This window comes from Bradyrhizobium ferriligni (genome assembly GCF_056837965.1).
The window spans coordinates 1-57,317 of the sequence record NZ_JBXEJO010000031.1; the positions used below are offsets into that span (position 1 = coordinate 1).

Consider the following 57,317-nt stretch of genomic DNA (forward strand, 5'->3'; position numbering starts at 1 on the left):
AGATGTGTATGAGAGACAGCACCCTGCCCTCCCCCTTTCAGGGGGAGGGAAAACAACTCGACGTGTGTCTGCGCGCGCGCCAACATCAATACGACTTCGGAAGGCCGAGCACCTTCTCGCCGATGAAGCTGAGGATCAGCTGCGGGCTGATCGGCGCTATGCGCGGGATCAACGATTCCCGCAAATAGCGCTCGACGTGATACTCCTTGGCGTAGCCGAAGCCGCCATGGGTCATCACCGCCTGCTCGCAGGCATGGAAGCCGGCTTCCGCCGCGAGATATTTTGCGGAATTCGCCGCGGGACCGCAGGGCAGGTTCTGGTCATACTGCCAGCCGGCGCGCAGCACCATCAGCCAGGCAGCCTCGAGCTCCATCCAGCACTTCGCCAGCGGATGCTGGATCGCCTGGTTCATGCCGATCGGCCGGTTGAACACGATGCGGCCCTTGGCATATTCCGACGCCCGCTTCAGCGCGATCTGGCCGAGGCCGACCGCTTCGGCCGCGATCAGGATGCGTTCGGGATTCATGCCGTGCAGAATGTATTCGAAGCCGCGGCCCTCTTCGCCGATGCGGTCTTCGACCGGGATCTCGAAATTCTCGAAGAACAGCTCGTTGGAATCGACCGGCTTGCGGCCCATCTTTTCGATCTCGTGCACGGTGACGCGCTTGCGGTCGAAATCGGTGTAGAACAGGCTGAGGCCATGGGTCGGGCTGCGCACCTCCTCCAGCGGCGTGGTGCGCGCAAGCAGCAGGATCTTGTTGGCGACCTGCGCGGTCGAGATCCACACCTTCTGGCCGTTGACGATGTATTTGTCGCCCTGGCGCACCGCGCGGGTCTTGAGCTGCGTGGTGTTGAGGCCGGTATTGGGCTCGGTCACCGCGAAGCAGGACTTGTCGCGGCCGTCGATGATCGGCGGCAGCATGCGCTGGCACTGTTCCCTGGTGCCGAACACCACCACCGGATTGAGCCCGAACACGTTCATATGCACCGCGGACGCGCCGGACATGCCGGCGCCGGATTCGGAGATCGTGCGCATCATGATCGCGGCATCGGTGATGCCGAGCCCGGAGCCGCCATACTCCTCGGGAATGCAGATGCCGAGCCAGCCGGCATCGGCCAGCGCGCGGTGGAAGTCGGCCGGATAGCCGCCCTCCTTGTCCTTCTTCAGCCAGTAGGCCTCGTCAAAGCGCGAGCAGATCTTGGCGACGGCATCGCGGATCGATTCCTGGTTGGCGGAGAGTGCGAAATCCATCTGTCGTGCTCCTATGCCTGCACCGCTTTGGCCGCGCCGTCGCGCACCATCGCAGCGATCTCCTCGGTGGAGAAACCTGCCTCCTGCAAAATCTCCGCACTGTGCTCGCCGAGCCGCGGCGCCAGCCGGCTCGGCTCAACCCTGGTCTCCGACCAGCGCGCCGACGGCGTCATGCTGCGGATCCGGCCCTCGGTCGGGTGATCGACCACGGGGAAGACGCCGGTCGCAACCATATGCGGGTCCTCGAGCAGGCTCTCGAGATCGTGCATCGGCATCACGGGCACGTCGGCCTTTTCGAGGATTTCGTTCCACTCGGCCGTCGTCTTGGTCTGGAGAATACGCGCGAGCTCGGCGTAGACGACATCGATATTGTTGGCGCGGCCGGCGAAGGTCGCGAATTTCGGATCGCTGCGCAGATCGTCGCGGCCGGTCGCCTTGAAGAAATTCTCCCACTGCTTGTCGTTGTAGACGATCACGCAGATATAGCCGTCGAGCGTCTTGTACGGTCGCCGGTCCGGCGACAGATGCCGCGCATAGCCGCCCTTGTCGAGCGGCGGATCGTAGGTCAGGCCGCCCATGTGATCGCCCATGACGAAGCCGGCCATGGTCTCGAACATCGGAATGTCGACGCGCTGGCCCTGCCCGGTGCGGTCGCGATGCACGAGGCTCGCGCAGATCGCGCCGACCGCGGTGAGGCCGACGATGCGGTCGACCAGCGCGTTCGGTACATAGCGCGGCACGCCGTCCGAGGTTTGCGCCATCAGCGCCGGCAGCGCGGTCGCGCCCTGGATCAGGTCGTCATAGGCGGGCTTGGCGGCATAAGGTCCCTCCTGGCCGAAGCCGAACACGCCGGCATAGATCAGCCGCGGGTTGACCCTGGAAACGACGTCATAGCCGAGTTGCAGCCGCGCCATCGCCTGCGGGCGCACATTGTAGACCAGCACGTCGGCCTTCGCGATCAGCCGCAGCACCGCCTCGCGCCCCGCCGGCTTCTTCAGGTCGAGGCAAACCGAGCGCTTGCTGCGGTTGGTGTTGAGGAACACCGGTCCCATGCCGGGATGCCGCGTCGGACCAATCTGACGCGTCACGTCGCCATCGGGCGATTCCACCTTGATGACGTCGGCGCCGTAATCGCCAAGCATCTGCGTGGCGTAGGGTCCCATCAGCACGGTCGTCATGTCGACGACCTTGATACCCTGCAGTGGTCCCATCGTCCTGTTCGCTCCCGGATGTCGTGGTTATGGAGCTAGTAACGGGAGCTTTTCAAAGAGATCAAGCTGCGCCGGGCGTATGGGCGTATGCATGGCGGCGGCCGGAACGCTTCCGTACGGCGGAACGCGGATGGGCAAAACGAAGCGTATTCACCGCCGCCCTTATGCCGGCGACTGCCCCGTCATCACCTCGCGCGCCTTCAGGAGCCTTTCCAGTTCCGCATTCTGTTGCTCGAGCCGCTCGGCGATGCGCTCCTCGACTTCGGCGCCGGCTGCGCCCGCGGCCTGCTCGATCAGCTGCCTGATATTGTCCCGGAGGATCGCGATGCGATCGTTCACTTCCGACAGCGACAGAGACGTCTCGATTCCCATGGTCCGTTCTCCCGGTGACAAGCACAGGCAGCTTAGCGCGGCGGGAGGTCCCGGCCTATCCCTTAACCGCTCTAGTGACCCCAATCCCTACTGTGTATGGGGTTGTTTTCGATGTTTTCGATTCAACCCAGCCTCGCCGCGCTTTAGCCCATGCCTTTGGCCAGCATCTCCCGCAGCGCGGTCTTCAGCACCTTGCCATAATTGTTCTTCGGCAGTGCATCGAGATAGACATAGCGCTTCGGCCGCTTGAAGCGGGCGATCGAGGCGAGGCAATGCGCATCGAGCTTGCCGTCGTCGGCGGCGGCACCGTCCGCCAGCACGACGCAGGCGACGACGATCTCGCCCCATTCCGGATCCGGCACGCCGATGGCCGAGACCTCGCGGACATCTGGATGGGTCAGCAGGGCTTCCTCGACCTCGCGCGGATAGATGTTGGTGCCGCCGGAGATGATCACGTCCTTGGAGCGGTCCGACAGCGTGAGGAAGCCGTCGGCATCGAGCCGGCCGACATCGCCGGTGCGCAGCCAGCCGTCCTTCAGCGTCTCGGCATTGGCCTTCGGATTGTTCCAGTAGCCGAGCATCACGGTCGCGCCCTTGACCTCGATCTCGCCGGTCTCGCCCGCGGGCAGCGGCTTGCCGTCCTTGTCGGTGATCCGCACGGTGACGACGCTCTGCGCCAGCCCGACCGAAGCCAGCCGTTCGAGATAGCGCGGATGATCGCTGCGGGCGTGCCAGCCGCGCGACAGCGCCGTGATGGTCATCGGCGACTCGCCCTGGCCGTAGATCTGCACGAAGCGCTGGCCCATCGTCGCCATCGCATCGATGATGTCGGCCGTGTACATCGGACCGCCGCCATAGATGATGGTGCGCAGCCCCTCGCCGTTCTCGCCGCGCTTCTTCGCGGCATCGACCAGGCGGCGCACCATGGTGGGGGCCGCGAACATCACGACATTGTCGAGCTGGCGGCCGAGGTTGAGCACCTCGTCCGGATCGAAGCCGCCGGACTCCGGCACGACATGGCGGCCGCCCATCCGGACGTGCGGGAAATTGTAAAGGCCGGCGCCATGCGAGATCGGCGCGGCATAGAGCGAGGCATCGTGCGGCGTCGCCGGATCGACGTCGGCGAGATAGCACAGCGACATCGCGACCAGATTGCCGTGGCTGAGCATCACGCCCTTCGGGCGACCGGTGGTGCCCGATGTGTAGAACAGCCAGGCGAGATCGTTGTTTTCGCGCGGCAGCGGTGCGGGTGGCCCCTCGCCGCCTCGCATCGTCTTGTAAGCGTCGCTGTCGACCGACAGCGTGGTCATGCCGGCGGGGCAGTCGTCTTTCGCCTCGTTCAACGCGCCGATCGTGTCGTCGGAGACGAAGGCGAGTTTGGCACCGCCATTGCCGCAGATCCACGCCGCCTCGCGGCCGTGCAGCTTGGCGTTGATCGGGATCGCGGCGGCGCCGATCCACCAGATGCCGTAGAGGCATTCGAGATATTGCGTGCAGTTCGACGCAAACAGCGCGATGCGGTCGCCGGCGGCAATGCCGTGATCGCGCGCCAGCGCCGCCCCGATGGAGGCGGCGCGGCGGGCAAAGGTGGCGTAGTCGGCGTCGAGATCGAAGCCGGTCAGCAGCGCCGGCGCGTCGGGACGCGCCCGTGCCGTCGCCCCCAGCCATTCGGCAATGTTCAAGCTACTTCGCCGGCTCGAGGATCGAGACGTAGTTGGCGACCGCGGCGCCGCCCATGTTGAAGATGCCGCCGATCTGCGGGTTCTTGAGCTGCATGCCCTCGGGCGCTTGCCCCGTGAGCTGCATCGCGCTCATCACATGCATGGAGACGCCGGTCGCGCCGATCGGGTGGCCCTTGGCCTTGAGGCCGCCGGACGGATTGACCGGCAGCTTGCCGTCCTTCTGGGTCCAGCCTTCCATGATCGCGCGCGCGCCCTGTCCCTTCGGCGTCAGGCCCATCGCTTCATATTCGATCAGCTCGGCGACGGTGAAGCAGTCATGGGTCTCGACGAAGGACAGGTCGGAGAGCTGCAGGCCGGCCTTCTGCAGCGCGCGCTGCCAGGCGGTGGTGCAGCCTTCGAACTGCAGGATGTCGCGCTTGGACATCGGCAGGAAGTCCTGCGCATGCGCGGTGGCGCGGATGTTCACCGCCTTGCCCATGGTCCTGGCGGTCTCGGCATCGGTCAGCACCAGCGCGGCGGCGCCGTCCGAGACCAGCGAGCAGTCGGTACGCTTCAAAGGACCGGCGACGAACGGGTTCTTGTCGCTCTCGGCGCGGCAGAACTCGAAGCCGAAATCCTTGCGCATCTGCGCATAGGGATTGGCGACGCCGTTCTTGTGGTTCTTGGCCGCGATCATCGCCAGCGCATCGGACTGATCGCCGTATTTCTGGAAATAGGCCTGCGCGATCTTGCCGAACACGCCGGCAAAGCCGCCGACCGTGTCGCCATCCTCGGGCAGATACGACGCCTTGAGCAGGTTCTTGCCGATCTCCGGGCCCGGCGTCTTCGTCATCTGCTCGACGCCGACCACCAGCACGATCTTCGCGGCGCCGGCTTCGATGGCGCGGATGCCCTGATGCACGGCGGCAGAGCCCGTGGCGCAGGCATTCTCGACGCGGGTGGTCGGCTTGAAGCGCAGCGCCGGATTGGCCTGCAGCACCAGCGAGGCCGTAAAATCCTGCGGCGAGAAGCCGGCGTTGAAATGGCCGAGCATGATCTCGTCGACATCGGACGCGGCGATGCCGGCGTCAGCCAGCGCCTCGTTGGCGACCTTGACCACGAGACCCTCGACGGTCTCCGCGTCGAACTTTCCAAATGGCGTGTGCGCCCAACCCACGATGCTGGCGGTCATGGCTGTATCTCCCTGTTCCTGTTCGGAGAGTTATGTAGCGTATCTCGAGAGCGTTTTCGAGCGAAGTGGACACCGGTTCGCGTGAAGAAAACGCGTCAAAACCAGAATCTAGAACCCCGTTTTTATCGGAACGGAGTTCTAGCCGGCTTTCAGCGTTTTCATCGCCGTCGCGCACATGGCGGTTATGCCCGCCCAATTTCCGGCGCGGATATCGGCCGCCGGGCACAGCCAGGAACCGCCGACCGCCAGCACATTGGGCTCGGCCAGCCAGGTCGGCGCATTGGCCTCGCTGACCCCGCCGGTCGGGCACACCCTGACCTGCGGAAATGGCCCGGCCAGAGCCCGCAGTGCCTTGATACCGCCCGCCTGCTCGGCCGGGAAGAATTTGACGACGTCGAAGCCGTGGGCCAGCGCCTGCATCAGCTCGGAGGCGGTCGCGATCCCCGGCGCGAAGGGCAGCCGGCTGGCGGCTGCCGCCGTCAACAGCTCGGGTGTCGCACCCGGACTGATGCCGAATTTGGCGCCCAGCGCCTCGGCGCGCGCCAGGTCGTCACCACTGAGGATCGTGCCGATCCCGACGATCGCCTCCGGCACACCGGCGATGATGGCCCTGGCCGCGTCGACCGCGACCGCCGTCCGCAACGTCACCTCGAGCGTCCGCACGCCGCCGGCGACCAGCGCCTTCGCCAGCGGCACCGCGTCCTCGAGCCGCTCGATGGTCAGCACCGGGATCACGGTGGCCTGACGGATCAGCGCGGCGATCTGGTCCTGCTTCGATGTCGTTGTCATTGCGAGGCCTTGCGGGATGATGGGAGACGAAGCGCCTTCTTCGGCGGCATGGCGTAGCGCGGAATGATCGCGCCGGGATAGCACACCACGACACCGGCCAGCCGATGGCCGGCGCGCGCGGCCTCCTCCGGCTCGGCGCCGCCGAGCCGCGCGGCGAGATAGGCCGCGGCAAAGCTGTCGCCGGCCGCGGTGGTATCGACCACCGGCTTGGTGAGTTGCTCCGCCTTCACCTCGCGCGTTCCGCCGGCCGAGCGCACGATGCAGGCCGGCTCGGCGAGCTTCAGCACCACCTCGGGGCTCGATATGCCCGCCAGCAGCGCTGTGTTGCTCTCGCCGGGATAAAGCGGCGCCAGATCCTCGGTCGAGGCAAGCACGATATCGGCCGTCTCAAACGCGCTGCTGAAGACCTTCCGTGCGACGTTCAGGTCCGGCCAGCCGCGGGCGCGGAAATTGGTGTCGAACGCGAACCGCGTCCCCAGCAGCCGCGCACGCTTCAGCGCCGCCAGCAATCGCTCCCGCCCATCCTCGCGCAGGATCGAGAGCGTGATCGCGGAGAGATAGACGACGTCATAGGTCGCGAGCGAGTTCAGGATGTCTTCCGTTTCGGGCAGATCCATCAGGTCGCGCGCCGCGGCGCTGTCACGCCAGTGGAAGAAGCGCCGCTCTCCCTTGTCGTCGGTCTGGATCAGATAGAGGCCGGGCAGCTTGCCCGCCGATCGCGCGACATGCTTGGTGCCGATGCCTTCGCTCGCCCAGCCCGCGATCATCTCATCGCTCAGCGCATCATCGCCGAGCGCGGTGAAGTAATCGACGTGGACGCCGAGCCGGGACAGATAGACCGCGGTGTTGAGCGTGTCGCCGCCAAAGGAGCGCGAATACAGCCCGCCGAGCTGGCCGCCAGGGGCCTGGCGCAGCTCGATCATGCATTCGCCGATGCTGGCAACTCTGGTCATCTCACGAGCCGCGCTAAAGCGCGATGATGCCTGGTTGAATCATCATCGCGCCTTAGCCCCTTGTCTGAGCATGATCTTCTCGGAAAACCGCTTCGCACTTCTCCGGATCATGCTTTAGCCAGGACGCCGCTCAGGCGGCGAACTTGCCGCCGAGTTCGTCCTCGATATGGATCCGGATGATGTCGTCGAACGTCTTCTCGGCCGTGGTGAAGCCGAGCTTCAGCGCGCGGTCGGTGGCGAAATCGCGCGGCCAGCCCGAGACGATGCTGATGATGGTCGGATCGGGCACCCGCTTGATCCGCGCGGTGACGTTCTTGCCGGCGACGCGCTCCAGCGACGCGATCTGCTCGCCGACGGTGACGGACATCCCGGGCATGCTGAGATTGCGCCGCGGCCCCATCGCATTGAGATCCATCGTGCCGGCGTGAACCAGAAAGCCGACCGCCGATTTCGGCGAGGCGTGCCAGTGCCGGACGTCCTCGGAGACCGGCAGCACCGCCTCCTCGCCCGCCAGCGGCTCGCGGATGATATTCGAGAAGAAGCCGGACGCCGCCTTGTTCGGCTTGCCCGGACGCACGCAGATTGTCGGCAGGCGGATCGAGATCCCGTCGAGCAGACCCTTGCGGGTGTAATCGTTGATCAGGAGCTCGCAGATCGACTTCTGGGTACCGTAGCTCGTCAGCGGCGTATGGAAGAATTCGTCGCCGATCTTCTCGGGGAACGGCGCTCCGAACACCGCGATCGAGGACGTGAACACCAGCCGCGGCTTGTAGCCGCCGCCGACGACACGGATCGCGTCGATCAAATAGCGGGTGCCGTCGAGGTTGATCCGGTAGCCCTTGTCGAACTCGGCCTCGGCCTCGCCCGAGACGATCGCGGCGAGATGGAAGATCACCTCGGGACGCTCGGCGATCAAGGGCGCCGCGGCGCCGGCATCGGCGAAATCGGATGCGACCACATTGACCGGGATCGAGGCATTCGCGGGCTTGGCCGGAGCGACCACGTCCTGCAGCGTCATCCGGGTGATCTCCTGCTTGCCGAGGCGGCCCTCGCGCAAGAGACGCTCGGTCAGCTTGCGGCCGACCATGCCGGCGGCGCCCAGAATCAGAATGTGCACGACCCTGCTCCTTTTCTTGTCTTGTTGTTCGAATTCAGCTGCGGGCCTTGCGCGCTCATTCCTTCACGGCACCCGTCATCGCCGAGACATAATGCTCTACGAAGAACGCGTAAAGAATAACCAGCGGCAGCGAGCCGCATAGCGCCCCTGCCATCAGGGACCCCCAGCGATAGATGTCACCGTCAACGAATTCGTTGACGATGGCGACCGGCACGGTCTTGTTGGGGGTCGATTGCAGGAACGTCAGCGCATAGATGAACTCGTTCCAGCACAGCGTGAAGCAGAAGATGAAGGCCGAGATCAGGCCAGGGACGGCGAGCGGCAGCACGATCTTGATCAGGATCTGCCAGCGGCTGGCGCCGTCGATCAGCGCGCATTCCTCGAGCTCGAACGGAATGGTCTTGAAATATCCCATCAACAGCCAGGTCGAGAACGGGATCAGGATCGTCGGATAGGTCAGGATCAGCGCCAGGGGCGAGTCGAACAGGCCGTACTGAAACACGACCGTCGCGAGCGGGATGAACAGGATCGACGGCGGCACCAGATAGGCCAGGAAGATCAGGCCGCCGACGACGTTGGCGCCCTTGTAGCGCAGCCGCACGATCGCATAGGCCGCGAGCACGCTCGCGATGATCGACAGCACGGTGGCGCCCACCGCCACATACATCGTGTTCCAGAGCCAGTGCGGATAGTAGCTCTCGAACAGCAGCTTGTGGATGTGCTTGAAGGTCGGATTCGAGGTCCAGAACGGATTGTACTTGTCGAGGTCGAGCAGCTGCTCATCCGGCTTGATCGCCGTCAGCCCCATCCAATAGAACGGGAACAGCAGGATGATCACGATGATCGACAGCGGGATGTAGAGCGTCACGATCCGCCGCGGCACCGACTGCAGGTAGCTCATGCCCTCGCTGTTGTCGACGCGCGACGGCGTCGACAGGATGCTCTTGAGGTCGACCTTGGAGGCGGGAAGATCAGTCATTGCTCTCTCCCAGCGCGCGCGGGGCTTGCCTCGTTCGCGCAAAGAAACCAGTGAAGCGGCAGAGATCAGTCATTGCTCTCTCCCTGCTGCCACTTCCTGCGTTGCAGGCCGAACCATGACACCATGATCGCGGCGAGCAGGAACGGGATCATCGCGCTCGAGATCGCGGCGCCCTCGCCCAGCTGCCCCGCGATGATCGCGCGCTGATACGACAGCGTCGCCATCAAATGAGTGGCGTTGACCGGGCCGCCGCGGGTCATCGCCCAGATCAGCTGGAAGTCGGTGAAGGTGAACAGCACCGAGAACGTCATCACGACGGCGATGATCGGCGTCAGCAAGGGATAGGTGATGTAGCGGAACATCTGCCAACGCGAGGCGCCATCCAGGGTCGCCGCTTCATACAGCGACGGCTGCACGGTCTGCAGGCCCGCCAGCAGCGTGATCGCCACGAACGGCACGCCGCGCCAGATATTGGCGAAGATCACGCAGATCCGGGCCCAGGTGGTATCGCCGAGGAAATTGATGTTCTGGGTGATCAGGCCGAGATGCTTCAGCGACCAGGAGATGATCGAGAACTGGGAATCGAAGATCCACCAGAACGCCAGCGCCGACAGCACGGTCGGCACGATGAAGGGGATCAGCACCGCGGCACGCAACAGCGCCTTGAACGGCATGCGCTCGTTGAGCAGCAGCGCCAGATAAAGCCCGACCGCGAACTTCACGGCGCTCGCGACGAAGGTGTAGAGCAGCGTATTGAACACCGACAGCCAGAAGATGGCATCGTCCCACAGCCACTCATAGTTCTCGGTGCCGATGAAATGACCGACGCGGCCGATGCGGGTGTCGGTGAAGGACAGCCAGATGCCGAGCCCCAGCGGATAGGCCAGGAAGAAGATCAGGAACGCCATCGCCGGCAACATGAACCAGAAGCCGAGCCAGTTCTTGTTGTGGCGGAGCTGATCCCACGCGGTCGCTTCGCGGATTTCGGTCTTCGCACGTCGCGGCGCAAGGGCGATGTCAGCCATAGGCGATGTCCCGATTGCTCAACGGATTGAGCATGACTACGCAATATTCCAATGATGGCATTCCAATGATGCCGCGGGCGGCGGCGCTCCGCCGCCCGCGGCCATCACATCAGCGATAGATGCGCTTCAGCTGCCGTTCGGCTTCCGCCATCGCGGCCTTGCCGTCCTTGGCACCGGTGCAGTAGTTCGCGAACATGTCGACCACGATGAAGTCGGCGATCGCGGTCGCGGCCTTCTCGCCGGGCGTGCCGATGCCGGAGGCCGGCAGTGCTCGCTTCGAGGCCTGGCCGAACACCGCATTCTTCGGGTCGGCCGTCCACACCGGAGCCGAGTCGTAGGCATTGAGCGTGTGGGTGAGATAACCCCGCGCGCCCGACAGCCACTTCTCGAAATTCTCCTTCTCCAGCATGAAGGCGATGAAAGCCTTCGCCGCGTTCGGATATTTGCAGAAGTTGAAGGCGAGGATCGGAACCGCGAGCTGCAATTCGGTCGGCTTGCCGATCGAGCCGACCGGCCACAATGCGTGGTCGATGTCCTCGGCGAGCTCCTTCTTGCTCGGATCGTCCTTGGCCGCGACGTAGATCGAGATGCCGTTCGAGGTCAGGAACAGCTCGCCGGACAGGAAGGCCTTGTTGTTGGAGGAGTCGTTCCAGGACGCGACACCCGGAATGAAGGTCTCCGACAACGCCTTGGCATACTCCAGCGCCTTCATCGTCTCCGGCGAGTTGATGATGACCTTGTCGTCCTTGTCGACGGTCCAGGCGTTGTGGCCCCAGAGGATGTTGTGCACCCAGGCATTGGCGTCGCCGGTGGCGTGGCCGAGTGCGAAGCCGGCCGGCGTGTTGTTCTTCTTCAGCGCCTTGCACAGTTCGAGATAGGCAGGGAAATCGGACGGCACCTGCTTGAAGCCGGCCTTCTCGACCGCCGACTTGCGATAGGTCAAATAGCCGCCGATGGTCGCGACGGGAATGCCGAGCCAGTCATTGCCCTGCTTGCAGGTCTTGGCCGCGGCTTCGGTCCAGCCGCCATACTTGTTGCCGAGATAGTCGGCAACGTCGTTCATCTTGAGAACCTTGGTCGGGAACAGCTGCGGCAGCGTGTGCAGGCCCCAGGCGAGGTCGAGACCCGAGCCGGTGTTGGCGGCGACCGAGGCCTTCGGCTGCACGTCCTCGAAGGACTCGCTGAATACGTTCATCTCAGTGCCGGTTGCCGACTTGAAGGCCGCGACCATGGCGTTGAATGCATCGTCTTCCGCGGGCACGAAGCGCTTCCAGCGCATCACGGTGAGCTTGGCGCCGGGCTCCGCCTTCCAGGGCGCGCTCTGCGCCCAGGCCTTGGCGAAGTCGAACAGCGCCGGCCCGGTGAGCATGCCGGTTGCAGCCAGCGCCGTGCCGCCCTGAAGTAGCGAGCGGCGAGTAAAATCGTGCATCGTCCTTCTCCCTATGATTGTGTTTTTGTTGTTTTTGATCTGGCCTGTTGGTCGGCCATTGAGATCGGTCGGTCCGTCAGCTGTTCAGTCGTTTCCCCGTCGAATCGTCGAACAGATGGACCAGCGACGGATCCGGCTTGAGCCGAACCTTGTCGCCCGGGTTGAACAGATGGCGCTCGCGGAACACGGCGACGACCTGCTCGCCGCCGAGCTTGGCGAACACCTGGGTCTCCGAGCCGGTCGGCTCGACCACCACGATCTCAGCCTCGGCGCCGTCATCGGCGATGGTGAAATGCTCGGGCCGCACGCCGTAGACCGCGGGTTGGCCGTCGGAATTGGCCGGCGCCGATTTCAGCGGCAGCTTGACGCCGTTCGGTCCCTCGAAATAGGCGGCGCCGTTCACCTTCACATTGCCCTTGAGGAAATTCATCGCCGGCGAGCCGATGAAACCGGCCACGAACTGGTTCGCCGGCGTGTCGTAGAGCTCCAGCGGCGAGCCCATCTGCTCGACGATGCCGTCATGCATCACGACGATCTTGTCCGCCATGGTCATGGCCTCGATCTGGTCGTGGGTGACGTAGACGGTCGTGGTCTTCAGCCGCTGGTGCAGCTCCTTGATCTCGGTGCGCATCGCAACACGCAGCTTGGCGTCGAGGTTCGACAGCGGCTCGTCGAACAGGAACACTTGGGGATCGCGCACGATGGCGCGGCCCATCGCGACGCGCTGGCGCTGGCCGCCGGAGAGCTGGCGAGGATAGCGCTCGAGCAGCGGCGTCAGCGCGAGGATTTCCGCAGCGCGCTTGACGCCGGTCGAGATCTCCTCGGGCTTGGCGCCGCGCAGCTTGAGCGAGAAGCCCATGTTGTCGGCGACCGTCATATGCGGGTAGAGCGCGTAGTTCTGGAACACCATCGCAATGTCGCGCTCTTTGGGCTGGACATTGTTGACGACGCGGTCGCCGATCGAGATCGTTCCCGAGGTGATGTTCTCGAGCCCCGCCAGCATACGCAGCAGGGTCGACTTGCCGCAGCCGGAAGGGCCGACCAGAACGACGAACTCGCCGTCCTCGATCGGGATCGACACGCCGTGCAGGACCTCGAAATTGCCGAACGATTTCCGCACGTCGCGAATCTGGACCGACGACATCCACTTCCCTCCCTCAAGTTCCCGACGACGTACGACGAGTGCCGCCACCGCTCTGTTTCGTTCCGGCCGCACTGGGTGCGCGGCGCTGTTGGACTGGCGTTATTGTCCGCAGTTTATCCGGTTTTGGCAATCGTTCGATTAGCAATCGCTTGGTAGCGCTGTCAATATCAGTTTGTCTGCGACGAACGTCGTGATATGAGCGGCAAATGGCCCGAAAGCGCATCACGCCAGGCAAGATCCGGCTCGCCGAAGTCGCGAAGCTCGCCGGTGTCAGTCCGATTACGGCCTCACGGTTCTTCAGGAATCCGGAAGCACTTTCGGCCGGCAAGCGAGCACGGGTCGAAAGTGCGGCAAAAGAACTCGGTTACGTGCCCAATCTCGCGGCACGCGCGCTTGCGTCGCAGCGCACCGAGGTGATCGGTGTCCTGATCCCGTCGCTGACCAACAACGTGTTCTCCGACGTGCTGCGCGGCATCTATGACGCGCTCGACGGCAGTCGCTACAGCATTCAGCTCGCCAACACCCGCTACAGCATCCTGCAGGAAGAGCGCCTGCTGCGTCTGTTTCTGGCACAGAAGCCCGCCGGGCTGATCATTACCGGCATCAACCAGACCGCCGATTCCCGCGGCATCATGGAGACGGTCGATTGTCCGATCGTCCAGATCATGGAGGTCGGTCCCTCCCCGATCGACATGATGATCGGATTCTCGCATTTTGACGCCGCAAAAGCGGCGATCGCCCACCTGCTCGCGCAGGGCTACCGGCGGATCGGCTTCCTCGGCGCGCGGATGGACCCGCGGGTGCAGCGCCGGCTCGACGGCTATCGCTTCGCGATGACGGAAGCCGCGCTGTTCGATCCACAGCTGATTGTGACAACGGCGATCCCGACCTCGGTCACGCTCGGCGGGACGCTGTTTGCCGACCTGCTCGCCAAGGCGCCCGACATCGACGCCGTGTTCTGCGTCAATGACGACCTCGCGCTCGGCGCGCTGTTCGAATGCAAGCGCCGGCACATGGCGGTGCCGGAGCAGATGGCGATCGTCGGCTTCAACGACCTCGAATTCATGGCGTCGAGCGAGCCGACCTTGAGCAGCGTGCGCACCAATCGCTACGAAATGGGCAGAAACGCTGCCGTGATGGTGATCGAAACGCTGGAAGGGCGCCGGCCCACTGATCCCGTCGTCGATCTCGGCTTCAGTGTCATGGAACGGCAAAGCTCGGCGCGACGCAATTGACGTCGCCCGGCACCTGGCCGTCACAAGGGACGCGAAAAATGATAAAATGATAGCGCAACCAAGACCCTTCAACTAAGGTCCAATCCATCACACGAAACACCTGTGCGTGATCGGTCGGGTTTGTAATGCACGACGATTTGCGCAAGGTAGCAACGACGTTGAACCAGAGCCCTTGAATGGGCCCACCAGAGTTTGCATTGCGGGAGAAACCAATGACAAAACCCCCCACCAACGGGCACGACGCCGCACGCGCGACCAGCAAGGGCAAGGGCCGCAGGCTCCGCTCCCAGGAATGGTTCGACAACCCGCACAATCCGGGCATGACCGCGCTCTATCTCGAGCGCTATCTCAACTACGGCCTGACGCGAGAGGAATTGCAGTCGGGCAAGCCGATCATCGGCATCGCGCAGACCGGCAACGACCTGTCGCCCTGCAATCGGCATCACCTCGAGCTCGCACACCGCGTCCGCGAGGGCATCCGCGCCGCCGGCGGCATCGCCATGGAGTTTCCCACCCATCCGATCCAGGAGACCGGTAAGCGCCCGACCGCGGCGCTCGACCGCAACCTCGCCTATCTCGGCCTGGTCGAGGTGCTGTTCGGCTATCCGCTCGACGGCGTGGTGCTGACCACCGGTTGCGACAAGACCACGCCGGCCTGCATGATGGCGGCGGCGACCGTCAACCTGCCGGCGATCGTGCTGTCGGGCGGCCCGATGCTGAATGGCTGGCACGAGGGCCAGCGCACCGGCTCCGGCACCGTGGTGTGGAAGGCGCGCGAGCGGCTCGCCGCCGGCGAGATCGACTATGAGCAATTCATCGAGATCGTGGCCTCCTCGGCGCCCTCGGTCGGCCATTGCAACACCATGGGCACCGCCTCCACCATGAACTCGCTGGCGGAAGCGCTCGGCTTCTCGCTGCCGGGCTGCGCGGCGATCCCGGCGCCGTATCGCGAGCGCGGCCAGATCGCCTACGAGACGGGCAAACGCATCGTCGACATGGTCTGGGAGGATTTGAAGCCGTCGGACTTCCTGACGCGCGAGGCGTTCGAGAACTGCATCGTGGTCAACTCCGCGATCGGCGGCTCGACCAATGCACCGATCCATATCAATGCGCTGGCGCGCCATGTCGGCGTCGAGCTGTCGATCGACGACTGGCAGAAATACGGCCATGACGTCCCGCTGCTGGTGAACATGCAGCCGGCCGGCTTCTATCTCGGCGAGGAATATCACCGCGCCGGCGGCGTGCCCTCGGTGGTGCGCGAGCTGATCAAGTACAAGCGCATCCACGAAGGCGCCCTCACCGTCAACGGCCGCACCATGGGCGAAAATTGCAAGGAAGCACCTGCGCCCGACGGCGACGTGATCTGGGGCTACGACAAGCCGCTGGTGAAGGACGCCGGCTTCATTGTGCTGCGCGGCAATCTCTTTGATTCCGCGATCATGAAGACCAGCGTGATCTCGAAGGAATTCCGCGACCGCTATCTGTCCAACCCGAAGGACCTCAACGCCTTCGAGGGCCGCGCCATCGTGTTCGAGGGTCCGGAGGACTATCACGCGCGGATCGAGGATCCCGCGCTCGACATCGACGAGCACTGCGTCCTGTTCGTCCGCGGCACCGGCCCGATCGGCTATCCCGGCGGCGCCGAGGTCGTGAACATGCAGCCGCCCGCGGCGCTGATCAAACGCGGCATCCTGTCCCTGCCTTGCATCGGCGACGGAAGGCAGTCCGGCACCTCGGGCTCGCCCTCGATCCTCAACGCTTCGCCCGAGGCCGCCGCCGATGGCGGGCTCGCGATCCTGAGGACCGGCGACAAGGTGCGCATCGATCTCAACAAGGGCAGCGCCAACATCATGATCTCGGAGGATGAGCTGCGCACCCGCCGCGCCGAGCTGAAGGCCAAGGGCGGCTTCCCGCATCCGGCCAACCAGACGCCGTGGCAGGAGCTCTACCGCAAGACCGTCGGCCAGCACGCGACCGGCGCCTGCCTCGAGCTCGCGACGCGCTACCACGACATCGCCGGCAAGGTCGGCGTGGCGCGCGACAATCACTAAGACGCAAACCGTCATTGCCGGGCTCGACCCGGCAATCCATCGTTCTTCGAAAGATGGATGCGCGGGTCAAGCCCGCGCATGACACTGCAAATCGCCAAAGAAGGAAGAAACGCATGTCAGACCGCCTGAAGGGCAAACGCGCATTCGTAACCGCAGCGGCCGTCGGCATCGGCCGCGCCTGCGCGCTGGCCTTTGCCCGCGAGGGCGCGAGCGTGTTCGCGACCGATATCGACGAAGGCAAGCTTGCGCTACTCAAGCAGGAAGGCGTCGCCGAGGTTGCGAAGCTCGACGTGCGCGACACCGCAGCGGTCGAGGCAATTGCAAAACGCGCCGGCAAGACCGACATCCTGCTCAATGCCGCGGGCTTCGTGCATCACGGCACGGCGCTGGAGTGCTCGGACGACGACTGGGACTTCTCCTTCGACCTCAACGTCAAGTCGATGCACCGCACCACGCGCGCTTTCCTGCCGGGCATGCTGGCGCAGGGCGGCGGCACCATCGTCAACATCGCCTCCGCCGCCGGCGCAGTGAAGGCGGCGCCGAACCGCTACGTCTATAGCGCCACCAAGGCCGCGGTCGCGGCACTGACGCGCTCAGTCGCGGCCGACTTCATCACCAAAGGCATCCGCTGCAACTGCATCTGCCCCGGCACCATCGAGACTCCTTCGATGCTTGAGCGTGCGGCGGCTGCCGGCCCGCAGGGACGCGAGACGTTCGTTGCGCGCCAGCCGATGGGCCGGCTCGGCACCGCCGAGGAAATCGCCGCGCTCGCCGTCTATCTTGCCAGCGACGAAAGCTCGTTCACCACAGGCGTCGCGCATGTCATCGACGGCGGCTGGACGCTCTAATCGGGAGGCAACATGAACAAGATCGATCTCAACGGCCGCTGTGCCGTCGTCACCGGCGGCGCGCAGGGATTTGGCCGCGCCATCACCGAGCGCTTTGTCGCGTCGGGCGCCAAGGTCGCGATCTGGGATTTCGACCAGCCGCTGGCCGAGAAGACCGCGCGGGCGATCGGCGAGAACGTGATCGCGATCAGGACCGACGTCACCGATCCCGACGCGGTCGACGCCGCGCGCGATCAAACGCTGCGGGCGTTCGGCAAGATCGACATTCTCGTCAACAACGCCGGCATCACCGGAGCCAACAAGCCGGTATGGGAAACCGATCTCGACGACTGGCGCAAGGTGATGCGCATCAATCTCGAGGGTCCCTTCATCTGCTGCAAGGCGATCGTGCCGACCATGATCGGCCAGAAATACGGCCGCATCGTCAACATCGCCTCGATCGCCGGCAAGGAAGGCAATCCGAACGCCGCGCATTATTCGTCGTCGAAGGCGGGCCTGATCGCGCTCACCAAATCGCTCGGCAAGGAGCTCGCGCAACACGACATCCTGGTCAATGCGGTGACGCCGGCCGCGGCGAAAACCGCGATCTTCGACCAGATGACCCAGCAGCACATCGATTTCATGCTGTCGAAGATCCCGAAAGCCCGCTTCGTGCAGGTCGAGGAGCTCGCCTCGATGGTGGCATGGCTGGCGTCGGAAGACTGCGCCTTCTCCACCGGCGCGGTGTTCGACATCTCCGGCGGACGCGCGACCTATTAAATCGCCGCTCGCCTCGCCGGCTGCCGCAGCGCCGCGACGAGATGATCGGCCAGGAGTGACGCCGCGTGCGACAGGTTTTGCGCGCGATGCAGCCGTATCTCGGCCCGCGGCAGCCGTGGCATGCCGTCGCGCGCGGTCAGCCGACGCAGCGTCGGCGGAAAAGTCCCCGACTTGACCACGGTCACGGCGAGGCCCTGCGCCGCGATCGCCTCGACCGCGGACAGGCTGTGGCTGACAAAGGCGAGCCGCCACGGCCGGTTCGCCTGGTCCAGCGCCTGCATCGCCCAGCTCCGGAACAGGCAGCCCTGCGGATAGAGCGCGACCGGCAGCGGATCGAGCTCCTCGACGCGATGCGCGGCGCTCGCAGCCCACACCGCTTGCTCGGTACGCAGCAACTCGCCCTCGCCGCGTCCCTCGGGGTGCATCGCGATCACGAGGTCATAGGCTTCGCCGAGCCGATCGGTCATTGTCGACGTCAGCCCCGTCTCCATCTCGACATGGATCAGCGGATAGCTGGCGATGAAGTCCTTGAGCAGCGGTGGGACGATCATCGTCCCATAGTCGTCCATCACGCCGAGGCGAACCCGCCCATCCGTGCCGTGCGCGCGCACCCGGCCGACCGCCTCTGCATTGAGGCTCAAAATGCGGCGGGCATAGCCGAGCAACCCCTCGCCTGCCGCACTCAGATCGACGCTTGACGTGCTGCGGTGAAACAGTTCGGCCTGCAGCCGCTCTTCCAGCCGCTTCACCTGCATGCTGACGGCGGATTGGGTCCGGCTCAGCGCCGAGGCCGCGCGGGTGAAGGAGCGATGCTCCGCCACCGCGACAAAGGCCTGCAGAAGATCCGGGTCCAGGATGGGCGCGCTCATAACGATCTGTGATTTAATCGATCAAATCTATTCCATTTCCTGATTATGCCCCGGCCCCTAGATTGCGCAAGCGAAACCAAGGGGCGAACGGAATGGGCGAGATCTGGGGCGTGTTGGCGGCGGTGGCATCGAGCGCGCTGGGCGGCACTTCGATCGGGGCGACGCGGTTTCTGGTCGGCACCATCGATCCGCTGGCGATCGGCGCGTTCCGCTTCGGCATCGGCGTCTTGCTGCTGCTGCCGCTGGCACTGCTGCAACGCCGGAGCTGTCCGCCGTGGCACGACTGGCCCGGCGTTGCCGGCCTCGGCCTGCTGTTCTTTGCGGCGTTTCCGGTCCTGTTCAACGCCTCGCTGATCTTCACCACCGCCGCGCGCGGCGCGCTCGCGCTGTCGACACTGCCGCTGCTGACCATGCTGGTCGGCGCGGCGCTTGGCGCCGAAGCGCTCACCGCGCGCAAAACCGTCGGCGTGCTGATCACCATCCTTGGCGTCTCGATGGCGCTGCTCTCCGGCCTCGCCACGGCGCCACCTGGCGCCTGGCGCGGCGACCTCTTGATGGTCGCGGCCGCGCTGTGCATGGCGCTCTACAGCATCTGGTCAAAACCCTATATCCGCCGCTCCGGCCCGCTCCCCTTCACCACGCTCGCGATGGCGGCCGGGGCTGTTGTGCTCATAACAGCGTCACTGCTGCGCGGCGGCTTTGCGCCGGTTGCCGATTTCGGCGCGCCGCAATGGTTCGGCGCGATCTATCTCGGCGCCTTCGGCGCCGCGCTCACCTTCTATCTCTGGGCCCTCGCGCTGGAGCGGACGACCCCGACCCGGGTCGCGATATCCGTCACCGTCAATCCGATCGCGGCATCGCTGGTCGGCGCAGCGCTGCTCGGCGAGCCGCTGAGCTGGAATCTGGTGGCCGGCATCGTCACCGTTTTCGTTGGCATCTGGATCGCGACCACCCAGCCGCCCCTGGCGCACGCGGTCGCTCCCGACATGCGCTGACTGCGGCAACGCTCGCCAGCAAGGCCTTCAGCGAATCCGTGCTAGCCTGAGGTCCGGTCCCAGCGAACCCGAGGCGGCACGCCATTGAACATTTCCCTCTATGACATCTCCGTCTGGGTATTGCCGGTGGTCATTGCGATCACGTTTCACGAAGCCGCGCACGGCTTCGTCGCGCACCGGCTCGGCGACGACACCGCCTGGCAGCTCGGCCGCGTCAGCTTCAACCCGCTGAAGCATATCGATCCGTTCGGCACGCTGATCCTGCCTGCGGTGCTGCTGTTCGCGCATTCGCCGTTCCTGTTCGGCTATGCCAAGCCGGTGCCGGTGAACTTCCGCAAGCTCAATCATCCCAAGCTCGACATGGTGTGGGTGGCGCTGGCCGGTCCGGCCACCAACATCATCCTGGCGATCGCCGCGGCGCTGGCATTCCACGCGCTGCCATTGGTGCCGGCCGATGCCGCAAAATGGACCGCGGACAACCTGAAAAACGCCTTCCTGATCAACATCGTGCTCGCGATCTTCAACATGATGCCGATCCCGCCGCTGGACGGCGGCCGGGTCGCGGTCGGGCTGCTGCCAAGGCCGCTGGCGATCCCGCTCGCCCGGCTGGAGCCCTACGGCATGCTGATCCTGATCGGGCTGTTGATCCTGCTGCCGGTGATCGGCCAGCAAGTCGGCCTAAATCTTGATGTTATTTCAACGATACTGCGAACTCTGACCGGCTATGTAATCAACGCCCTTCTCCTCATTACCGGAAACACATAGCCTTGATCTGCGTATGATCCGACCGGAAAACCGGTAGCCATTCTTCCGGGTCGTGCGTTGAGGACGGGAACGCTTCGAGGCCATGGTGATCAAAGCTGCCGATATGCTGATTGCACGACGCGCCGACACCCGCGCGCGGGCCGACTTTGCGACCTGGAGGATGATGGCCAAACTGAACGGCGCCTCCGCCTTGCCGCCCGAGGCGCAGAATTTCCTGGCCATTTACAACAAGCTGCTGGGACAGATGAGCGAGGCCGACGCCGGCGAGGCGACTATCCAGCAAATGTATCGCACCTACTATGTCGAGATGGGCGGCGCCGGCAAAGCGCCGGAGGTTCCGGCGCGCGCGCGTGAGCCGGTGGCTGACAGCGGCAATGTCACGGCGTTCCGCCGCCTGCCCGCCAAGAAGGCGAGCGCCTCCGACCCGAACGCCAAGCGTCCAATGCCGGTGGCCCTGATCTTCGCCTGCCTCGTCGTGGTCTACGTCGCGATCCGGTACTACTGGAAATAGCGCCGTCCACGCTTCACCCTATCCGCGTTGGATGATCGACCTCCGCACACCGCGGCATCCCGTCGCGCGTCACCGGCTGCGCAATCGCCGTGGCGTGGAATATCGCGCGCGAGCGATCGCGTCGGCGCTCTAGGCGATGCACCCGATGCCGGGCATAATGCGGAACTCAAAAAAACAAAATCATACTGGAGGGAAGATGAAGCGTTCCATTGCAGCCTCGGTCACGACGGCCTTGGTCATGACCACGAGTCTTGCGTTCTGCGGCGGTGCGTCGGCGCAGACGATGGACAAGGTCGCCAAGGTCGGCGCGCTCGGCGATCAGTCCGGCCTCTATCAGGATATCGGCGGTCCCGGCTCGACGGTGGCGGCGCAGATGGCGATCGAGGATTCCGGGCTGCTGGCGAAGGGCTGGAAGATCGATCTGATCTCGGCGGACCACCAGAACAAGCCCGATGTCGCGGTCAACATCGGCAAGCAGTGGATCGATGTCGAGAAGGTCGACGTGTTCGTCGATCTCGCGGCCTCCAATGTCGGGCTCGCGATCGCCAACCTCTCGAAGGAAAAGAACGTCGTCAACCTGAACTCGGGCTCCGCCTCGTCCGATCTGACGGGCGCGCAGTGCTCGCCGAACACGGTGCACTGGGTCTACGACACCTACATGCTCGCCAACGGCACCGGCAAGGCGCTGGCGAAATCCGGCGGCGACACCTGGTTCTTCCTCACCGCGGACTATGCGTTCGGCCAGGCGCTCGAGCGCGACACCTCGGCGGTGGTCACCGCGAATGGCGGCAAGGTGCTCGGCAGCGTCAAGCATCCGCTCAACAATGCCGACTTCTCGTCGTTCCTGCTGCAGGCGCAGAGCTCGAAGGCCAAGATCGTCGGGCTCGCCAATGCCGGCGGCGACACCACCAACGCGATCAAGCAGGCCGCGGAATTCGGCATCGTCTCGGGCGGCCAGCGGCTTGCCGGCATGCTGCTGTTCATCACCGACATCAACGCGCTCGGCCTCAACGTCGCGCAGGGGCTGAACTTCACCGAGACGTTCTACTGGGACATGAACGACCAGACCCGCGCCTTCTCCAAGCGCTTCATGGAGCGCTTCAAGAAGAACCCGCCGACCATGGTGCAGGCCGGCGTCTATTCGTCGCTGATCCACTATTTCAAGGCGCTGGAAGCGCTCGGCGGCAATCCGCATGACGGTCGCGCCGTGGTCGCCAAGATGAAGGAGCTGCCGACCGACGATCCCCTGTTCGGCAAAGGCTCGATCCGCGTCGACGGCCGCAAGATCCACCCGGCCTATCTGTTCGAGGTGAAGAAGCCGTCGGACTCGAAATATCCGTGGGACTATTACAAGCTGGTCGCCACCATCCCGGCGGACGAAGCCTGGCTGCCGCTCGAGAAGAGCGTTTGCCCGCTGGTGAAGAAGAGCTGAGACAGCGTCATTCCGGGGCTCGCGGCTTCGTCGCGCCCCGGAAGGACAACGGCTACTTCTTCGGCTTGTTGTAGTTGACGTCGAGGCTGAAGGAGAACTGATCGTCGGTCAGGTCGGCCGGCGGCGCCGGGACCGGATCGGACCGGTGGACCATCGAGATCGCCGCGTCGTCAAAGGCGGCATCTCCGGACGATTCCAGCACGGCAACCGACAGCACCTTGCCCAGACGATTCAGCACCAGGGCGACCTTCACCTTGGCCTCCTTGGCCTTACCCTTCTCCGGGAATTTCTTGTGCAGGTCGAGATAAGCGCTGATCTTCTTGCCCCACTTGGCGGTCAGCAGCAGCTTGTCCTTGCCGATGCCTGGGTTGGGTGCCTTGGTGGTTTCCGACTGACGCGCGTCCTCCAGCTTGGTCGGCGCGGCCGCCTCCGAGGCCTGCTGCGCTTCCTGCGCGTTGGTCTCGACCTTGGCGACCTTGGCCTCCTCCTCCTTCTGCTTCTTGGCGGTGTCTTCCGTCACGATGCGATCGGGGTCGTCGGACTCCACCGGCTTTTCCTGAGGCAGGTCGGTGTCCTTCACCTCGGCCTTCTGCTGCGCCATTTCCTGCACAGCCTGCTGCTCGTCAGCCAGCGGTCCGGGCGGTAAGGCCTCTTCGGTCGCATCCGCGGAAGCCAGCTCGACGGCGTACTCCGCGCCGGCAGCGCCGAGCCCCTCGTCGCCATCGTCGCCGCGCAAATTGGTCAGCGCCAGGGCGGCACCGCCCAGATGAAGCCCGACCGCCGTCACGGCAGCGATCACCCAGAGCCGCTTCGAGGTCCGCAGGTCAAGATCGGGGTTGGTGGACATCGCGTTCGCCGTCAGGGTTTGGCCGGATCGGCCTGCGCGGCCGCAGGCGCTCCCGGAACGCCCTCGAGCGTAACCAGCTTCACGTGCGTGTAGCCGCCGGCGCGAAGCAGCTCCATCACGCCCATCAGCTCGCCATAGGGTACCATCCGATCGGCCCGCAGGAACACGTATTTGTCCCGGCTCATGTCGGGTATGGCATCCAGCGAATTGACCAGGTCGACGCGCTTCACCGCGTTCTCCCCGATCGCCAGCGTGAGATCCGGCTTGATGCTGAGATAGGTCGGCTTGTCCGGCTTCTTCTGCGGCGTCGCGCTGGAGGTCGGCAGATCGATCGGAAGATCGACGGTCGAGAGCGGTGCCGCTACCATGAAGATGATCAGCAGCACCAGCATGACGTCGATGAACGGCGTGACGTTGATCTCGTGGGATTCCGCGAAATCGTCGTCGCCATCGTTCTCGGAGATCGAGACCGCCATCGCCTACTCCGCCGCCGCCGCCGCGCGCCCATGCGCGCTGCGCGGAACGTCGCCATGGGTGCGGTCGAGGTCGCGCGACAACAGCCGTCCCGCAGCGCCCGAGGCGCGGTTGACGAGCTCGAGATAGACCTTCGTGACGCGCGAGAAGTGGTTGTAGATGATCACGGCCGGGATCGCCGCGACGAGGCCGATCGCGGTCGCGAGCAGCGCTTCCGCGATGCCCGGCGCCACCACGGCAAGGTTGGTCGTCTGCGACTTCGAAATGCCGATGAAGCTGTTCATGATGCCCCAGACCGTGCCGAACAGACCGACGAAAGGCGACGTCGCGCCGATGGTCGCGAGCAGGCCCATGCCGATGCGGATCTTGCGGGCTTCGGCGCGCACGATCTCGGCGAAGCTCGACGCGGCGCGCTCCTTGATGCCACTGTCGCTCGAGATACCCGCCGACAGACGCCCCTCGCGCATCGCAGCCGCGATGAACGACGAAAGCACGCTGCCCTTGGCGCCGAGCGCGAACTGCGCTTCGGCCAGCGACCGCGATTCAGCGATCTTGGCCAGCGCGCCACGCAGCTTGCGCTGCGCCACGGTCAGCTCGACCATCTTGGCGATGAACACGGTCCAGGTCACGAGCGACGCGAAAGCGAGACCGAGCATCACCGCCTTCACGATGATGTCGGCGTTCAAGAACATATTCCACGGCGACAATTCGTGCAGGCCGGTCGAGGTCGACTTCAGCGACTTGCCGTCGCCGCTCGCGGGCGCGGCCAGGGACGCCTCGTTAGCCGTCGGAGCCGGAGCTGCCGCGGCAGGGGCCGGCGCGGCCTGCGCCTGCGGCGCCGCTTGTGCCGGCTGGGCGGCCACCGGCGCGGCTTGGGCAGCCGCCGCTGGCTGGGCTGCTGCCGCCGGCTGGGCCGCGGGTGCGGGCTGAGGCCGGGTCACGGGCGCGGGCTGCGCTGCAGGCGCCGTTTGCTGCTGCGCCGAAGACGGCGCGGCCAGCATCAGCATCGCCAGCGAGGCGATCATGGCGGATGCAGCGGGGAACTTGAATGTCATCATCAGTTACACTTCAGCCCAGTGACGGATCAGGTTGTGATAAATCCCGGTCAATTTGACCGTTTCGGGGTCATCGCGCCCCAGCCGCTCCACCAGAGCCTGGATCGCTGTATCGAGATCAAAGATCAGGCTGCGCGCGTGTTCATCCCGTACCATGCTCTGCAGCCAGAAAAAAGACGCTACCCGCGTCCCCCGCGTAACCGGCGTGACCAGATGCAAACTGGAAGCAGGATAAACTACGAGATCTCCTGCCGGCAGCTTGATTTCATGGGATCCGTAGAGGTCTTCGATGACGAGCTCGCCGCCGTCGTAGTCCTCCGGCTCCGATAAAAACAGCGTGACCGAGAGGTCGGTGCGGATCCTCATGCCGGTCAGTCTGTCGCCGCGCACCGCATTGTCGACGTGCAGGCCGAAATGGTGCCCGTCGCTGGCGGCATAGCGGTTGAACAAGGGTGGAAAGATTCTAAGGGGGATCGCCGCCGAAATGAAGCGTGGGCTCTCCGACAGCGCCGACAGGATGCGGTTGCCGAGCTGCCGCGCGACCTCGCTGTCGGGCGGCAGCTGCTCGTTGCGCTTGACCATCGCGGACGCGGCGCCGGCGGTCGAGCGGCCGTCCTCCCATTCGGCTTGCGCCATGATGCGGCGGAAGTCCGCCACATCAGCCTTGCTCAATACGTTGGGAACACAGACCAGCATCTGTCGCCGCGAAGCCTCTGTCAGTAACGCGCAGAAACAACCAGATACGCGGCGCGTCCTGGCGCTTCGAGCACGAATGGCGCTGCGCTCTGGTACAGCGCGTCGTAGTAGCGCTTGTCGAAGATGTTGTTGACGAACAGCTTCATCGTCCAGTGCTTGTCGATCTTTGCTTCGGCAAAGGCGTCGAAGCGCCAGTAGCTCGGGATCGAGGTGCCCTGGTTGGCCGCGAGCAGCGTGCCGCCATAGACCTTCGAGCGGTACACCGCCTGCCCGCCAAGCTCCCACATGTCCGTGAGCTGGTACTTGGTCAGCATGCTGAACGACTGGTGCGCGACGTTGGCGAGCGGCAGTCCGACATTGCTGGAATACAGGATGGTGTTGGCCGGCGGCGCGAGCGACCTCGTCACTGCCGACTGCATCAGCACGAGGCCGCCGAACACGCTCCATTTGTCGGTGATCTTGCCGCCGACGCCGAGATCGATGCCGCGGATGCGGTAAGCCGCGCCCGCGGTGATGCAGGAGATGTTGCCGGTCGTCCCGGTCGGATAGGAGCAGCCGAGCGCTGCGGCCGCGGTTGCGTTGTTCACGTTCTGCGATTCGCGCGCATTTTCCTTCTCGGTCTGGAACAGCGCCGCCGTCACCAGCAGATGACGATCGAACAATTCCCACTTGGTGCCGACTTCGATCGCCTTGTTCTTTTCCGGCCCGAAGATCTGGGTATTGCCGCCGTTCAGCACGGGAGACAGGCCGCCATACGCAGTGCTGGTGCCGTCGAATTCGGCGCCGACGGGGTTGGACGAGGTCGCATAGGCCGCATAGACGCTGCCGTTCGGCAACGGCTTCAATGTGACGCCGAGATTGAAGTTCGGCATCCCGAAGTCGGCCGACTGACTGCCGAATGTGGTCCGGTTGCCCGACGTCAGATATCCGGACGTGTTGATCTTGTAGTCGTCATAGCGGATGCCGCCATTGAGGATCACGAAGTCATTATAGTTCGCGGTATCCATGATGTAGCCGCTGGTAGTGTCGATCCCGATCTTGGTCGGCATCCCGGACAGCCCGGACGGAATCGGGAACGGAATGTTGGTGTATTGCGGATTGAACACGCTGACGCCGGAGAGCGATCCGCTGCCCGTGAAAGCCGACGTGCCGGTCGTTATCTCCGAGCTCAGGCCGAGATATCTATCGATCGAGGACCGCTCGTTGTCGTATTCGACGCCGGCCGTCGTCGTGTGCTTGAAGCCGAGGCCGTCGACCGACTTGTAGGTCGCCTCGGTCTGGTTGGCGAACACGTCGGTGACCTGGTAGCGGCTTTGCGGATTGGCGCTCAGCGTATACGCCGTGAACGGAGCGCCGGCGGCCAGCGTCGGGGCTTCCGGCAGCGTGCCGATGTAGTTCTGGGTCGAACGCGATTCCCGGATCTTGTTGCTGACCACGAGGTTCGGCGTGATCTGCACCTCGGCATTGATGGTGCCGATGTCCTGCCCGGTCCTGAAGAAGTCGCGGTTGACGAAGCCGTAGAAGTTGTTGCGGTTGACGCCGAAATCCGGGAACGGACCGCCGGCCGTGCTCGCGGTGCTCGGCCGGTAGTACGGCACGCCGAAATCCGGGATGCCGGTGAGCTCGGTATGGATGTAGTTGCCGGTGATCTTCACCGCGTCGACCGGCTTCCACGTGCCGGCGACGAACGCGCCGTTGCGGTCGTCGGTGACATAGCTGCGGCCGGCGACGCCGGCATCCTGGAACAGGCCGCCGGCGCGGATCGCCAGCGTCGGGCTGATCACCTGGTTGACGTCGAGCGTCACGCGCTTGGTGCGATCGGTGCCGAACGTGGTGTCCATGTTGTAGAAGTTGTTCTGCGTCGTCGCCTGCTTGGTGACGATGTTGATCGCGCCGCCGGTGGTGCCGCGGCCTGCAAAGGACGAGCCCGGGCCGCGCAGGATCTCAACCTGCTCGGTGAAGAAGTTCTCGCGGACGCTGACGCCGGAGTCGCGCACGCCGTCGATGAAGATGTCGTTGCGTGCGTCGAAGCCGCGGATGAAGAAGCGGTCGCCGAAGGCATTGCCGCCCTCGCCCGTGCCGAGCGTGACGCCGGCGGTCGACAGGATCGCCGACTTCAGCGATGTGGCGTTCTTGTCTTCGAGCACGTCCTTGGTCAGCACCGTGACCGATTTCGGCGTGTTCAGGATCGGCTCGGGATATTTCCCGGACGACTGCAGACGGTCACCCTTGTACGGCGCGGCCGGATCCGCATAGGGATCGCGGTCGGCGGGAAGACCGCCGGCGTTGGGAAACGGCACCGGCGCCTGCTGGGCCTGCTGGTTGTTGCGGCGCGCGGCGCGGCGCAGCGCGTTGCGGGCGCGGACCTGGTCCGACGTGGGCTTTGACGTCACGGGCCGCGGGCGAGCGACCGGGGCATCGACATTCACCGGCGGCAGGTTGGATTGCTGCGCTTCGGCTCCCGAAAACGACGCCACCGCGATCAGGCTCGCGACTGCGGAGACCTTCGTGGCGGAATAATTGGTGTCATCAGCCGTACCGATCGCTGCATCAAAGCGCAGCGATCTCGGCGCCTTCATATTGCTCATGTCTTGCTCGCCCCAGAAAAGTCAGCCCGCTCGCGAAATGAAGCTGCGACGAACTGTCTCTTTCGGTTATCGAGCGTGACTTTTTTTATCAATGCGACGAGCGCAACAGTTGGCTTGAATCGCCCCAATTCAAAGCGATTCTAATCTACGGTTTGAAATCGTTCTAAACTGTAGTTTTTAAGCGTTCTAATAATCGTTCTAAATCGGTGCTGCCCGTCATTGGCGGCCGCTTGCGGCGCTGTCCATGCGTCCACCCGCTCACTCGGCGCTTGGTGGCTTCATCAGCGAAAACAGCTCGTCGATCGTCCGCTGCGCGACCTGCCGGACGCGGTCGCTATTTTCGAGGCCGGCGATATTGACGCCGTTGACGACCGCTTTGATCTCGTCGCGGAAGTCGGTGAGAAAACGCAGCGGGTCCCGCTGCTCGTTGGCGACGCGCGCGATCAATCCGGTGACCAGGATCTGGCATGCCATCATGCGCCCGTTCAACTCATCCATCGCGGCCCTCATCCTCTCGCATCGTCGCTGCGCGATATGAACGACATCCCGCCGTGTTTCAACCGGCTCGCGCAAGCTGCAACAGATGAACCGATGGAGAGCAGGATCTGCGCGCGATGAGATGCGCTATTTCGCGGCGATGCGCTCCGCCTCCTCGCCGAGCGCCTTGATGCGATCCTTGACCTCGCGCAGCGTGGCGAGGCCGCTTTCGACATGCTTGTCCGAGACGTCGCGCAACACGTCGCCGGCGATCGCGTCGCGCAAACTGTCGAGATCGTCGACGAGACGGCGCCCGCTCCGGGTCAGGAACAGGCGATTGGCACGGCGATCCCTGGGATCGGGACGCCGTTCGAGCAGGCCATGCTCGACGAGGCGGTCGAGCAGCCGCACCAGCGAGATCGGCTGCAATTCGAGGACGTCGGCGAGATCGACCTGGGACAGCCCCTCCTGCTCGCGCAGGCGGAAGAGCACGATCCATTGGGCGCGCGTGGTGCCTCGCGCCTTGGCGCGATGATCGATATAATTGCGCAGCAGCCGGGAACTCTCGACGAGCTGTGCAATAAACTGGCGTTTGAGATCGAGCGACATAGGGGTCCTCGGTGCGTTTCCCAGACGAAATGTTTCTGCTCGTTTCTGACCTAAACCTTTCCAAATGTTTAGGATTCTCAAGCCTTGGTGTGTTTACACATTAAGTGCACGCATATTATATCCGCAAGCTCTGTGAACCGTTTCGATCACCCTTTATTGTTACGTCGAACCCAAGAGTCCGCATGTCGAAGTCACGCACCATCGGTTGGGTTTTAGTGATCGCTGCGGTCGGCGCCGCCGGTTATTTCGGCTGGCAGAAACACACGAGCAACCAGCAGGCCGCCGAAGCCGCGCAGAAGCGCTCCGCCCAACGCCCGGCCGTTCCGGTCAAGATTTCGCCGGTCGAGAAGGCCGACTTCCCGGTCTATCTCACCGGCCTCGGCACCGTGCAGGCATTCAACACCGTCCAGGTCCGCACCCGGGTCGACGGCCAGATCACCAGGATCGCCTTCAAGGAAGGCCAGTTCGTCAAGGCCGGCGACACGCTGGTCGAGATCGATCCGCGGCCCTATCAGGCGACGCTCGACCAGGCCAAGGCCAAGAAGGCCCAGGACGAAGCCAATCTCGCCAACGCCAATCTCGACCTGCAGCGCTACACCAAGCTCGGCGAGTTCGCGACGCGCCAGCAGCTCGACACCCAGCGCTCCACGGTGGCCCAGCTGACCGCCCAGATCTCCGCTGACGAGGCCGCCATCTTCAACGCCCAGACCCAGGTGGACTACACCACCGTCAAGTCCCCGATCGACGGCATTGTCGGCCTGCGACTGGTCGATATCGGCAACATCGTCAATGCCTCGGCCCAGACCGGCATTGTCACGATCACCCAGATCGAGCCGATCACGGTGATCTTCACCGCTCCGGAAGACCAGCTGCCGGATATCAAGGCGGCGCTGGCCGTGGCGCCGCCCAAGACCATTGCCCTGACCACCGACGGCAAGCGGGTGCTATCCACCGGAACCCTGGCGCTGATCAACAATCAGGTCGACACCACGAGCGGGACTGTCCGGCTGAAGGCGGTGTTTGATAACAAGGACCACGCGCTGTGGCCGGGCCAGTCGGTCTCGACCCGGCTTCTGGTCAGAACCTTGAAGGATGCCACCGTCGTCCCGGATGACGCGGTGCAGCATGGCACCGAAGGCCTCTACGCGTATTCAGTCAATCAGGAGAACAAGGCCGAGCTTCGCAAGATCAAGGTCAGCCAGTCGATCGACGGCAAGTCGGTGATCGACGAGGGCCTGTCGCCCGGACAGCAGGTGATCACCGCGGGCCAGTACAAGGTCTCGCCGGGAACCCTGGTGACAACGGCGGTGGCGAGCTCGGATCCGTCCCAGTCGAAGGTTACGCAGGAATGAGCGCCGGAATTTCCGCACCATTCATTCGCTTCCCCATCGGCACCTCGCTGTTGATGGCGGGCATCCTGTTCGTCGGCCTCGTCGCCTATCCGCTGCTGCCGGTCGCGCCGCTGCCGCAGGTCGACTTCCCCACCATCCAGATCACCGCGACCCTGCCCGGCGCCAGCCCGGAAACGATGGCGACCTCGGTCGCCCAGCCGCTGGAGCGCCAATTCGCGCAGATCCCGGGCATCGCGCAGATGACCTCGACGAGCTATCTCGGCACGGCGGCGGTCACCATTCAGTTCGACCTCAACCGCAGCATCGACGGCGCCGCCAATGACGTGCAGGCCGCCATCAACGCGGCCAGCGGCCAATTGCCGAAAACCCTTCCCTCGCCGCCGACCTATCGCAAGGTCAACCCGGCCGACTCGCCGATCATGCTGCTGTCGGCGACATCGGACACGCTGCCGCTGACGACGGTCAGCGACGCCGTCGACGCCCAGCTGGCGCAGCAGATCAGCCAGATCTCGGGCGTTGCGCAGGTCATCATCGGCGGCCAGCAGAAGCCGTCGGTTCGCGTCCAGATCGACCCTGCCAAGCTTGTCGCCAAGGGCCTGTCGCTGGAGGACGTCCGCGCCGCGATCAACATCGCCACCGTCGACAGTCCGAAGGGCAATATCGACGGCGCCACCCGCGCCTATACCATCTACGCCAACGACCAGTTGCTCACGGCGAGCCCGTGGAACGACGTCATCATCGCCTACCGCAATGGCGGGCCGCTGCGGATCCGTGACATCGGCCAGGCCGTCACCGGGCCCGAGGACGCCAAGCAGGCCGCCTGGGCCAACGGCAAGCGCGGCGTGTTCCTCGTCATCTTCAAGCAGCCCGGCGCCAACGTCATCGACACCGTCGACAAGATCAAGGCGACGCTGCCCCGGCTGGTCGCCGCGATCCCGCCCGCGATCAAGATCGACGTCATCAGCGACCGCACCACCACGATCCGCGCGGCGGTCGAGGACGTCCAGTTCACCCTGCTGTTGACCATCTTCCTGGTCGTGATGGTGATCTTCGTCTTCCTGCGCAGTTTCTGGGCGACCGTGATCCCGACGGTCACGGTGCCATTGGCGCTGCTCGGCGCCTGCGCGCTGATGTGGGTGTTCGGCTACACGCTCGACAATCTGTCGCTGATGGCGCTGACGATCGCGGTCGGCTTCGTGGTCGACGACGCCATCGTGATGCTGGAGAACATCAGCCGCTACATCGAAGAGGGCGAGAAGCCGATGGCTGCCGCCTTCAAGGGCTCGCAGGAAATCGGCTTCACCATCGTTTCGATCAGCATCTCGCTGGTCGCGGTGCTGATCCCGCTGCTCCTGATGGGCGGCATCATCGGCCGCCTGTTCCGCGAATTCGCGGTCGTGCTGGCGATGACCATCTTCGTCTCGATGTTCGTGTCGCTGACGCTGACCCCGATGATGGCCTCGCGCTTCCTGCGCGCCCACAACGACGAGAAGCACGGCCGGTTCTACCAGCTCAGCGAGCGCGGCTTCGACGCCATGCTGCGCGGCTATCAGAGCGTGCTCGACCTCGCCTTGCGCTGGAAGTTCACAACGTTGATGATCTTCTTCGGGACGCTGGCGCTGTCGGTCTACCTGTTCGTCATCATCCCGAAGGGCTTCTTCCCGCAGCAGGATGTCGGCCTGATCACCGCGACCTCGGAGGCCAACCAGGACATCTCCTTCGCCGACATGAAGCGCAAGCAGGAGGAGCTCGGCAAGATCGTCATGCAGGATCCCGCAGTGGCGACGGTGGCGATGGCGATCGGCGGCAGTGGCCGCGCCGGCAATAACGGCGCGATGTACATCACGCTGAAGGCGCTGAAGGATCGCGACGCCAACGCACAGCAGGTCATCGCCCGGCTGCGGCCGAAGCTGGAGAAGGTCGAGGGTGCCCGGCTGTTCATGCAGGCGGCGCAGGACGTCCGCCTCGGCGGCCGCCCGACCCGCACCCAGTTCGAATTCACGCTGCAGGACGCCAACCTCGCCGAATTGAACGAATGGGCGCCGAAGATTCTCGGCAAGATGCAGACGCTGCCGCAGCTGCGCGACGTCGCCACCGACCAGCAGACCAACGGCACCACGCTCGAATTGAAGATCAACCGCGACACCGCCTCGCGCTATGGCATCCAGCCGCAGCTGATCGACGACACGCTCTATGATGCGTTCGGCCAGCGCCAGGTGACGCAGTACTTCACCCAGCTCAACAGCTACCACGTGATCCTCGAGGTGCTGCCGGAGCTGCAGGGCGCGATCGACACGCTGAACAAGATCTACATCAAGTCACCGCTGACCGGCGAACAGGTGCCGATCTCGACATTCGCGACCTGGACCAGCGTGCCGGTCCGGCCGCTCTCGATCAGCCACCAGGGCCAGTTCCCGGCGATCACCATCTCGTTCAACCTGGCGCAGGGTGTTGCGCTCGGCCAGGCGACCGAAGCGGTCCAGAAGGCGATGGTCGACCTCGGCGCGCCGCCGACACTGAGCTCGAGCTTCCAGGGCACGGCGCAGGCGTTCCAGCAATCGCTGTCGACCGTGCCGCTGTTGATCCTCGCGGCGCTCGTGGTCGTCTACCTGATCCTCGGCATTCTCTATGAGAGCTACATCCACCCGATCACGATTCTGTCGACGCTGCCGTCGGCCGGCGTCGGCGCGCTCGCGATCCTGATGGCGGCCGGCTTCGACTTCTCGCTGATCGCGCTGATCGGCATCATCCTGTTGATCGGCATCGTGAAGAAGAACGGCATCATGATGGTCGACTTCGCGATCGCGGCCGAGCGCGACCAGCACATGGAGCCGGTGGCGGCGATCCGCCAGGCCGCCCTGCTCCGCTTCCGCCCGATCATGATGACGACGATGGCCGCGTTGCTCGGCGGCGTGCCGCTGATGCTCGGGACCGGCACCGGCTCGGAAATCCGCCAGCCGCTCGGTTACGCCATGGTCGGCGGCCTGATCGTCAGCCAGGCGCTGACGCTGTTCACGACGCCGGTCGTCTATCTCTATCTCGACAAGCTCTCCAACGCGTTTGCCAACTGGGGCCGCTCGCCGCCCGCCGACCACGACGCTGACGACGGCGAGCATGGATCGGTCAAGGAGGCCGCCGAGTGACTTGACTTTGCCGGCATCCCGGCACATCCGAAAGATGTCTATTTCGGAGCCGGTATCGTGAAGATTGTCGCAAAGTCGCTCTTCGTCCTGTTGACCTTGTTCGGCATGGCCCACGCTGGCCACGCCCAGACGGCCAAGAGCAAGAACGCGCCCGCTCCGGCAGCTGCTCCCGCCGCGCCTCAGGGTGACGCAGCAGCGCCCAACAATTCCGGCTGGGTCGCGCGCTGTACCAGCGCGAGCCGCGACGCCCCGCTCGAATGCGCGATGGAACAGACCGCGGTGCTCACCAAGACCGGGCAGCTCATCGTGCTGGTCAACATCCGCGTTCCCGGCGACACCCGCACGCCGGTTGCGCTGATCCAGCTTCCGCTCGGACTGAACCTGCCTGTCGGCGCCAAGCTGCAGGTCGACGACGGCAAGGCCTTCGACGTGCCGATCCAGACCTGCGAGGCACGCGGCTGCTATATCAACACGCCGATCGCCGCCGATGTTCTGACCCAGCTGAAATCGGGCAAGCAGCTCAAGGTGTCGTTCCAGAATCTCGGCAAGGAAACCATCTCTATCCCGATGCCGCTCGCCGACTTCGCGACGGTCTACGACAAGATCAAGTAGCTCCGCGCAGTTATCGCTCCCGCTTGTAGAGGAACGCGTTGTCCGGCTGCGGCATGCCGATGGTCTTGTAGAACCCGATCGAGTCAGGCGCCGACAACAGCAGGCACATCGATTCAGGTCCGGCGAAGCGCCGCGTTTCCGCGATCAGGCGCTTGCCGATGCCATGTCCCTGGTACCCGCGATCGACTGCAAGGTCCGACAAATAGCAGCAATAGGCGAAATCGGTCAGCGCACGCGACACGCCGACCAACTTGCCCGCCTTCCGCGCCGTCACGATCAGATTCGCATTGGCGATCATGCGCTCCATCCGGTCGGTATCCGCCAGCGGTCGCCGCTCGCCGAGGCCCGACTGCCGCAGCACCTCGATGAACTCGTCGACGCCGATCGACGCTTCCCGGGCATAAAGAATTTCGTCCATCACCTTAAACCTCTGTCGCAACGGGCCGGACCACACGTGCGAAACCATGGTGGATTACGCGCGACTGATCCACCCTCATGCCATGATGGCACACACCGCGTCCTGCATCAGACGCAGGCCGCGCCCGGCAATCTCGTCGACATTTCAGAGGATGACCGCGCCACCGAGGCAGATTGGCTGGGGAACCTGGATTCGAACCAAGACAAACAGAGTCAGAGTCTGTTGTGCTACCGTTACACCATTCCCCAAGAATAGTCCGTGGTATCAACAGCTTAGCTGGATGACTGGACATCTCGGTGCAGCGGGTTCGCCTGCCAAATCAGCGCCCGCGCGAGTGCGACCTTCTACCCGCTTGGTTGTGGGCTTGGCAAGCATTGTTGGCGGGGAATGGGCGTGAAAATCGCGGCCAGAAGGTCTTGCCCACCAAGCCTCAGTACAGCCCGCCCGTCCCTGACCGCATCACGGCCCGATCGGCGTCCGGCGAAATGCCCTGCTGGGTGCCGTCGATCACATCGGTGCCGGCGACCATCCCGGGATCATTGAACGGCGGCGCCTGGCCCGGCTTGAAGGCTTCGAGCACCACGCCCCTGTTCTGTCCAGGCGCGGCGCGCTGGCCGGTCTTGGCATCGACCAGGACCAGCCGGATGCCGACCGGCTGCTTGAACGGGGTGGCGGGCTTGTCGGCCAGCGCGAGCTTCAGGAAGTCGCGCGCGATCGGCGCTGCGGTGTGGCCGGCCTGCGCGTTGCGGCCGAGCGAACGCGGCTTGTCGTAGCCGACATAGAGACCGACCACGAGGTCCGGCGAGAAGCCGACGAACCAGAGATCCTTGGCCTCGTTCGAGGTGCCGGTCTTGCCGGCGAGCGGCTTGCCGACGTCTTTCAGCGCGGTGCCGGTACCGGCCTGAATCACGCCCTCCATCAGCGAGGTGATCTGGTAGGCGGACATCGCGTCGAGCACCCGTTCGCGGCGGTCGACGAGCTGCGGCTCCGGCTGGCTCTTCCAGCCCTCCGGCGCGTCGCAGCCGCGGCATTCGCGCTGATCGTGCTTGAAGATGGTGTGGCCGTAGCGGTCCTGGATCCGGTCGATCAAGGTCGGCTTCACGCGGACGCCGCCATTGGCGATCATCGAATAGGCCGTGGCCATCCGCATCACCGTGGTCTCGCCGGCGCCGAGCGCATAGGCGAGATAGTTCGGTAGCTCGTCATAGACGCCGAAGCGCTTGGCATACTCGCCGATCAGCGGCATGCCGATTTCCTGCGCCAGCCGCACGGTCACCGTGTTGAGCGACAGCCGCAGAGCGTTGCGCAGCGTCACCTGGCCCTGATACTTGCCGGTGGAGAAGTTTTCGGGCCGCCAGATGTTGCCCTGCCCCTGGTCGATCTCGATCGGGGCGTCGATCATCATGGTCGATCCGGTGTAGCCGTTGTCGAGCGCCGACGAATAGACGATCGGCTTGAAGGTCGAGCCGGGCTGCCGATAGGCCTGGGTCGCGCGGTTGAACTGGCTCTGGTCGAACGAGAAGCCGCCGACCATCGCCAGCACGCGGCCGGTGTGCGGATCCATCGCCACCATCGCACCCGACAGTTCGGGGATCTGACGCAGCCGGTACTGGCCTTCGACGCGCTGGCCGTCCTTGCTGAAGAGCGGGTCGGCGTAGATCACGTCGCCGGGCTGCAGCACCTGCGCCACCGATGTCGGCGTCTTGCCCCTGCTCTTGGCCCAGCGCACGCCGTCCATCGTGATGATGCCGGTCTCGCGCTGCTTGCTGATGGCGCCGCCGAGCTCGCGGCCCGGCTGGAAGCCGATCCGTGCCGACTGATCGTTGCTCTCCAGCACCACCGCCATCCGCCACGGCGAGATGTCGGACAGCGACTTGATCTCGGCGAGCGGCACGCCCCAGTCGCTGGTCAGATCGAGCTTCTGGATCGCACCGCGATAGCCCTGCTGCTCGTCATAGTTGACGAGCCCAGCCACCATGGCCTTGCGCGCCATCACCTGGACCTTGGGGTCGAGCGTGGTGCGCACCGACAGGCCGCCCTCATAGAGCTTCTTCTCGCCATAGCGCTCGAAGATGTCGCGGCGGACTTCTTCCGAGAAATATTCGCCGGCGAAGGTGTGCGCGCCATTGCTGCGGTTGGTGACGGTCAGCGGCTCCTTGCGCGCCTTGTCGGCGTCGGCCGCGGTGATCCAGCCGTTCTCCTGCAGGCGGTCGATCACGTAGTTGCGGCGTTCGACCGCGCGCGCGCGGTTGCGCACCGGATGCAGGCTCGCCGGCATTTTCGGCAGCGCCGCCAGATAGGCCGCTTCCGCGACCGTCAGTTCATTGACGGACTTGTCGAAATACACCAGCGAGGCCGCCGCGATGCCGTAGGCGCCAAGGCCGAGATAGATTTCGTTGAGATAGAGCTCGAGGATCTTGTCCTTGGAGTAAGCCCGCTCGATTCGCATCGCCAGCAAGGCTTCCTTGATCTTGCGGGTGAACGACACCTCGTTGGTCAAAAGGAAGTTCTTGGCGACCTGCTGGGTGATCGTCGAGGCGCCCTGCGGCCGCCGGTTGGAACCGAAGTTCTGGATGTAGGCGACGCCGGCGCGCGCCATGCCGGTGTAGTCGACGCCGCCATGCTCGTAGAAATTCTTGTCCTCGGCGGCGAGGAACGCGTTGATCACGAGCTTCGGCACCGCCTGGATCGGCAGATAGAGCCTGCGCTCCTTGGCGTATTCGCCGAGCAGCGAGCCGTCGGCCGCGTGCACGCGGGTCATCACCGGCGGCTCGTAGTTCTGGAGCTGCGAATAGTCGGGCAGGTCCTTGGAGAAATGCCAGAACAGCCCTGCGACCGCGGCCAGACCAGCCAGGAACAGGATGGTGCCTGCGGTGAACAGGAACCCGAAGAACCGCAACAGAAATTTCATCGACCAGATTTCCGTGGCGAATACGTCGCTCGTTCTGAGCGCGCTGCGTGCCACTTAGGCCGCCCGGTATATCGGTCGCTCCATGGACCTGCAATTCAACACCGGAGAATTAAAGCAAGCCAGGCGTCAAACTTATGCCATAGAGCCCGGCTCGCGCCCGCAGCCAAATCGGCAGACCTCGCCGACTGGCGGTGCCCGCGGAGGCTGCATCGATCTCCGCTGCAGCGCTGCGCGATTCGTGCGCCGCACCTGATAGCGGTCTCGCTACGCTTGCGCGGAGAGCACGTTACGAAAGAAAAGCGCGGGCCGGACGGATCGATTCCCCCCATCCGGCCGCCGATTTGGGTGCTGCGACATCACAAACCGGTGGACAGCGCCGGCGCGCCGGCCACATTAAGGATTTGTTAACTATAACTACCGCAAGTTGTTGGCATACACCGACTCGCGACGGGCTGATTTGGATGGCACTGCGCGGATTTAGACGGCCTTTTGCGGCCGACCCGAATGTCCTTGGATTTCCAAGACCGCCCACATCGGCCATGGGCACAGAAGCCTTGGACCTCGTCCATCAGGCGGCGGATTTGTTCCGCAGCATCGAGGACAGGGCCCGCGCCGGCGAAGCCCGCGCCGAGGCCGCCGAACAGGCGCAGCTCGAAATCATCGCCGCCACCGAGCGCAAATTGAGGGACGCGTCGCGGGCGCTTGAGGAAGCCCGACGCCGCATCGAGTCCCAGCAGGAGCAGCTCGATGCGGCCGAATTCCGGGCCCAGGCCGCCGAAGCCGAAGCGCGCGAAGCCAAGCAATCCCTGGCTCTGGTCGAAGACGCGATCCGCCGGCGCCTGCTGCTGACCAGCGGGCACGACGACAACAGGTCGACCGCCGTCGCCTGACCGCAGAGCGGATCGATTGGAGCGGTAGCCCGCATGAGCGGAGCGACATGCGGGAGCTCAACGAGACCCGGATATCGCTTCGCTCATCCGGGCTACGGGTTGTCGTTGGGCGTCACGCTCAATACCCCGCAGCGAGCCCCGAATTGCGGCGCGGGTCGTTCGCGCCATAGAAGCGGTTGTTGCCGACCGGCTTGCCGTCCAGCGACGGCGCCCCGATGATGATGACCGCGAGGTGATTGGTAGGCTGCGGCGGCCCGAATTTGTGGCCCATGCCCTCCAGGATCTTCCGCGTGTCCGGCGACAGCGTGTAGTCCTCGAGGTTGGTCGCCTCGGGAAGCCACTGCTGGTGGAAGCGCGGCATGTCCACGGCCTCCTGCGCGTTCATGCCGTAGTCGATGGCATTGATCATGGTCAGCAGCACGGCAGTGATGATGCGGCTGCCGCCCGGAGTCCCCATCACGATGACCGGCTTGCCGTCCTTGGAGACGATGGTCGGGCTCATCGAGGACAGCGGACGCTTGCCGGGGACGATCGCGTTGGCCTCCCCCTGCACCAGCCCATACAGGTTCGGCACGCCGACCTTGGCGGTGAAGTCGTCCATCTCGTCATTGAGCAGCACGCCGGTCTTGGCCGCCGTCACCTTGGCGCCGAACCAGTCGTTCAGCGTGTAGGTGACCGACACCGCATTGCCGTCCTTGTCGGCAATCGAATAGTGCGTGGTGTTGCTGCCCTCATGCGGCGGAACGCCGGGCCTGATGTCCCTGGAGACGCCGGCCTTTGCCGGGTCGATCGCGGCACGGATCTTCGCGGCGTAAGTCTTGTCGAGCAGCCGCTCGAGCGGATTCTTCACGAAGTCCGGATCGCCGAGATAGCTGTTGCGATCGACGTAGGCGTGGCGCATCGCCTCGATCTGGTAGTGCACCGCCTGCGCCGAATGGTAGCCGAGCTCCTTCAGCGGATAGCCTTCGAGGATGTTGAGCATCTCGCAGATCACCACACCGCCCGAACTAGGCGGCGGCGCCGAGACCACGTGGTAACCGCGATAGTCACATTCGACCGGCGCCAGCTCGCGAACCCTGTAGTTGTCCAGATCCTCCTGCGTCAGCAGGCCCTTGCCGGCCTGGCTCGCGGCGACGATCGCAGCACCGACCCAGCCCTTGTAGAAGCCATCCGTGCCGCGCTTGCTGATCTCGCGCAGCGTCTCGGCGAGTTCATGTTGCACCAGCCGCTCGCCGACCTGGAACGGTTTTCCATTGTTGAGAAAGATCGCGGCCGAGGGCGGATCCTGGCGAAGATCGTCGACCGCAGAATCCAACATCTGAATGTCGCCGCGATCGAGCACGAAACCGTCCTCGGCGAGTTGCAGCGCCGGCGCAATCACGTCGGCGCGCTTCATGGTGCCGTATTTCTCGCGCGCATATTCCATGCCCGCGACCGAACCGGGCACGCCGACGGCGAGATGGCCCTTGGTGGAGAGGCCGGCGACAATCTTGCCTTCCTTGTCGAGATACATGTCGGCGGTGGCGCCCTTCGGCGCGGTCTCGCGGAAATCCAGGAAGGTCTTGCGGCCGTCGGCGAACTGGATGGTCATGAATCCACCGCCACCGAGATTGCCGGCGGCGGGATAGGCCACTGCAAGCGCGTAACCGACAGCGACCGCAGCATCGACCGCATTGCCGCCCCGCTTCAACACCTCGACGCCGACCTGCGTGGCAAGATGCTGCGCCGACACCACCATGCCGTTCTCGGCCGCGACTGGCGCAACCGACGCCGCATGGCCGGGACCAGGCGCCATGACGGCGATCGAGACAAGCGCGGCGACCATCCACCGCGCGCGTGCATTTGGATTTTTCATGAAGCCTCCCGGAACCTGCGCCGACTGTCGCGGCTTGCAGCGCTATCTCAACGCGTACATCTAGCAGGCCGCACGCGCGCGCACTATAGGCCCGCGCTGTCCCCGCCGCCTGCGCGCAGCCGGCTATGCCGTCTGCCATAGGCCGCATAGATCACAAGCCCGATCATTAGCCACACCGCCAGCCTGATCCAGGTGTCGAGCGGCAGGCCGAACATCAGGAACAGCGAGGTTGCAGCGGCAGCCGGGGCCACCAGCCAGATCGCCGGCGCCTTGAACGGACGCGGCAATTCCGGATCGCGCACGCGCAGCACCAGCGTGCCGATCGAGACCACCGTGAACGCAAACAGCGTGCCGATCGAGACCAGTTCGCCGACCAGCCCGATCGGCAACAGCCCGCCGAGAAGGGCGGCGACGGTGCCGGCGAAGATGGTCGAGACATAGGGTGTCTGGAAGCGCGGATGAATTTTAGCGGCAAAGCCCGGCAGCAATCCGTCATGCGCCATGGCACGAAATATTCGCGGTTGCGCCAGCAGCATGATGAGGATCACCGATGTCAATCCGAACAGGATGCCGAGCTTGATGAACGGAGCGAGCCAGCCGATGCCGATCGCATCGATGCCGACGGCGATCGGATCGGGCACGCTGAGCCGGTCATAGGGCACGATGCCGGTCAGCACGAATCCGACCGCGACATAGAGTGCGGCGCAGATCACGAGCGAGCCGAGAATGCCGATCGGCATATCGCGCTCCGGCGTCTTCGCCTCCTGTGCCGCGGTCGAGATCGCGTCGAAGCCGATATAGGCGAAGAACACCACCGCCGCACCGCGGACCACGCCGGACCAGCCGAACACGCCAGGACCGGCATTCGGCGGGATCAGCGCGCCCTCCGGGTTGCTCGCCGTCACCCAGTTCGCCAGCGTCACCGAGGAAGCCGCGGTGGCAAGAAACAGCGCGATCACGACGAGCTTGACCACGACGACGAAGCTGGTGAAGCGCGCGGACTCGCGAATGCCGACCACCAGCAGCGTGGTCACGAAGGCGATGATCGCCATCGCCGGGATGTTGATGACCGCACCGGTCGACGACCACGCGCCGGCGTTGACGTCGTAGGCGAGCGGCGCCGAAGTGAATTGCTGCGGCAGGTTGATGCCGAAATCGCGCATCAGACTGACGAAATAGCCGGACCACCCGACCGAGACCGCGATCGCGCCGACCGCGTATTCGAGGATCAGATCCCAGCCGATGATCCAGGCGATCAGTTCGCCCAGCGTGGCGTAGGCATAGGTGTAGGCGCTGCCGCAGATCGGCACCGTCGACGACATCTCGGCGTAGCACAGGCCGGCGAAGGCGCAGGCCACCGCACCAATCATGAAGGAGAGCGTGACCGCGGGACCGGCATTGGCGGCGGCCGCGTGGCCCGTCAGCACGAAGATGCCGGCGCCGATGATGCCGCCGATGCCGAGCGTGACCAGCTGCAACGCCGACAGCGAGCGCCTGAAGATCGGCGTCTCCGCGTCGCCGTCGGCCCGCGCCGCCTCCCGCAACAGGTCCGAGGTCGACTTTCGGTCCCAGAAACCGGCCAGAGCGTCTGTCACGCCGGGTGTCCTCCGCCGCTCGGGTCCGGCGGGACCCGACACGATCGGCAGACTATAACGCGGCTAACGTCCAGTCGTTCGCGCGCCGGGCGAATGCCGGCGCCGTTATCCACCGCCAAGCGCGGTGCAGGGCCTTATCGGCAGGGATGGCGGCGGCCGTCGCGGCCAAGGAAGGTGCCGGACGCGGGATCGAATGAACGGTAACGCGCGCAGGCGGAAGATGGCTCCGCCGCGGGCATGGCACCGTAGGCGTTCGCCGGATTGCGCCCGCGCTGCGCGGCCTCCTGGGCCTCACCCCATGGCGTCAGGGCGCCGCCGTTGATTGCGCTGCGCCCGGGATTTTGCGCGTCGAAATATGCCGGCTCCGACATCTGGGCCGCGACCGGCGTGAACGTCATTCCCACGAGCAGCATGGCGGCTGCGACTGCCCATGACCTGGTCATGCGGCCTCTCCTATCGATCAATAAACGTGTGCCGGATGACGGCCGAGCCGCCCCCAAACGGAGATAGGGACGGCAATCCTCCGGGCACAGGGGCCACGGCGTCACGATGCTGCGAGCAAGCCAGCCGTGGCCCGCCGCTCAATGGTTATGCACGTCCGGCCGCGGGTCGGAGACGAACCCGTCGCGGTTCGGCATCTTGATCGTGGCGAGCGACCTGGCGTCGAGCACCGCATTGGCCGGCACGATGCCGTTCAGGCTGAGGACGTAGGCGGACACCGCGTAGACGTCCTCATTGCTCAGCGACTGCGGCGCGTTCTGCGGCATCGCGCGGCGGATGTAGTCGAACAGCGTCGGCGCATAGGGCCAATAGCTGCCGACAGTGCGGATCGGCTTGGGGCTCGCCAGCGTGCCCTGTCCGCCGACCAGGCGGTCGCCGACGCCGCCCTGCCCGCTGTCGCCATGGCACGCCGCGCATTGCTCGCTGAACACCGTGCGGCCGCGCTCGACGCTGCCGCTGCCCGGCGGCAGGTTGGAGCCGTCACGGCCGATATCGATGTTCCAGCCGGCGATCTCGGCGGGCGTTGCCGCACGCCCGATGCCAAAGCGATCCTCGGCCTGCCCGGCAGTGGCGAGCATCGCGACCACACTCGCAAGGAACGCCGCCTTGAACTTACACCTGGCCATTGGTCACCTCACCATTCGCATCGATGCGCCAGGGCCAGATCGCGTTGTTGTGGTAGAACGAGTTGAGACCGCGCACCTTGACCAATTCCGCCAGCGTCGGCTGGACGTAGCCGGTCTCGTCGATGGCACGGCTCTGGATCACGGCGGGCTTGCCGTCCCAATGCCAGGGCAAGCGGAAGCGCGTGAGCGCGCGCGTCAGCACCGGCTCCTGCAATTCGGCCTGCTGCCAGCTCTTGCCCCCGTCGAGCGAGACCTCGACGCTCTTGACCTTGCCGTGACCGCTCCAGGCGATGCCGGTAATCTCGTGAAAGCCCTGCGTGGTCAGCTTCTGCCCGCCGGACGGCCGCGTGATGATCGACTTCGCTTCCATATAGAAGGTGAATTCGCGCGACGTGCCGTCGGGCATCGGGTCGGTGTATTTCGAGGTCTCCTCGCGCGAATAGGCCGGCTCGGCGACGACCTTGAGCCGGCGAAGCCACTTCACGTTCATGTTGCCCTCGAAGCCGGGCAGCAACAGGCGCAGCGGATAGCCCTGCTGCGGGCGCAGCCGCTCGCCATTCTGGCTGTAGACCAGCATGGCATCGTCGAGGCATTTCTCGATCGGGATCGAGCGCGTCAACGCAGCCGCGTCGGCGCCTTCGGCCACGATCCATTTGGCACCCGCCTGCAGCCCCGCCTCGTCCAGCACCGTCTTCAGCGGCACGCCGGTCCATTCCGCGCAGCTCAGGAGGCCGACAAGGTCGGAGGCCGTCTTGCCGTAGGGCTTGGTGTAGACCGGATTGCCGGAGCACTCGAGGAAGTGGATGCGCGACTGCGACGGAAAGCGGCGGATATCCTCCATCGTGAACACCAGCGGGCGATCGACCATGCCATGCAGCACCAGCCGGTGCTCGGCCGGGTCGATGGTCGGCACGCCGCCATGGTGGCGTTCGTAGAACAAACCGTTCGGCGTGATGATGCCGTCGAGCTCCTGCAACGGCGTGCGGCCCGAGGCGGAAATATACTGCGGCAGTGTCTTCGAGATGTTCTTGACGACAGCCTTCTCGTGAACCGATGGCGTGCCATAGGGCTGGCTACCCATCGGGTCGCCGGGCGCTTTCATCCATTCCGGCACATTGGGCGGAAGATTATTCCCCTGTTCGGCAAGCGCGGTAGAACCGGCAACTCCCGATATGGCGGAGCCACCGGCCAGTGCTGCACCGGCCTGAAGGAATCGCCTGCGAGACGCCTCTCGCACGCGCTTGTCCGTCGTGTGTTCGCTCATCGACGTTTTCCTCTGACGTTACCAGGGCATGATCCGGAAAAGTGCGAAGCGGTTTTCCGAAGAGATCATGCCAGGACAACAATCCAAAGCGCGATGACGATTCATCGTGCTCTGGTGCAGCCTAACACCAAACAGCTGAGGCGAAGCAATGCTCCATCGCGCATAGCCGCATCGACGGCGCGTGATGGCCGTTGTTCGACAGTCTTGCTTGCGTTCACATCCGTTCGCCGGGCAATTGACTGGCTTGCTTCACCCACGCGGTGAACTGGGCTTCGTCGAGCTCGTCGTTCTCGTGAATGTCGAGATAGCGCGTGTGCTGCTGCCTGGACTCGCCCGGCGGCACCGGATGCAGCGACGCGCCGCGAAAGAACGCCACCTTGACGTAGCGCGTGAAGACATGGATGCCGAGGAACCAGCCTTCCCCTTCCATGCCGTAGAGCGGCGAATTCCACTTCACCGCCTTGTGCACGCCGGGGACGGTACGCACGATGAGCGCGTCAAGCTTGCGTCCAACGTCGCGCTTCCACCCCGGCATCGCGGCGATATAGGCTTGCACCGGAGCGTCACCATATCCCTTGGCGATCTGCGGATTGCCGCCTGCGAGCAGACGCGGCTTTGCGATGCCGCGCTTCGCGGCGCTCTTTTTCGCACTCTTCGCCGACGTCTTCGGCGTCTTGCCGACCATTGTGCTCGCTCTCACCGGTTCACGTCTCGCGCGCAGCGCAGTGTCCGTCCTCGCGAGCCAGATCATATCGGTTGCGCGTCGGTGTTGTCGTCAGCGACCGCGCGTGTTCGCGGCGGCGTATCGACGCGCTTGGGCGGCTTTCGTGTGGCGGTCCGGCATCTAGTCGATCACGGGCGGCGTGCCGTGGGTGTGGAACGACTCGATCGTCTTCAACCCCCACGCCTGTCCCTTCTTGCGCTCTTCCTCGGTCCACACGATCGGCTTCCAGTCCGGCGCGAGGATCAGGCGTGCGCCGGCGTTGGCGACCTCGACGCGGTTGCCGCCGGGTTCATAGACATAGAGGAAGAAGGTCTGCTGGATCGCGTGCTTGTGCGGCCCGGTCTCGATATGCACCCCGTGCTCGAGAAAAATATCCGCGGCCCGCAGGATCTCCTCACGGCTGTCGAGCGCGTAGGTGACATGGTGAAACCGGCCGCGCTTGCCGTAATGGTCGCGCGTATAGGCGAAGTCGTAGCTCTTGTTCGACATCGTCATCCACATCGCGGCTTCCGTGCCGTCGTTGAGCACGATCTGCTCGGTGGTGCGGCAGCCGAGGTAGTCTTCGAAGAACAGACGGTTTGCCTTGATGTCGACCGCGAGGCAATTGAGATGGTCAAGCCTGCGGACATTGACGCCGCGCGCCGGAAAGCGCTGCGCCTGGTTTTTCAGCGCGGGCCTCAGCTCGGACGGCGCCTCGTACCACTCGGTCTCGTAATAGAGCTCGATGACATGGCCATCGGGATCGCGGCAGCGGAATGCCGGCCCCTGCCCCATGTCATCGTCGATCCAGCCGATATCGAAGCCCGAGCCCTTCAGCGCGGCAACGCGGCGTTCAAGCGCCTGCGGGCTGCGCGCCCGCAGCGCCATGTGCTCCATCCCTGAAGTCTTCGACGCCGTCAGCTTCAGCGAATAGCGCTCGTAATCGTCCCAGCCGCGCAGATAGACCGACTCGCCCTTGCGGCCGCTGACGGTCATGCCCATGACGTCGACGAAGAACTTCAGGCTCTGGTCCGGCTTCGGCGTCAAGAGCTCCATGTGCCCGAGATGCGCGAGATCGAAGATCGGTTCCGGCTGCTGCATGGACGGTCTCCCTCCGCGACGACGCCGGATCGACGACTTGCGGTTGGACAGGTGCGCGGCGCGTCGATTTGTACTAGTGTACAAATGATTAGGCCTCGTCAACAAATGATTGGCGCCGGCAATTGCCGCTCGCACGGCATTCCGTGGCTGGAATCACCCGATGAAAGCGGTCGAGGCAGGCGGTCAGGCGACCGAGACGGCGGTCTCGCGATGCGCCGAGAGCAGCTTGCGGATTTCAGCCGATGACACCGGCCGGCTGAACAGATAGCCCTGCATCTCGGTGCAGCCGAGGATGCGCAGCAGGTTGCGCTGCTGCTCGGTCTCGACGCCCTCCGCGGTCGTGGTCATGTCGCTGGCGGCGGCGATGTTGACGACGGCCTGGACGATCGTGGACGACGCGCCGGTCCCGGCGAGATCCTTGATGAAGGCGCGGTCGATCTTGATCTTGTCGAACGGGAAGCGCTGCAGGTAGCTCAGCGAGGAATAGCCGGTGCCGAAATCGTCGAGCGCGATACGGACGCCGAGCTCGCGCAGCTGATGCAGGATATCGAGCGCAGCCTCGTCGTCGCGGATCAGCACCGCCTCGGTGATCTCGAGCTCGAGCCGCGAAGGTGCAAGACCTGTCGCGGCGAGCGCGGCGGCGACGTTGAGCGCCAGTGTCTGGCTCTTGAACTGGATCGGAGACACGTTGACTGCGACATGAACATGCTCCGGCCAGTTCATCGCCTCGCGGCACGCGGTGTTGAGCACCCAGTGACCGAGATCGTTGATCAGGCCGGTGTCCTCGGCGATCGGGATGAAATCCGCCGGCGAGATGGTGCCGCGTTCCGGATGACGCCAGCGCACCAGCGCCTCGCAGCAACTGACCTGGCCCTCCTCGAGATGGAGCAGCGGCTGATAGTGCAGCTCGAAGCTGCCGTCGGCGATCGCCTGGCGCAGCTCGAGCTCAAGGCTGCGCCGCGCCTTGGCGCGCGCGTCCATGCCGGTCTCGAAGAACCGGTAGGTGCGGCGGCCGTCGCTCTTGGCTCCGTAGAGCGCGAGGTCGGCATTGCGCAGCAATTGATCGATGTCGAGGCCGTCGGCGGGCGCAACGGCGATGCCGATGCTGGCGTCGGTGGTGATCAGATGCCCGCTGCAGTCGATCGGCCGGCGGATCGACTGATAGATCGCAGCGAGGAGCTGCATGGTCTCGGTCTGATCGCGGACGACGGTCTGGATCACGGCAAACTCGTCACCGCCGAGCCGCGCTGCGACGTCGGTGTCCCCAACGCAGCCGCGCAGGCGGTCGGCGATCGCCCTGAGCAATTCGTCGCCGATCTGATGGCCGAGCGCGTCGTTGACGGCCTTGAACTCGTCGATGTCGATATACATGACCGCGAGCTGCTGATCCGGCCGGATCGCCCTCAGTGCCCGCTCCAGGCGCTCGCGGAACAGCACCCGGTTCGGCAGGTCGGTCAGCGCATCATAATGCGCCATGTGGGCGATCTTGTTCTCGGTGCGCGTGCGCTCCGTGATATCCTGGATGGTCGCCACCCAGCCGCCTTCCGGCAGCGGCTTGTTGACGATCTCGATCGCGCGCCCGCCCGGCGCCTGCGTCAGCTGACGCGTGGCGCGGCCAAGCTTCACGTTGCCCATGATAGCGTCGCAGAAGTCGTCGACATCGCCGTCGAACGAGCCCGTCTCCTGCCTGTGTGCGATCAGCCGGTGCATGGTGCAGCCGGGCTTGGCGACGTCGGGCGAAAGCCCGAACATCTCGATGTAGGGACGGTTGCAGATGATGATGCGTGCCGACGCGTCGTAGAGCACGAGGCCCTGCGGAATGTTGTTCACGGCAGTCATGAGATTGCGACGTTCGGTGGCGAGCCGTTCGTCGGAGATCTCGTGCCGCTTGAGCAACAGGAAGACGATCACGGCCATGATCGCGAATGCCGCCATCAGCAGGCCTTCGCGCTCGCTCCATTGCGCGGTCGCGCTTCCGAGCAGGCTGCCGACCAACAGGCCGGCACAGAACGCCAGCCCCTTCGTCGAGCCGGCGTCGGCATTTCCTGAATTGCGATGTTCGATGCGCACGCTGATCTCTCCCGGGCGCGGCATCGTTACGCAGCACAAATGGAAAGGTCGTTACAACTCGCAGTTAGCAATCGGTTACGCGATACCGGGCGACAGCGCATGACAATTCGCACCCAATTCCCCGCAAACCTACGGAGCTGCCGATGCACTCCTCGGAGATGGTGAATCCCGCGTTAACGGAAAAACCGGGAAACAAACACAACTGTGCCGGAAAGCGACGATTCCGCCGCCGATGCGCGCGACAGCGCGTCATCTCGCGGCACGATAGAAACAAATCGTCACCGGGAAGGTGTAGATTTAGCCGATGCAGAACCCCGGCGATTTAACGGTTTTTCCAATCCCGGGCGGGCATATTGGTCCGGACATTTAGATTTTGAGAACGAGCCAGGCTGGAACTGTGACACCCTTCGGACGTGTGATCTCTGTGCGCGGCTCGCAGGCCCGGGTTGGGCTGCTGGCGGGCGGCCAGATGCAACTTTCAGAGATGCGAGCAACGGTCGGCCGGTTCGTCAGTATCCGCTGCGCGAGTTCGGTCATCGTCGCCATGATCACCGAAGTGACGTGCGAGAACCTGCCGGCGTCCGACGAATACATGGCGACCGCCTCGGTCGACCTGCTCGGCGAAATCCTGGGCGGCGACCGCCCGAAATTCCAGCGCGGCGTCACCCATTATCCGACCATCGGCGACAGCACCGATCTGATCACGAACCAGGAGCTGCGCACGGTCTATGCGCCGAGCGGCTCGGACCAGATCAATGTCGGCACGCTGCAGCAGGATCGTTCCGTCATCGCCTATGTCGACGTCGAGGAGATGCTCTCCAAGCACTTCGCGGTGCTCGGCTCGACCGGCGTCGGCAAGTCGACCGGCGTGTCGCTGCTGCTCAACGAGATTCTGAAGTCGCGGCCGAACCTGCGCATCTTCCTGCTCGACGTGCACAACGAATATGGCCGCTGCTTCGGCGAGCGCGCCCAGGTGCTCAACCCGCGAAACCTGAAGCTGCCGTTCTGGCTGTTCAACTTCGAAGAGATCGTCGACGTGCTGTTCGGCGGCCGGCCCGGCGTGCCCGAGGAGCTCGACATCCTCGCCGAAGTGATTCCGATGGCGAAGGGCATCTACACCCAGTACCAGAACTCCGACCGGGTCGGTCTCGGGCTGAAGCGCATCGACCCCAAGCAGGTCGGCTACACCGTCGATACGCCGGTGCCCTATCGCCTCGTCGACCTGATCTCGCTGATCGACGAGCGCATGGGCAAGCTGGAGAACCGCTCGTCGCGCATCATCTATCACAAGCTGATCTCGCGCATCGACGCGGTGCGCAACGATCCGCGCTACGCCTTCATGTTCGACAATGCCAATGTCGGCGGCGATACCATGGCCGAGGTGATCAGCCATCTGTTCCGCCTGCCCGCCAACGGCAAGCCGATGACCATCATGCAGCTCGCCGGCTTCCCCGCCGAAGTCGTCGATTCCGTGGTGTCGGTGCTGTGCCGCATGGCGTTCGATTTCGGGCTGTGGAGCGACGGCGTCTCGCCGATGCTGTTCGTCTGCGAGGAAGCGCACCGCTACGCCTCCGCCGACCGCAATATCGGCTTCGGGCCGACCCGCAAGGCGGTGTCGCGCATTGCCAAGGAAGGCCGCAAATACGGCGTCTATCTCGGCCTGATCACCCAGCGTCCGGCCGAGCTCGACGCGACCATCATCTCTCAGTGCAACACGCTGTTCACGATGCGCCTCGCCAACGACCGCGACCAGGCGCTGCTGCGCTCCGCCGTCTCGGACGCCGCCGCCAACCTGCTGTCGTTCGTGCCCTCGCTCGGCACCCGCGAGGTGCTGGCGTTCGGGGAAGGCGTGGCTCTGCCGACCCGGCTGCGCTTCAAGGAGGTGCCGCCGCACCAGCTGCCGCGCGGCGAGGCCACCATCGCCACGGTACCGTCGGTCGCCGCCGGCCATGACATGCATTTCGTCAGCGCCGTGCTGGAGCGCTGGCGCGGCGCCACCTCGCATCGCGACAGCCCGAGCGGCGATGCCAACTTCAACTCTCCGGCGCCGGCGCGCACCATGGCGCCGGCCGAGGCGCCGATGCTGCAGCCTTCGCTCGGCCTCGATCCGGACCGCTTCTCGCTGCTGAAGAAGCCGCTGCGCTAGCATCGTCGCGGCAAGGCACGATGCGCCTTGCGCCCGACCCGTCATCCACTATGGTCTCGCGTGACGCCGCATCCAGGCGGCATGCCGGAACCATCTCATGACGCAGCCGACCGCAAAACGCTTCCCGACGCCCGCTCTCGACAAGCTCCCCGAGGATATCCGCGCCCGCATCCTGGCGGTGCAGGAGAAATCCGGCTTCGTGCCGAACGTCTTCCTCACCTTGGCCTATCGCCCCGACGAGTTTCGCGCCTTCTTCGCCTATCACGACGCGCTGATGGAGAAGGACTCCGGCCTCTCGAAGGCCGAGCGCGAGATGATCGTGGTGGCGACCAGCGCCGCCAACCAGTGCCAGTATTGCGTGATCGCCCACGGCGCGATCCTGCGCATCCGCGCCAAGAATCCCGAGATCGCCGACCAGATCGCGGTCAACTACCGCAAGGCCGACATCACGCCGCGGCAGCGCGCGATGCTCGACTTCGCCATGAAGGTGAGCCGCGCGGCCGAGGAAGTCTCGGAGGCGGACTTCGCCGCGCTTGCCGCCCACGGCTTCAGCGACGACGACGTCTGGGACATCGCCGCGGTTGCGGCGTTCTTCGCGCTGTCGAACCGGCTCGCCAACGTCACCGGCATGCGGCCGAACGGCGAGTTCTACATGCTCGGCCGGCAGCCGAAATAGAGGACGCCTTGGCGGACTGGAGCGAGATCATCCTGCGTCTCGGCGCGGCCACCCTTGCCGGCTGCGCGATCGGGCTCGACCGCGACTTGCGCGGCAAGCCGATCGGCCTGAAGACGCTGGGTCTCGTCAGCCTTTCGACGGCGATGGTCGTGCTGTTGGCATTGCAGGCCGTCGAGCCCGGCAAGTTCACCGACGCGGTGAGCCGCGTGATCCAGGGCGTGCTGACCGGCATCGGATTTCTCGGCGCCGGCGTGATCGTACGGCAGGGCGACCGCTTCCAGGTCCGCGGCCTGACCAGCGCCGCATGCGCATTCTTCGCCGCTTGCGTCGGCATCGTCTGCGGCGCCGGACATTGGCCGATCGTCGTCACCGCCGTCGCGCTGGCGTTCCTGCTGTTGACCTTCGGCAAGCGGACCGAGCGGTGGCTGCACCACGCGCTCGGTGGCAAGGAGGATCAGCACAGGCCGGAGGCCGCGGCAGATCAGTCGTCGGATGCCGGCCCGCACCAGCCGGGCAAATAGACCGCGTCCTTGCTGCGGCCAAGCGCCAGTCCCTTCTCCAGCGCCTTGGCGAAATTGTTCTCCACCGTCTTGCGCGGGATGTGGCGGCGCAGGAAATCGGCCCACAGGAATTCGCTGAACGGCGTCGTGTCCTTGGCAAAACCGCCCGCCCGGCGCATCTCGCCGGCGAGGCTGCGGAACGGATCGTCCCTGAGATCCTTGATCGATTTCGGAATGTCCTTGAAGTGGCGGCGCTCGCCCTTGGAATCGTAGGGATAGACCCAGCGCTTGTTGTCCATCACGCCCCAGAACACGTCACGCTCGACCATCGTGAGATCGCCGATCACCGTCACCAGGATGTCCTTGACGCCCTCCTCGTGCAGCGCCCGCGCCATGTGATGGTGATCGACCACGTAGTAGCGATCGTCGGGACCATGGACGACCGGGATCATGTGCTTGCCCAGCAGTTCGGCGCGCTTCTTGTCCGACTTGTGCTCGCGCCAGCGCTTCCGCTTCTCCGTTACCTCCTGCATGCCGACCGTCATCTGGGTCGGCCGCAGCGACAGGATTGGGACCGGTTTGACGTAAGGCTCGCGCGTGTGGGCCATGATTTATGCTCCCTTTTGACCGGCACTCCGGAACGGGTTCCACTATGTCATGAGCCCGCAGGCGGGTGAAAGAGTCCGGTGTGGCGGAATGGCTTCACGAAGCGGTGGGGCCGACGGCCGGATGGTCCGGCCTCGGGGCTGTCGATTCCCCCGGCCGTCAATGCGTAGGATGCCAATGCCGGGGCGCGCAGCCTCAACCTCCGTGACGGCGTTGCAGCGCAAACTGTGCATGCGCGAAGGTCGAACGCGTGTGTCGACATCGGCCTCGTCATCGCAATGCCGAGCATCCCGCGCACCGCAGCAGTCACCTCGACGGCAAGCCAGTTCCTGGAGGTGATCGAAGCATGAATACCACCTCTGCGCGCACCAAGATTTTAGGTGTGAAGTGCAGCGAACATGCTAAACATAACCGGCGACGCGACCGGACTGACAACAGTGAAGACGCAGCGGCCAATTTCCTCGGATGCCGAGCACGTGGTGCTCAAATTCCGGCCGCGTACCTCGGCGCAGCCGCCCGGCAAGCGCGAGGAGTCGCTCCGATCGACGCGCCCAGCTTCCGTTGCCAACGATCTCTCTCGCTTTGAGAAGCCGCGCGAGGAGCCGGACGATTTCCGCCAGCGCATGCTCGCCAACATCGCCGCCTTCGCCTTCACGGTGGCGCTCACCGCGATCGGCATCTGGCTTGCCATGAGCATCGCCGATTTGCGCAAGACCCAGGATTGCGTGCTGATGGGCCGCCGGGATTGCGCGAAGATTACGGTGATGCCGCGCAGCTAGGCTGGCCGGAACCCTGCCCAAAAACCGTCCTTGCGAGGCCGGCCAAGCTCCATTGAACTAACGGCCCTGCTCCGATATACGGGCACACGACTCCGGCACCAGCAATCGGGCATTCCGGGGCAACGCGCCCGCCTCCTCTGAGCCGACCCGGAATTACCTTCAATATATCAAAGGCTTAATGATGTCCTCCACATTCGAGCAGATCGCCAACATTATCGCGGAGACCTGCGACATCCCGCGCGACACGATCAAGCCGGAGAGCCACGCGATCGACGATCTGGGGATCGACAGCCTCGACTTCCTCGACATCGCGTTTGCCATCGACAAGGCCTTTGGGATCAAGATGCCGCTCGAAAAGTGGACCCAGGAGGTCAACGACGGCAAGGCCACGACGGAGCAGTATTTCGTGTTGAAGAATCTCGCCGACCGCATCGACGAGCTGGTTGCAGCCAAGAACGCGGGCACGGGCACGGGCTCGTAATCGCCCATCATGCAGCTCGAGATCTTTCAGCTGATCGATCGGATCGTCGACCTCAACCTCGACGCAAGGACCATTGTCGTCGAGGCGGATGTCCCGCCCGACAGCCATTCGGTGTTCGCGGGGCACTTCCCGGGCTATCCGATCATGCCCGGCGTGCTGCTGACCGAAGCAATGGCCCAGAGCTCGGGCTGGCTGATCCTCGGTCTGACCAAGTTCGAGCGCATGCCCTTCCTCGCCATGGTCAAGGAAGCCAAGATGCGCGGCTTCGTCAGCCCCGGTTCGCTCCTGACCATCGAGGCCAAGGTCGAGCACGAAGGTTCAGGCTTCGCCGTCACCTCGGCGAAGGTTCGCGTCGGCAAGGAGCTCAAGTGCAATGCCGAGCTGACCTTCCGTCATATCCCCTTCCCCAGCCCGGACTTGCGCGTGCACATGGATGCGATGGCCACCAAGATCGGGTTTCCGCAGCAGGCAATGAGTCATGGCTGAGAAGGAAGTCTGGATCACCGGCGTAGGCCTGCTCTCCTCGCTTGGCGAAGGGCTGGATGCGCATTGGGAGGCGCTCGGCGCCCGGCGCGTCAATGCCGACGAGAAGCGTCTCGCGCCATACGTGATCCATCCGATCGCTCCCGTCAGCTTCGACGCCCAGATCCCGAAGAAGGGCGATCAGCGTCAGATGGAGACGTGGCAGCGGATCGGTACCTATGCCGCCGGGCTGGCGCTCGATTCGGCCGGCGTCAAAGGCAATCAGGAAATCCTGTCGCGGATGGACATGATCATCGCAGCCGGCGGCGGCGAGCGTGACCTCAATGTCGACCTGGCGATCATGAACGCCGACGCGCAGGGCAAGCTGCCGCCAGCCCTGCTCAACGAGAAGCTGATGAACGAGCTGCGCCCGACGCTGTTCCTGGCGCAGCTCTCCAACCTGCTCGCCGGCAACATCGCGATCGTTCATGGCGTGTGCGGGACCTCGCGCACCTTCATGGGCGAGGAAGCCTCGAGCATCGACGCGGCACGGATCGCGGTCGCGCGCATTGGAGCCGGCCAGAGTGACATCGCCTTGGTCGGCGCCGCTCATAACGGCGATCGCGGCGACCTCTTGATGCTTTATGCATTCGGCGATCTCGCCCTCAAGGACCAGTATAGCTCGGTCTGGGCCCGCAGGAACAACCCGGGCTTTGCCATCGGCTCCGCCGGCGCCTTCCTCGTGATGGAATCGCGCGAACATGCCGAGGCCCGCGGCGCAAAGCCGTACGCCAAGCTGACCAAGGTGGTCGCCGACCTTGCCCGACGCAAGGAGCCGGGCGCCGTGACGAAATCGCTGCAGACGTTGTGGCCGCAGCTCGGCGTCAGCGGCGACAACGGTATCCTGATCACGGGCGCGACTGGCGCCGAGCCTGCGACTGCCGAAGAGCGCGCATTCCTCAGCCAGCATGCCGGCTTTGCCGTCCGCGCCACCGGAACGACCTTTGGCCACACCATGGAGGCGCAGTTCCCGCTCGGGCTCGCGCTGGCCGCGCTGTCGATCTCGCGCGGCGCGCTCTATCCGGCCAACGACCCGACCGGGCTGGAGGTTGAAAAGACCGAAGCGCCAACCCAGATTGTTGTCCTGGGGGTCGGCCACTGGCAGGGCGAAGGCATGGCACTGGTCGAGGCCGTCAAGTAATTCGGCGCAAGCACCGACGGGGACACCATGACAGCACCACGCGATAAATTCGGCCGACCGATCGTCGTCGTGACCGGCATGGGAATCGTGACGTCGCTCGGCGGCGGCAAGACCGACAATTGGAAGCGCCTCACCGCGGGTGAGTCCGGCATCAAGACCGTCACACGCTTCCCGCTCGACAGTATGAAGACGACGATGGCCGGCGCCGTCGATTTCGTCACCGTCGACCCGTTCTCCTCGACCAGCCTGTCGCAGCGTCTGGCGGAGATCGCGACCGAAGAAGCGCTCGAGCAAGCCGGTATCGGCAGCAAGGGCGACTTTCCCGGCCCGCTGTTTCTGGCAGTCGCCCCGATCGAGACCGAGTGGCCGCAGCGGCTCGAAGTCGCGCGCGAGGTTCCGACCAAGGACTTTGGAATCATCGAATACCTGGCGACCTGCAGTGGCGGGAAGTTCGCGCACTTTCACCGGCGCTTCACCTTCGGCTCCGTCGCGCTCAACCTCGCCGAGACCTTCGGTACCAAAGGGTCCCCGATTTCGCTGTCGACGGCTTGCGCCTCCGGTGCGACCGCGATCCAGCTTGGCGTCGAGGCGATCCGCCGCGGCGAAACCGATGCGACGCTGTGCGTCGCAACCGACGGCTCGGTGAACCCGGAAGCCATGGTGCGCTTCTCGCTGCTGTCGGCTCTCTCCACCCAGAACGACCCGCCGCAGGCCGCCTCGAAACCGTTCTCGAAGAACCGCGACGGCTTCGTGATGGCCGAAGGCGCCGGCGCGCTGGTGCTCGAGAGCTACGAGGCCGCGATGGCCCGCGGCGCGCGCATCCTCGGCGTCGTCGCCGGCTGCGGCGAGCTTACCGATTCCTTCCACCGCACCCGTTCGGCCCCCGACGGCAAACCGGCGATCGGCTGCGTGCGCAAGACGCTCGCCGATGCCGGAATGGAGCCCGAGCAAATCGATCACATCAACGCGCACGGGACCTCGACGCCGGAAAACGACAAGATGGAATATCTTGCGACGTCGGCCGTGTTTGGCGAGCACACCAAGAACATTCCGGTGTCGTCGAACAAGTCGATGGTCGGCCACACCATTTCGGCCGCCGGTGCGGTCGAGGCGATCTTCTCGCTGCTCACGCTCGAGCATCAGCGTATTCCGCCGACGATCAATTACGAGGTGCCTGATCCCGCGATCCCGTTCGACGTGGTCGGCAACAAGGCGCGCGATGCCAAGGTGACCGCCGTGATGTCGAACTCGTTCGGGTTCGGCGGGCAGAACGCCTCACTGATCCTGACGCGCGAGCCGGCCTAGCGCCCTCGCCTCATCAGATGAAACGCCTGCTCCTTCGCACCAGGGCGCACCTGCGTGACGCCGCGAAGCCCGTGACCGACGCGGCGATCGGCGGGCTGACGATCGGCCTGCTGCGTACAACGCGCTATTTCGATCCCGAGAAGACGGCAAGGTTCTTCGGCCGCGCCGCCCATTTCATCGGCCGCCGGCTGCGCGAGGATCGCATCGGCCGCGAGAACCTCACGGCCGCCTTCCCGGAAAAGTCACCGGAGGAGATCGAGGAGATCCTGACGGGCGTCTGGCACAACCTCGGACGCATCGGCGCTGAATTCGCGCATATCGACCGCATCTGGGACCACGATCCCCAGAATCCCGACAAGCCGGGTCGCGTCGAATTCTCGGCGCGCAGCAAGCAGCTGTTCGACCAGTTGCGTGACGACGGCAAGCCGGCACTGTTCTTCGCCGCACATCTCGGCAACTGGGAGCTCTCTCCAATTGCCGCCGCAGCGCATGGGCTCGACGCCACCATCCTGTTTCGGCGGCCGAACATCGAAGCCGCCGACCGCGCTATCGAGCGCATCCGCGCGGTCAATCTGGGCACATTGGTGCCGGCCGGCCGCGACGCGCCGCTCAAGCTGGCGCAGGCGCTGAAGAACGGCCAGCACGTCGCGATGCTGGTCGATCAGTATTTGACCAACGGCGTTCCCGTCACCTTCTTCGGCCGCAAGACCACGGCGAATCCGCTGCTGGCGCGCCTGCGCCGGCAGATCGATTGCCCCATCCACGGCACGCGGATCATCCGCCTG

General features: G+C 64.7%; 52 protein-coding genes and 1 tRNA gene (1 of these 53 running past the window's edge). 21 read left to right on the top strand and 32 right to left on the bottom strand.

All coding sequences use genetic code 11. The features are described 5' to 3' along the window. Window positions 1-85: 85 nt before the first annotated feature. The 12 genes from AC1VNY_RS19420 to AC1VNY_RS19475 form a co-directional block, all read right to left on the bottom strand. Window positions 86-1,252: an acyl-CoA dehydrogenase family protein gene (locus AC1VNY_RS19420; RefSeq protein ID WP_016847185.1), complete on the bottom strand. Its 1,167-nt coding sequence runs from the start codon at window positions 1,250-1,252 to the stop codon at window positions 86-88. An 11-nt stretch (window positions 1,253-1,263) separates the two neighbouring features. Next, complete coding sequence (locus AC1VNY_RS19425) at window positions 1,264-2,463, bottom strand: CaiB/BaiF CoA transferase family protein (protein ID WP_482406419.1); 1,200 nt, start codon at window positions 2,461-2,463, stop codon at window positions 1,264-1,266. Between the two features lie 162 nt (window positions 2,464-2,625). Further along, on the bottom strand, window positions 2,626-2,835 hold the full coding sequence (locus AC1VNY_RS19430) for a hypothetical protein (RefSeq protein ID WP_016847187.1): 210 nt from the start codon (window positions 2,833-2,835) through the stop codon (window positions 2,626-2,628). 143 nt (window positions 2,836-2,978) lie between these two features. Further along, the gene (locus tag AC1VNY_RS19435) at window positions 2,979-4,517 is read right to left on the bottom strand and encodes a class I adenylate-forming enzyme family protein (protein WP_482406420.1); all 1,539 of its coding nucleotides are present in this window, start codon (window positions 4,515-4,517) and stop codon (window positions 2,979-2,981) included. Window position 4,518: 1 nt separating this feature from the next. Then, window positions 4,519-5,688 carry an acetyl-CoA acetyltransferase gene (locus AC1VNY_RS19440; protein WP_304499767.1) on the bottom strand — a complete coding sequence of 390 codons (1,170 nt, stop codon included), beginning with the start codon at window positions 5,686-5,688 and terminating at the stop codon, window positions 4,519-4,521. Window positions 5,689-5,826: 138 nt separating this feature from the next. Then, window positions 5,827-6,477: a bifunctional 4-hydroxy-2-oxoglutarate aldolase/2-dehydro-3-deoxy-phosphogluconate aldolase gene (gene eda, locus AC1VNY_RS19445; protein WP_482406421.1), complete on the bottom strand. Its 651-nt coding sequence runs from the start codon at window positions 6,475-6,477 to the stop codon at window positions 5,827-5,829. Continuing rightward, window positions 6,474-7,430, bottom strand: coding sequence for a sugar kinase (locus tag AC1VNY_RS19450; RefSeq protein WP_038384102.1), 957 nt, complete (start codon window positions 7,428-7,430; stop codon window positions 6,474-6,476). The genes eda and AC1VNY_RS19450 overlap by 4 nt, the downstream gene beginning before the upstream one ends. Before the next feature lie 130 nt (window positions 7,431-7,560). Then, window positions 7,561-8,547 carry a D-erythronate dehydrogenase gene (gene denD / locus AC1VNY_RS19455; protein ID WP_482406422.1) on the bottom strand — a complete coding sequence of 329 codons (987 nt, stop codon included), beginning with the start codon at window positions 8,545-8,547 and terminating at the stop codon, window positions 7,561-7,563. Window positions 8,548-8,602: 55 nt separating this feature from the next. Further along, window positions 8,603-9,526: a carbohydrate ABC transporter permease gene (locus AC1VNY_RS19460; RefSeq protein ID WP_482406423.1), complete on the bottom strand. Its 924-nt coding sequence runs from the start codon at window positions 9,524-9,526 to the stop codon at window positions 8,603-8,605. 65 nt (window positions 9,527-9,591) lie between these two features. Beyond that, the gene (locus AC1VNY_RS19465; RefSeq protein WP_304499765.1) at window positions 9,592-10,551 is read right to left on the bottom strand and encodes a carbohydrate ABC transporter permease; all 960 of its coding nucleotides are present in this window, start codon (window positions 10,549-10,551) and stop codon (window positions 9,592-9,594) included. A gap of 109 nt (window positions 10,552-10,660) precedes the next feature. Beyond that, window positions 10,661-11,980, bottom strand: coding sequence for an ABC transporter substrate-binding protein (locus tag AC1VNY_RS19470; protein WP_057019733.1), 1,320 nt, complete (start codon window positions 11,978-11,980; stop codon window positions 10,661-10,663). A gap of 76 nt (window positions 11,981-12,056) precedes the next feature. Continuing rightward, window positions 12,057-13,124, bottom strand: a complete 1,068-nt coding sequence (locus AC1VNY_RS19475; RefSeq protein WP_028334988.1) for an ABC transporter ATP-binding protein — start codon at window positions 13,122-13,124, stop codon at window positions 12,057-12,059. Window positions 13,125-13,330: 206 nt separating this feature from the next. On the opposite strand from AC1VNY_RS19475, the gene gntR reads away from it, so the two are divergent. From gntR to AC1VNY_RS19495, 4 genes are all read left to right on the top strand, one after another. After that, the gene (gene gntR / locus AC1VNY_RS19480) at window positions 13,331-14,359 is read left to right on the top strand and encodes an HTH-type transcriptional regulator GntR (RefSeq protein ID WP_482406424.1); all 1,029 of its coding nucleotides are present in this window, start codon (window positions 13,331-13,333) and stop codon (window positions 14,357-14,359) included. Between the two features lie 212 nt (window positions 14,360-14,571). Next, a complete protein-coding gene (locus AC1VNY_RS19485) occupies window positions 14,572-16,410 on the top strand; it encodes an IlvD/Edd family dehydratase (protein ID WP_482406425.1) in 1,839 nt (612 codons plus the stop codon). A 113-nt stretch (window positions 16,411-16,523) separates the two neighbouring features. After that, window positions 16,524-17,258: an SDR family oxidoreductase gene (locus AC1VNY_RS19490; protein ID WP_482406426.1), complete on the top strand. Its 735-nt coding sequence runs from the start codon at window positions 16,524-16,526 to the stop codon at window positions 17,256-17,258. Between the two features lie 12 nt (window positions 17,259-17,270). Then, complete coding sequence (locus tag AC1VNY_RS19495) at window positions 17,271-18,017, top strand: SDR family NAD(P)-dependent oxidoreductase (protein WP_482406427.1); 747 nt, start codon at window positions 17,271-17,273, stop codon at window positions 18,015-18,017. On the opposite strand, the gene AC1VNY_RS19500 is transcribed toward AC1VNY_RS19495, so the two are convergent. Then, window positions 18,014-18,886, bottom strand: a complete 873-nt coding sequence (locus tag AC1VNY_RS19500; protein ID WP_482406428.1) for a LysR substrate-binding domain-containing protein — start codon at window positions 18,884-18,886, stop codon at window positions 18,014-18,016. The two genes, AC1VNY_RS19495 and AC1VNY_RS19500, sit on opposite strands and share 4 nt — an antisense overlap. A gap of 92 nt (window positions 18,887-18,978) precedes the next feature. On the opposite strand from AC1VNY_RS19500, the gene AC1VNY_RS19505 reads away from it, so the two are divergent. The 4 genes from AC1VNY_RS19505 to AC1VNY_RS19520 all read left to right on the top strand — a co-directional run bounded on the left by AC1VNY_RS19505 (window position 18,979) and on the right by AC1VNY_RS19520 (window position 22,589). Then, complete coding sequence (locus tag AC1VNY_RS19505; RefSeq protein WP_482406429.1) at window positions 18,979-19,881, top strand: DMT family transporter; 903 nt, start codon at window positions 18,979-18,981, stop codon at window positions 19,879-19,881. A gap of 84 nt (window positions 19,882-19,965) precedes the next feature. Beyond that, on the top strand, window positions 19,966-20,646 hold the full coding sequence (locus AC1VNY_RS19510) for a site-2 protease family protein (protein WP_038384092.1): 681 nt from the start codon (window positions 19,966-19,968) through the stop codon (window positions 20,644-20,646). Window positions 20,647-20,749: 103 nt separating this feature from the next. Further along, complete coding sequence (locus AC1VNY_RS19515) at window positions 20,750-21,157, top strand: hypothetical protein (RefSeq protein ID WP_482406472.1); 408 nt, start codon at window positions 20,750-20,752, stop codon at window positions 21,155-21,157. A gap of 196 nt (window positions 21,158-21,353) precedes the next feature. After that, entirely contained in the window at window positions 21,354-22,589 is a 1,236-nt protein-coding gene (locus AC1VNY_RS19520; protein WP_482406430.1) for an ABC transporter substrate-binding protein, read from the top strand. A 52-nt stretch (window positions 22,590-22,641) separates the two neighbouring features. Here AC1VNY_RS19520 and AC1VNY_RS19525 read toward each other — a convergent pair whose 3' ends face one another. From AC1VNY_RS19525 to AC1VNY_RS19555, 7 genes are all read right to left on the bottom strand, one after another. Next, window positions 22,642-23,436 carry a cell envelope integrity TolA family protein gene (locus AC1VNY_RS19525; protein ID WP_069277763.1) on the bottom strand — a complete coding sequence of 265 codons (795 nt, stop codon included), beginning with the start codon at window positions 23,434-23,436 and terminating at the stop codon, window positions 22,642-22,644. A gap of 11 nt (window positions 23,437-23,447) precedes the next feature. Further along, complete coding sequence (gene exbD / locus AC1VNY_RS19530) at window positions 23,448-23,912, bottom strand: TonB system transport protein ExbD (RefSeq protein ID WP_038384089.1); 465 nt, start codon at window positions 23,910-23,912, stop codon at window positions 23,448-23,450. A gap of 3 nt (window positions 23,913-23,915) precedes the next feature. After that, complete coding sequence (gene exbB / locus AC1VNY_RS19535; protein ID WP_482406431.1) at window positions 23,916-24,968, bottom strand: tonB-system energizer ExbB; 1,053 nt, start codon at window positions 24,966-24,968, stop codon at window positions 23,916-23,918. A 3-nt stretch (window positions 24,969-24,971) separates the two neighbouring features. Next, window positions 24,972-25,661, bottom strand: a complete 690-nt coding sequence (locus tag AC1VNY_RS19540) for a Fe2+-dependent dioxygenase (protein ID WP_482406432.1) — start codon at window positions 25,659-25,661, stop codon at window positions 24,972-24,974. Window positions 25,662-25,681: 20 nt separating this feature from the next. Further along, entirely contained in the window at window positions 25,682-28,249 is a 2,568-nt protein-coding gene (locus AC1VNY_RS19545) for a TonB-dependent receptor (RefSeq protein WP_482406433.1), read from the bottom strand. Window positions 28,250-28,507: 258 nt separating this feature from the next. After that, window positions 28,508-28,747 carry a hypothetical protein gene (locus AC1VNY_RS19550; RefSeq protein WP_028344615.1) on the bottom strand — a complete coding sequence of 80 codons (240 nt, stop codon included), beginning with the start codon at window positions 28,745-28,747 and terminating at the stop codon, window positions 28,508-28,510. A 126-nt stretch (window positions 28,748-28,873) separates the two neighbouring features. Then, a complete protein-coding gene (locus AC1VNY_RS19555; protein ID WP_016841339.1) occupies window positions 28,874-29,335 on the bottom strand; it encodes a MarR family winged helix-turn-helix transcriptional regulator in 462 nt (153 codons plus the stop codon). A gap of 182 nt (window positions 29,336-29,517) precedes the next feature. On the opposite strand from AC1VNY_RS19555, the gene AC1VNY_RS19560 reads away from it, so the two are divergent. The 3 genes from AC1VNY_RS19560 (at window position 29,518) to AC1VNY_RS19570 (ending at window position 34,442) form a co-directional block, all read left to right on the top strand. Continuing rightward, entirely contained in the window at window positions 29,518-30,687 is a 1,170-nt protein-coding gene (locus AC1VNY_RS19560; protein ID WP_038384080.1) for an efflux RND transporter periplasmic adaptor subunit, read from the top strand. Next, window positions 30,684-33,830 (top strand): efflux RND transporter permease subunit, encoded by a 3,147-nt coding sequence (locus AC1VNY_RS19565; protein ID WP_038384079.1) that lies wholly within the window; start codon window positions 30,684-30,686, stop codon window positions 33,828-33,830. Before AC1VNY_RS19560 ends, AC1VNY_RS19565 begins: the two co-directional genes overlap by 4 nt. A 105-nt stretch (window positions 33,831-33,935) precedes the next feature. Beyond that, the gene (locus AC1VNY_RS19570) at window positions 33,936-34,442 is read left to right on the top strand and encodes an invasion associated locus B family protein (RefSeq protein ID WP_482406473.1); all 507 of its coding nucleotides are present in this window, start codon (window positions 33,936-33,938) and stop codon (window positions 34,440-34,442) included. A gap of 10 nt (window positions 34,443-34,452) precedes the next feature. On the opposite strand, the gene AC1VNY_RS19575 is transcribed toward AC1VNY_RS19570, so the two are convergent. From AC1VNY_RS19575 to AC1VNY_RS19585, 3 genes are all read right to left on the bottom strand, one after another. Beyond that, complete coding sequence (locus tag AC1VNY_RS19575; protein ID WP_038384077.1) at window positions 34,453-34,860, bottom strand: GNAT family N-acetyltransferase; 408 nt, start codon at window positions 34,858-34,860, stop codon at window positions 34,453-34,455. A 174-nt stretch (window positions 34,861-35,034) separates the two neighbouring features. Next, window positions 35,035-35,108 (bottom strand) — tRNA-Gln (locus tag AC1VNY_RS19580). A 182-nt stretch (window positions 35,109-35,290) separates the two neighbouring features. Beyond that, a complete protein-coding gene (locus AC1VNY_RS19585; protein ID WP_482406434.1) occupies window positions 35,291-37,771 on the bottom strand; it encodes a penicillin-binding protein 1A in 2,481 nt (826 codons plus the stop codon). A 554-nt stretch (window positions 37,772-38,325) separates the two neighbouring features. On the opposite strand from AC1VNY_RS19585, the gene AC1VNY_RS19590 reads away from it, so the two are divergent. Further along, complete coding sequence (locus AC1VNY_RS19590) at window positions 38,326-38,661, top strand: hypothetical protein (protein ID WP_482406435.1); 336 nt, start codon at window positions 38,326-38,328, stop codon at window positions 38,659-38,661. 118 nt (window positions 38,662-38,779) lie between these two features. Here the strand turns inward: AC1VNY_RS19590 and ggt are convergent, their stop codons facing one another. From ggt to AC1VNY_RS19630, 8 genes are all read right to left on the bottom strand, one after another. Continuing rightward, window positions 38,780-40,516, bottom strand: coding sequence for a gamma-glutamyltransferase (gene ggt, locus AC1VNY_RS19595; protein WP_482406436.1), 1,737 nt, complete (start codon window positions 40,514-40,516; stop codon window positions 38,780-38,782). 83 nt (window positions 40,517-40,599) lie between these two features. Continuing rightward, window positions 40,600-42,111, bottom strand: a complete 1,512-nt coding sequence (locus AC1VNY_RS19600) for an amino acid permease (protein ID WP_482406437.1) — start codon at window positions 42,109-42,111, stop codon at window positions 40,600-40,602. Between the two features lie 134 nt (window positions 42,112-42,245). Then, window positions 42,246-42,554 (bottom strand): BA14K family protein, encoded by a 309-nt coding sequence (locus AC1VNY_RS19605; protein ID WP_063607138.1) that lies wholly within the window; start codon window positions 42,552-42,554, stop codon window positions 42,246-42,248. A gap of 138 nt (window positions 42,555-42,692) precedes the next feature. Then, window positions 42,693-43,190 carry a c-type cytochrome gene (locus tag AC1VNY_RS19610; protein ID WP_482406474.1) on the bottom strand — a complete coding sequence of 166 codons (498 nt, stop codon included), beginning with the start codon at window positions 43,188-43,190 and terminating at the stop codon, window positions 42,693-42,695. A gap of 34 nt (window positions 43,191-43,224) precedes the next feature. Then, the gene (gene soxC, locus AC1VNY_RS19615; RefSeq protein ID WP_482406438.1) at window positions 43,225-44,502 is read right to left on the bottom strand and encodes a sulfite dehydrogenase; all 1,278 of its coding nucleotides are present in this window, start codon (window positions 44,500-44,502) and stop codon (window positions 43,225-43,227) included. A gap of 214 nt (window positions 44,503-44,716) precedes the next feature. Further along, window positions 44,717-45,187, bottom strand: coding sequence for a DUF1801 domain-containing protein (locus AC1VNY_RS19620; RefSeq protein WP_482406475.1), 471 nt, complete (start codon window positions 45,185-45,187; stop codon window positions 44,717-44,719). 159 nt (window positions 45,188-45,346) lie between these two features. Further along, window positions 45,347-46,306 carry a catechol 2,3-dioxygenase gene (locus tag AC1VNY_RS19625; protein ID WP_482406439.1) on the bottom strand — a complete coding sequence of 320 codons (960 nt, stop codon included), beginning with the start codon at window positions 46,304-46,306 and terminating at the stop codon, window positions 45,347-45,349. Window positions 46,307-46,489: 183 nt separating this feature from the next. Continuing rightward, window positions 46,490-48,376: a putative bifunctional diguanylate cyclase/phosphodiesterase gene (locus AC1VNY_RS19630; RefSeq protein ID WP_482406440.1), complete on the bottom strand. Its 1,887-nt coding sequence runs from the start codon at window positions 48,374-48,376 to the stop codon at window positions 46,490-46,492. A gap of 397 nt (window positions 48,377-48,773) precedes the next feature. Here AC1VNY_RS19630 and AC1VNY_RS19635 point away from each other — a divergent pair, with 397 nt between their 5' ends. From AC1VNY_RS19635 to AC1VNY_RS19645, 3 genes are all read left to right on the top strand, one after another. Beyond that, the gene (locus AC1VNY_RS19635) at window positions 48,774-50,522 is read left to right on the top strand and encodes an ATP-binding protein (RefSeq protein WP_028344602.1); all 1,749 of its coding nucleotides are present in this window, start codon (window positions 48,774-48,776) and stop codon (window positions 50,520-50,522) included. A gap of 97 nt (window positions 50,523-50,619) precedes the next feature. After that, complete coding sequence (locus AC1VNY_RS19640; protein ID WP_016848430.1) at window positions 50,620-51,198, top strand: peroxidase-related enzyme; 579 nt, start codon at window positions 50,620-50,622, stop codon at window positions 51,196-51,198. A gap of 8 nt (window positions 51,199-51,206) precedes the next feature. After that, window positions 51,207-51,719 (top strand): MgtC/SapB family protein, encoded by a 513-nt coding sequence (locus AC1VNY_RS19645; RefSeq protein WP_028344601.1) that lies wholly within the window; start codon window positions 51,207-51,209, stop codon window positions 51,717-51,719. Here AC1VNY_RS19645 and AC1VNY_RS19650 read toward each other — a convergent pair. Beyond that, on the bottom strand, window positions 51,680-52,306 hold the full coding sequence (locus tag AC1VNY_RS19650) for a ParB-like protein (RefSeq protein ID WP_016848428.1): 627 nt from the start codon (window positions 52,304-52,306) through the stop codon (window positions 51,680-51,682). The two genes, AC1VNY_RS19645 and AC1VNY_RS19650, sit on opposite strands and share 40 nt — an antisense overlap. 435 nt (window positions 52,307-52,741) lie before the next feature. On the opposite strand from AC1VNY_RS19650, the gene AC1VNY_RS19655 reads away from it, so the two are divergent. From AC1VNY_RS19655 to AC1VNY_RS19680, 6 genes are all read left to right on the top strand, one after another. Next, a complete protein-coding gene (locus AC1VNY_RS19655) occupies window positions 52,742-53,083 on the top strand; it encodes a hypothetical protein (protein ID WP_482406476.1) in 342 nt (113 codons plus the stop codon). A gap of 181 nt (window positions 53,084-53,264) precedes the next feature. Next, complete coding sequence (locus AC1VNY_RS19660; RefSeq protein ID WP_024582229.1) at window positions 53,265-53,564, top strand: acyl carrier protein; 300 nt, start codon at window positions 53,265-53,267, stop codon at window positions 53,562-53,564. Between the two features lie 9 nt (window positions 53,565-53,573). Continuing rightward, entirely contained in the window at window positions 53,574-54,050 is a 477-nt protein-coding gene (locus AC1VNY_RS19665; protein ID WP_482406441.1) for a 3-hydroxyacyl-ACP dehydratase FabZ family protein, read from the top strand. Further along, entirely contained in the window at window positions 54,043-55,227 is a 1,185-nt protein-coding gene (locus AC1VNY_RS19670; RefSeq protein WP_482406442.1) for a beta-ketoacyl-ACP synthase, read from the top strand. Before AC1VNY_RS19665 ends, AC1VNY_RS19670 begins: the two co-directional genes overlap by 8 nt. A gap of 27 nt (window positions 55,228-55,254) precedes the next feature. Then, entirely contained in the window at window positions 55,255-56,532 is a 1,278-nt protein-coding gene (locus AC1VNY_RS19675; protein WP_028344597.1) for a beta-ketoacyl-ACP synthase, read from the top strand. A gap of 17 nt (window positions 56,533-56,549) precedes the next feature. Next, window positions 56,550-57,317: the 5' portion of a lipid A biosynthesis lauroyl acyltransferase gene (locus tag AC1VNY_RS19680; protein WP_482406443.1), read on the top strand. Its footprint extends 168 nt past the window's final position; 768 of the gene's 936 nt are visible here — the first part of the coding sequence; its start codon is at window positions 56,550-56,552; its stop codon lies beyond the right edge, outside the window.

Bases quoted from the DNA above. Each gene is read 5' to 3' on its own strand.
- AC1VNY_RS19460 (WP_482406423.1), bottom strand. From the start codon at position 9,526: ATGACTGATCTTCCCGCCTCCAAGGTCGACCTCAAGAGCATCCTGTCG.
- exbB (WP_482406431.1), bottom strand. From the start codon at position 24,968: ATGATGACATTCAAGTTCCCCGCTGCATCCGCCATGATCGCCTCGCTG.
- AC1VNY_RS19565 (WP_038384079.1), top strand. From the start codon at position 30,684: ATGAGCGCCGGAATTTCCGCACCATTCATTCGCTTCCCCATCGGCACC.
- AC1VNY_RS19520 (WP_482406430.1), top strand. From the start codon at position 21,354: ATGAAGCGTTCCATTGCAGCCTCGGTCACGACGGCCTTGGTCATGACC.
- AC1VNY_RS19465 (WP_304499765.1), bottom strand. From the start codon at position 10,551: ATGGCTGACATCGCCCTTGCGCCGCGACGTGCGAAGACCGAAATCCGC.
- AC1VNY_RS19505 (WP_482406429.1), top strand. From the start codon at position 18,979: ATGGGCGAGATCTGGGGCGTGTTGGCGGCGGTGGCATCGAGCGCGCTG.
- AC1VNY_RS19490 (WP_482406426.1), top strand. From the start codon at position 16,524: ATGTCAGACCGCCTGAAGGGCAAACGCGCATTCGTAACCGCAGCGGCC.
- AC1VNY_RS19585 (WP_482406434.1), bottom strand. From the start codon at position 37,771: ATGAAATTTCTGTTGCGGTTCTTCGGGTTCCTGTTCACCGCAGGCACC.
- AC1VNY_RS19470 (WP_057019733.1), bottom strand. From the start codon at position 11,980: ATGCACGATTTTACTCGCCGCTCGCTACTTCAGGGCGGCACGGCGCTG.
- AC1VNY_RS19665 (WP_482406441.1), top strand. From the start codon at position 53,574: ATGCAGCTCGAGATCTTTCAGCTGATCGATCGGATCGTCGACCTCAAC.
- AC1VNY_RS19560 (WP_038384080.1), top strand. From the start codon at position 29,518: ATGTCGAAGTCACGCACCATCGGTTGGGTTTTAGTGATCGCTGCGGTC.
- AC1VNY_RS19525 (WP_069277763.1), bottom strand. From the start codon at position 23,436: ATGTCCACCAACCCCGATCTTGACCTGCGGACCTCGAAGCGGCTCTGG.
- AC1VNY_RS19620 (WP_482406475.1), bottom strand. From the start codon at position 45,187: ATGGTCGGCAAGACGCCGAAGACGTCGGCGAAGAGTGCGAAAAAGAGC.
- soxC (WP_482406438.1), bottom strand. From the start codon at position 44,502: ATGAGCGAACACACGACGGACAAGCGCGTGCGAGAGGCGTCTCGCAGG.
- AC1VNY_RS19430 (WP_016847187.1), bottom strand. From the start codon at position 2,835: ATGGGAATCGAGACGTCTCTGTCGCTGTCGGAAGTGAACGATCGCATC.
- AC1VNY_RS19575 (WP_038384077.1), bottom strand. From the start codon at position 34,860: ATGGACGAAATTCTTTATGCCCGGGAAGCGTCGATCGGCGTCGACGAG.
- AC1VNY_RS19555 (WP_016841339.1), bottom strand. From the start codon at position 29,335: ATGTCGCTCGATCTCAAACGCCAGTTTATTGCACAGCTCGTCGAGAGT.
- gntR (WP_482406424.1), top strand. From the start codon at position 13,331: ATGGCCCGAAAGCGCATCACGCCAGGCAAGATCCGGCTCGCCGAAGTC.
- AC1VNY_RS19485 (WP_482406425.1), top strand. From the start codon at position 14,572: ATGACAAAACCCCCCACCAACGGGCACGACGCCGCACGCGCGACCAGC.
- AC1VNY_RS19570 (WP_482406473.1), top strand. From the start codon at position 33,936: ATGGCCCACGCTGGCCACGCCCAGACGGCCAAGAGCAAGAACGCGCCC.
- AC1VNY_RS19475 (WP_028334988.1), bottom strand. From the start codon at position 13,124: ATGTCGTCGGTCCAGATTCGCGACGTGCGGAAATCGTTCGGCAATTTC.
- AC1VNY_RS19515 (WP_482406472.1), top strand. From the start codon at position 20,750: ATGCTGATTGCACGACGCGCCGACACCCGCGCGCGGGCCGACTTTGCG.
- AC1VNY_RS19540 (WP_482406432.1), bottom strand. From the start codon at position 25,661: ATGCTGGTCTGTGTTCCCAACGTATTGAGCAAGGCTGATGTGGCGGAC.
- AC1VNY_RS19450 (WP_038384102.1), bottom strand. From the start codon at position 7,430: ATGACCAGAGTTGCCAGCATCGGCGAATGCATGATCGAGCTGCGCCAG.
- AC1VNY_RS19550 (WP_028344615.1), bottom strand. From the start codon at position 28,747: ATGGATGAGTTGAACGGGCGCATGATGGCATGCCAGATCCTGGTCACC.
- AC1VNY_RS19420 (WP_016847185.1), bottom strand. From the start codon at position 1,252: ATGGATTTCGCACTCTCCGCCAACCAGGAATCGATCCGCGATGCCGTC.
- exbD (WP_038384089.1), bottom strand. From the start codon at position 23,912: ATGGCGGTCTCGATCTCCGAGAACGATGGCGACGACGATTTCGCGGAA.
- AC1VNY_RS19650 (WP_016848428.1), bottom strand. From the start codon at position 52,306: ATGGCCCACACGCGCGAGCCTTACGTCAAACCGGTCCCAATCCTGTCG.
- AC1VNY_RS19610 (WP_482406474.1), bottom strand. From the start codon at position 43,190: ATGCTCGCCACTGCCGGGCAGGCCGAGGATCGCTTTGGCATCGGGCGT.
- AC1VNY_RS19425 (WP_482406419.1), bottom strand. From the start codon at position 2,463: ATGGGACCACTGCAGGGTATCAAGGTCGTCGACATGACGACCGTGCTG.
- AC1VNY_RS19605 (WP_063607138.1), bottom strand. From the start codon at position 42,554: ATGACCAGGTCATGGGCAGTCGCAGCCGCCATGCTGCTCGTGGGAATG.
- eda (WP_482406421.1), bottom strand. From the start codon at position 6,477: ATGACAACGACATCGAAGCAGGACCAGATCGCCGCGCTGATCCGTCAG.
- AC1VNY_RS19640 (WP_016848430.1), top strand. From the start codon at position 50,620: ATGACGCAGCCGACCGCAAAACGCTTCCCGACGCCCGCTCTCGACAAG.
- AC1VNY_RS19675 (WP_028344597.1), top strand. From the start codon at position 55,255: ATGACAGCACCACGCGATAAATTCGGCCGACCGATCGTCGTCGTGACC.
- AC1VNY_RS19545 (WP_482406433.1), bottom strand. From the start codon at position 28,249: ATGAGCAATATGAAGGCGCCGAGATCGCTGCGCTTTGATGCAGCGATC.
- AC1VNY_RS19660 (WP_024582229.1), top strand. From the start codon at position 53,265: ATGTCCTCCACATTCGAGCAGATCGCCAACATTATCGCGGAGACCTGC.
- AC1VNY_RS19495 (WP_482406427.1), top strand. From the start codon at position 17,271: ATGAACAAGATCGATCTCAACGGCCGCTGTGCCGTCGTCACCGGCGGC.
- AC1VNY_RS19625 (WP_482406439.1), bottom strand. From the start codon at position 46,306: ATGCAGCAGCCGGAACCGATCTTCGATCTCGCGCATCTCGGGCACATG.
- AC1VNY_RS19440 (WP_304499767.1), bottom strand. From the start codon at position 5,688: ATGACCGCCAGCATCGTGGGTTGGGCGCACACGCCATTTGGAAAGTTC.
- ggt (WP_482406436.1), bottom strand. From the start codon at position 40,516: ATGAAAAATCCAAATGCACGCGCGCGGTGGATGGTCGCCGCGCTTGTC.
- AC1VNY_RS19500 (WP_482406428.1), bottom strand. From the start codon at position 18,886: ATGAGCGCGCCCATCCTGGACCCGGATCTTCTGCAGGCCTTTGTCGCG.
- AC1VNY_RS19670 (WP_482406442.1), top strand. From the start codon at position 54,043: ATGGCTGAGAAGGAAGTCTGGATCACCGGCGTAGGCCTGCTCTCCTCG.